General features: G+C 75.6%; 36 protein-coding genes (2 of these 36 cut by a window edge). 12 read left to right on the forward strand and 24 right to left on the reverse strand.

Annotated features, from left to right (window positions below; genetic code table 11):
- The 14 genes from ACFU9E_RS19430 to ACFU9E_RS19495 form a co-directional block, all read right to left on the reverse strand.
- Nucleotides 1–9,606: the 5' portion of an amino acid adenylation domain-containing protein gene (locus tag ACFU9E_RS19430; protein WP_380715195.1), read on the reverse strand. Its footprint begins 3,876 nt before the window's first position; the window shows 9,606 of its 13,482 coding nt (coding positions 1–9,606); its start codon is at nucleotides 9,604–9,606; its stop codon lies off the left edge, out of view.
- Nucleotides 9,607–9,648: 42 nt separating this feature from the next.
- A complete protein-coding gene (locus ACFU9E_RS19435) occupies nucleotides 9,649–10,647 on the reverse strand; it encodes a TauD/TfdA family dioxygenase (RefSeq protein WP_380681154.1) in 999 nt (332 codons plus the stop codon).
- 8 nt (nucleotides 10,648–10,655) lie between these two features.
- Nucleotides 10,656–10,868 (reverse strand): MbtH family protein, encoded by a 213-nt coding sequence (locus ACFU9E_RS19440; RefSeq protein ID WP_355371845.1) that lies wholly within the window; start codon nucleotides 10,866–10,868, stop codon nucleotides 10,656–10,658.
- Nucleotides 10,869–11,051: 183 nt separating this feature from the next.
- Entirely contained in the window at nucleotides 11,052–12,236 is a 1,185-nt protein-coding gene (locus tag ACFU9E_RS19445) for a cytochrome P450 (RefSeq protein ID WP_380681149.1), read from the reverse strand.
- 133 nt (nucleotides 12,237–12,369) lie between these two features.
- Complete coding sequence (locus ACFU9E_RS19450; RefSeq protein ID WP_380681146.1) at nucleotides 12,370–13,131, reverse strand: thioesterase II family protein; 762 nt, start codon at nucleotides 13,129–13,131, stop codon at nucleotides 12,370–12,372.
- Between the two features lie 428 nt (nucleotides 13,132–13,559).
- A complete protein-coding gene (locus ACFU9E_RS19455; protein WP_380681143.1) occupies nucleotides 13,560–15,362 on the reverse strand; it encodes a non-ribosomal peptide synthetase in 1,803 nt (600 codons plus the stop codon).
- 118 nt (nucleotides 15,363–15,480) lie between these two features.
- Nucleotides 15,481–19,962: an amino acid adenylation domain-containing protein gene (locus tag ACFU9E_RS19460; RefSeq protein ID WP_380681140.1), complete on the reverse strand. Its 4,482-nt coding sequence runs from the start codon at nucleotides 19,960–19,962 to the stop codon at nucleotides 15,481–15,483.
- Between the two features lie 80 nt (nucleotides 19,963–20,042).
- Entirely contained in the window at nucleotides 20,043–24,776 is a 4,734-nt protein-coding gene (locus ACFU9E_RS19465; RefSeq protein WP_380681137.1) for an amino acid adenylation domain-containing protein, read from the reverse strand.
- Between the two features lie 217 nt (nucleotides 24,777–24,993).
- Nucleotides 24,994–26,259, reverse strand: coding sequence for a glutamate synthase-related protein (locus tag ACFU9E_RS19470; RefSeq protein WP_380681134.1), 1,266 nt, complete (start codon nucleotides 26,257–26,259; stop codon nucleotides 24,994–24,996).
- Nucleotides 26,256–27,266, reverse strand: coding sequence for an asparagine synthetase A (locus tag ACFU9E_RS19475; RefSeq protein WP_380681131.1), 1,011 nt, complete (start codon nucleotides 27,264–27,266; stop codon nucleotides 26,256–26,258). Before ACFU9E_RS19475 ends, ACFU9E_RS19470 begins: the two co-directional genes overlap by 4 nt.
- Nucleotides 27,263–28,612 (reverse strand): methylaspartate mutase, encoded by a 1,350-nt coding sequence (locus tag ACFU9E_RS19480; RefSeq protein WP_380681128.1) that lies wholly within the window; start codon nucleotides 28,610–28,612, stop codon nucleotides 27,263–27,265. Before ACFU9E_RS19480 ends, ACFU9E_RS19475 begins: the two co-directional genes overlap by 4 nt.
- Nucleotides 28,609–29,136 (reverse strand): cobalamin B12-binding domain-containing protein, encoded by a 528-nt coding sequence (locus ACFU9E_RS19485; RefSeq protein WP_380681125.1) that lies wholly within the window; start codon nucleotides 29,134–29,136, stop codon nucleotides 28,609–28,611. Before ACFU9E_RS19485 ends, ACFU9E_RS19480 begins: the two co-directional genes overlap by 4 nt.
- Before the next feature lie 146 nt (nucleotides 29,137–29,282).
- Nucleotides 29,283–30,542 carry a helix-turn-helix domain-containing protein gene (locus ACFU9E_RS19490; RefSeq protein ID WP_380681122.1) on the reverse strand — a complete coding sequence of 420 codons (1,260 nt, stop codon included), beginning with the start codon at nucleotides 30,540–30,542 and terminating at the stop codon, nucleotides 29,283–29,285.
- A 325-nt stretch (nucleotides 30,543–30,867) separates the two neighbouring features.
- Nucleotides 30,868–32,511, reverse strand: coding sequence for an alkaline phosphatase D family protein (locus tag ACFU9E_RS19495; RefSeq protein ID WP_380681119.1), 1,644 nt, complete (start codon nucleotides 32,509–32,511; stop codon nucleotides 30,868–30,870).
- A gap of 928 nt (nucleotides 32,512–33,439) precedes the next feature.
- Between ACFU9E_RS19495 and ACFU9E_RS19500 the strand changes: the two genes are divergently transcribed.
- From ACFU9E_RS19500 to ACFU9E_RS19530, 7 genes are all read left to right on the forward strand, one after another.
- Nucleotides 33,440–34,303, forward strand: a complete 864-nt coding sequence (locus ACFU9E_RS19500; RefSeq protein WP_380681116.1) for an S-adenosyl-l-methionine hydroxide adenosyltransferase family protein — start codon at nucleotides 33,440–33,442, stop codon at nucleotides 34,301–34,303.
- A gap of 7 nt (nucleotides 34,304–34,310) precedes the next feature.
- Nucleotides 34,311–35,366 carry a DMT family transporter gene (locus ACFU9E_RS19505; RefSeq protein WP_380715197.1) on the forward strand — a complete coding sequence of 352 codons (1,056 nt, stop codon included), beginning with the start codon at nucleotides 34,311–34,313 and terminating at the stop codon, nucleotides 35,364–35,366.
- Entirely contained in the window at nucleotides 35,363–36,334 is a 972-nt protein-coding gene (locus ACFU9E_RS19510; RefSeq protein WP_380690404.1) for a quinone oxidoreductase family protein, read from the forward strand. Before ACFU9E_RS19505 ends, ACFU9E_RS19510 begins: the two co-directional genes overlap by 4 nt.
- Before the next feature lie 143 nt (nucleotides 36,335–36,477).
- Nucleotides 36,478–38,490: an FAD/NAD(P)-binding protein gene (locus tag ACFU9E_RS19515; RefSeq protein ID WP_380715199.1), complete on the forward strand. Its 2,013-nt coding sequence runs from the start codon at nucleotides 36,478–36,480 to the stop codon at nucleotides 38,488–38,490.
- Between the two features lie 274 nt (nucleotides 38,491–38,764).
- Complete coding sequence (locus tag ACFU9E_RS19520) at nucleotides 38,765–40,633, forward strand: amidohydrolase (protein WP_380687818.1); 1,869 nt, start codon at nucleotides 38,765–38,767, stop codon at nucleotides 40,631–40,633.
- 124 nt (nucleotides 40,634–40,757) lie between these two features.
- The gene (locus tag ACFU9E_RS19525; protein ID WP_380687816.1) at nucleotides 40,758–41,306 is read left to right on the forward strand and encodes a DoxX family protein; all 549 of its coding nucleotides are present in this window, start codon (nucleotides 40,758–40,760) and stop codon (nucleotides 41,304–41,306) included.
- Nucleotides 41,287–42,015 carry a YoaK family protein gene (locus ACFU9E_RS19530; protein ID WP_380687814.1) on the forward strand — a complete coding sequence of 243 codons (729 nt, stop codon included), beginning with the start codon at nucleotides 41,287–41,289 and terminating at the stop codon, nucleotides 42,013–42,015. Before ACFU9E_RS19525 ends, ACFU9E_RS19530 begins: the two co-directional genes overlap by 20 nt.
- A 52-nt stretch (nucleotides 42,016–42,067) precedes the next feature.
- On the opposite strand, the gene ACFU9E_RS19535 is transcribed toward ACFU9E_RS19530, so the two are convergent.
- The 3 genes from ACFU9E_RS19535 to ACFU9E_RS19545 form a co-directional block, all read right to left on the reverse strand.
- Entirely contained in the window at nucleotides 42,068–43,078 is a 1,011-nt protein-coding gene (locus ACFU9E_RS19535; RefSeq protein ID WP_380687812.1) for an alpha/beta hydrolase, read from the reverse strand.
- A gap of 85 nt (nucleotides 43,079–43,163) precedes the next feature.
- Nucleotides 43,164–44,132, reverse strand: coding sequence for a helix-turn-helix domain-containing protein (locus ACFU9E_RS19540; RefSeq protein WP_380687810.1), 969 nt, complete (start codon nucleotides 44,130–44,132; stop codon nucleotides 43,164–43,166).
- Nucleotides 44,133–44,265: 133 nt separating this feature from the next.
- Nucleotides 44,266–47,010 (reverse strand): ATP-binding protein, encoded by a 2,745-nt coding sequence (locus tag ACFU9E_RS19545; protein WP_380715201.1) that lies wholly within the window; start codon nucleotides 47,008–47,010, stop codon nucleotides 44,266–44,268.
- A 387-nt stretch (nucleotides 47,011–47,397) separates the two neighbouring features.
- Between ACFU9E_RS19545 and ACFU9E_RS19550 the strand changes: the two genes are divergently transcribed.
- From ACFU9E_RS19550 to ACFU9E_RS19560, 3 genes are all read left to right on the forward strand, one after another.
- Nucleotides 47,398–48,012, forward strand: coding sequence for a hypothetical protein (locus ACFU9E_RS19550; protein WP_380684267.1), 615 nt, complete (start codon nucleotides 47,398–47,400; stop codon nucleotides 48,010–48,012).
- Between the two features lie 93 nt (nucleotides 48,013–48,105).
- Complete coding sequence (locus ACFU9E_RS19555) at nucleotides 48,106–48,486, forward strand: hypothetical protein (RefSeq protein ID WP_380684268.1); 381 nt, start codon at nucleotides 48,106–48,108, stop codon at nucleotides 48,484–48,486.
- Between the two features lie 249 nt (nucleotides 48,487–48,735).
- Nucleotides 48,736–49,977: a hypothetical protein gene (locus ACFU9E_RS19560; RefSeq protein WP_380684269.1), complete on the forward strand. Its 1,242-nt coding sequence runs from the start codon at nucleotides 48,736–48,738 to the stop codon at nucleotides 49,975–49,977.
- Between the two features lie 16 nt (nucleotides 49,978–49,993).
- Here ACFU9E_RS19560 and ACFU9E_RS19565 read toward each other — a convergent pair whose 3' ends face one another.
- From ACFU9E_RS19565 to ACFU9E_RS19590, 6 genes are all read right to left on the reverse strand, one after another.
- The gene (locus ACFU9E_RS19565) at nucleotides 49,994–50,455 is read right to left on the reverse strand and encodes an SUKH-4 family immunity protein (RefSeq protein WP_380684270.1); all 462 of its coding nucleotides are present in this window, start codon (nucleotides 50,453–50,455) and stop codon (nucleotides 49,994–49,996) included.
- Nucleotides 50,456–50,464: 9 nt separating this feature from the next.
- On the reverse strand, nucleotides 50,465–50,791 hold the full coding sequence (locus tag ACFU9E_RS19570) for a cupin domain-containing protein (protein ID WP_380684271.1): 327 nt from the start codon (nucleotides 50,789–50,791) through the stop codon (nucleotides 50,465–50,467).
- Nucleotides 50,792–50,871: 80 nt separating this feature from the next.
- The gene (locus tag ACFU9E_RS19575; protein ID WP_380684272.1) at nucleotides 50,872–52,080 is read right to left on the reverse strand and encodes an MFS transporter; all 1,209 of its coding nucleotides are present in this window, start codon (nucleotides 52,078–52,080) and stop codon (nucleotides 50,872–50,874) included.
- 108 nt (nucleotides 52,081–52,188) lie between these two features.
- Nucleotides 52,189–52,500 carry a helix-turn-helix transcriptional regulator gene (locus ACFU9E_RS19580; RefSeq protein ID WP_355367812.1) on the reverse strand — a complete coding sequence of 104 codons (312 nt, stop codon included), beginning with the start codon at nucleotides 52,498–52,500 and terminating at the stop codon, nucleotides 52,189–52,191.
- Nucleotides 52,501–52,577: 77 nt separating this feature from the next.
- A complete protein-coding gene (locus ACFU9E_RS19585) occupies nucleotides 52,578–53,249 on the reverse strand; it encodes a response regulator (RefSeq protein WP_380684273.1) in 672 nt (223 codons plus the stop codon).
- On the reverse strand, nucleotides 53,246–54,529 hold the full coding sequence (locus ACFU9E_RS19590; RefSeq protein ID WP_380684274.1) for a sensor histidine kinase: 1,284 nt from the start codon (nucleotides 54,527–54,529) through the stop codon (nucleotides 53,246–53,248). The genes ACFU9E_RS19585 and ACFU9E_RS19590 overlap by 4 nt, the downstream gene beginning before the upstream one ends.
- 136 nt (nucleotides 54,530–54,665) lie before the next feature.
- On the opposite strand from ACFU9E_RS19590, the gene ACFU9E_RS19595 reads away from it, so the two are divergent.
- Nucleotides 54,666–55,901 (forward strand): alpha/beta hydrolase family protein, encoded by a 1,236-nt coding sequence (locus ACFU9E_RS19595; RefSeq protein ID WP_380684275.1) that lies wholly within the window; start codon nucleotides 54,666–54,668, stop codon nucleotides 55,899–55,901.
- A 21-nt stretch (nucleotides 55,902–55,922) separates the two neighbouring features.
- Here the strand turns inward: ACFU9E_RS19595 and ACFU9E_RS19600 are convergent, their stop codons facing one another.
- Complete coding sequence (locus tag ACFU9E_RS19600) at nucleotides 55,923–57,434, reverse strand: alpha/beta hydrolase (protein ID WP_380684276.1); 1,512 nt, start codon at nucleotides 57,432–57,434, stop codon at nucleotides 55,923–55,925.
- Nucleotides 57,435–57,556: 122 nt separating this feature from the next.
- On the opposite strand from ACFU9E_RS19600, the gene ACFU9E_RS19605 reads away from it, so the two are divergent.
- Nucleotides 57,557–57,671 carry the start of a response regulator transcription factor gene (locus ACFU9E_RS19605; RefSeq protein WP_380684277.1) on the forward strand. 1,004 nt of this gene lie beyond the right edge of the window, so 115 of the gene's 1,119 nt are visible here — the first part of the coding sequence; the start codon lies at nucleotides 57,557–57,559; the stop codon falls past the right edge of the window.

Consider the following 57,671-nt stretch of genomic DNA (forward strand, 5'->3'; position numbering starts at 1 on the left):
GGCGAGCGGCAGGTTGTAGAGGGCGCTGGGGCCCTCCATCCGGTCGATCAGCCAGAGCCGCCGCTGGGCGAAGGACAGCGGCAGCCGCTCGGGGCGCGGGCCGGCGGTGAGGGCGAGCCGGGCCTCGGCACCGCCGTCCAGCCGCTGGGCGAGGCCGGCGACGGTCGGCGCCTCGAAGACGTCCCGGATGCCGAGTTCGGTGCCCAGCACCGAGCGGACCCGGCCGGCCAGCTTCATGGCGAGCAGCGAGTGGCCGCCGAGGGCGAAGAAGTCGTCGTCGATGGAGACCCGGTCGAGGCCGAGGACTTCGCCGAGCAGTCCGCAGAGCAGTTCCTCGCGGGCCGTGCGGGGTGCCCGGCCACCGGCGAAGAGCGTGAAGTCGGGGGCGGGCAGGGCGCGCCGGTCGACCTTGCCGCTGCCGGTCAGCGGCAGCGCCGGGAGCGGGACGACGGCGGCCGGGAGCATGTAACCGGGCAGCGTCTCGGCGGCGAACCTGCGCAGTTCCAAGGCGAGTTCGGGGCTCGGTTCGACGGCGGTGGCGCAGTGGGCGACCAGTCGGCGGTCTCCGTCGGCGCTCTCGTGCAGGGTGACCACGGCCTGCCGGACGGCCTCGTGGCGGGCCAGTACCTGCTCGATCTCGCCGAGTTCGATCCGGAAGCCGCGGACCTTGACCTGGTGGTCGGTGCGGCCGAGGTAGTCGATGCCGCCGTCACGGGTGCGCCGGACCAGGTCGCCGGTGCGGTACATGCGCTCGCCGGGCGTGAAGGGGTCGGCGACGAAGCGCTCGGCGGTCAGCGCCGGGCGGCCGAGGTAGCCGCGGGCCAGGCTGTGGCCGGCGAGGTACAGCTCGCCGGGGACGCCGGCCGGGACCGGGGTCAGGTGCTCGTCGAGCACATAGGCGCGGGTGCCGAGCACGGTGTGGCCCATCGAGGGGCGCTCGGAGCCGGCGTACGACTGGAGCAGGGTGTCGACGGTGGCCTCGGTGGGGCCGTAGAGGTTGTGGCCGGTGGTGTGCGGGGCGGCCTCGCGCAGCCTGGTCCACAGCGCCCGGCCGATCGGCTCGCCGCCGAGCAGGACCACCCTGGGCGCCGTTCCCGCGCGGGATGCGTCGTCCAACAGGCCTTCGGCGATGAGCTGTTCGGCGTAGCTGGGGGTGAGGTTGAGGGCGTCGATGCCGGTGCCGCGCAGGTGCCGGACGAGGGCGGCCGGGTCGCGGCGCAACTCGTCGCCGATCAGGTGGAGTTCATGGCCGGCGACCATCCAGAGCAGACTGTTCCAGGAGGCGTCGAAGCAGAGCGAGGCGGTCAGCGCGGCGCGCAGCCGGCCGTGGACGCGCTCGGGCTCGCCGAAGGTCTCCGCCCGGTGGGCGGCCAGTAGGCCGGCGATCGAACCGTGGCTCACCAGCACGCCCTTGGGGCGGCCGGTGGAGCCGGAGGTGTAGATCACGTAGGCGGCGTGGGCCGGGTCGATCCGAACGGCCGGTGCCTCGGCGGGCAGCCCGGCCCAGGCGGCGGGCTCGGCGGGCAGCACGGTCAGGCCGTCCAGCACCTCGGGCAGCGGCCAGCCGGCGGTGCTGAGCACGGCGGCCGGTCGGGCGTCGGCCAGCATGTGGGCGGTGCGCTCCAGCGGGTACTCGGCGTCCAGCGGCAGGAAGGCGGCGCCGGCCTTGAGCACGGCGAGCTGGGAGACCACCGTCTCCACCGAGCGGGGCAGCGCGAGCGCGACCACCGACTCGGGGCCGATGCCGGCGGCCAGCAGGCCGTGGGCGAGCCGGTTGGCGCGGGCGTCCAGTTCGGCGTAGCTGAGCCGCAGCTCGCCGTGGACCAGGGCGGTGAGCTCCGGGCCGGCCGCGACCCGCTCGGCGAAAGCGGCCGGGACGAGCGGCAGGTTCTCGGGCAACGGGCGGTGGCCGCTCAGGAGTTGGTCGCGCTCGTGCCGGTCCAGCAGGTCCGCCCGGCCGATCGGCTCGTCCGGCCGCGCCACCACGGCGGCCAGCAGGCGGCCGAAGCGGACGGCGATCGCCTGCGCGGTCTCCCGGTCGAACAGGTCGGTGGCGTAGTCGAGCGCGCAGTCCATGCCGGCGGGCGCGCCGTCGGGGCCGAGGAACTCCTCCAGGGTGACGTTCAGGTCGAACTTGGCGACCCCGGTGTCCGAGGGCAGCGCCTCGACGCCCAGGCCGGGCAGCGTCAACTCGCCCTCGCCGTTGGACTGGAGGACCAGCGCGACCTGGAAGAGCGGGTGGCGGGCCAGTGAGCGGGCCGGGTTCAGCTCCTCGACCAGCCGCTCGAACGGCACGTCCTGGTGGGCGTAGGCGCCGAGGCCGGTCTCCCGCACCCGGCCCAGGAGTTCGGCGAAGGAGGGGTCGCCCGAGGTGTCGGTGCGCAGTACCAGGGTGTTGACGAAGAAGCCGACCAGGTCGTCCAGCGCCTCGTCCGAGCGGCCGGCGACCACCGAACCGATCGGCACGTCGGTACCGGCGCCGAGCCGGGTGAGCAGCGCGGCCAACGCGGCCTGGCAGGTCATGAAGAGGGTGACCCGGTGCTCGCGGGAGAGCGCGACCAGCGAGCGGTGCAGCTCGGCGTCGATCGGCAGGGCGACGCGCTCGCCACGGTGGCCCGCCCGGGCGCCGCGCGGGCGGTCGGCGGGCAGCGCGATCTCCTCCGGGAGGTCGGCCAGGGTGTCGCGCCAGTAGCCGAGTTGGCGGGAGAGCAGGCTCTGCGGGTCGGCCTCGTCGCCGAGCAGCTCGCGCTGCCAGAGCGCGTAATCGGCGTACTGGACGGCGAGCGGGGCGCGCACCGGCCGCTCGCCGCCGAGGCGCAGGGTGTAGGCCTCGGCGAGGTCGCGCAGCAGCGGGCCCATCGACCAGCCGTCGCCGGCGATGTGGTGCAGCGCGAGGACCAGGACGTGCTCGTGCTCGGCGACCCGGAGCAAGGTGGCCCGCACCGGCGGCTCGGCGGCCAGGTCGAACGGGCGGCGGGCCGCGCGGTCGACCTCGTCCTCGACGGACTCCGGCGCACAGTCGAGGAGTTCGACCGGGACGGCGGCCTCGGCGAGGATGTGCTGGTAGGGCTCGCCGTCGTGCTCGGCGATGACGGTGCGCAGGCTCTCGTGCCGGGCGGCGAGGTCGGCCAGCGCGGCGGCGAGCGCGGCCTGGTCGAGTTCACCGGTCAGGCGCAGCGCGAGCGGCATGTTGTAGAGGGCGCTGGGCCCCTCCATCCGGTCGATCAGCCAGAGCCGCCGCTGGGCGAAGGAGAGCGGCAGCCGCTCGGGGCGGCGGGCCGCGACGAGGGCGGGCCGGGCCGCGGCGCCGTCCAGGCGTTCGGCGAGGCCGGCGACGGTCGGCGCCTCGAAGACGTCCCGGATGCCGAGTTCGGCGCCGAGGGTGGCGCGGACCCGGCTGAGCAGCCTGGTGGCGAGCAGCGAGTGGCCGCCGAGGGCGAAGAAGTCGTCGTCGACGGTGACGGCGCCGGTCAGGCCGAGGACATCGGCGAACAGGCCGCAGAGGATCTCCTCGCGGGGTGAACGGGGGGCCCGGCCGCCGGTGCTCGCGGTGAAGTCGGGGGCGGGCAGGGCGGCCCGGTCGAGCTTGCCGTTGACGTTGAGCGGCAGCGCCTCCAGGGTCACGAAGGCGGCCGGGACCATGTAGTCGGGCAGCGCGGCGGCCGCGTGGGCGCGCAGCTCGGCCGGGTCGGCGTCGGGGTCGGTGGCCAGGTAGGCGACCAGCCGGGTGCCGGCCGTGTCGTCCCGGTGCGGCAGCACGGCGGCCTGCCGCACGGCGGGGTGGGCGGCCAGGACGGCCTCGATCTCGCCGGGTTCGATCCGGAAGCCGCGCACCTTGACCTGGTGGTCGGTGCGGCCGAGGAACTCCACCGAGCCGTCGGGGCGGCGGCGGGCGAGGTCGCCGGTGCGGTACATCCGGGCACCGTCCGCGGACGGGTCGGCGACGAAGCGCTCGGCGGTCAGCGCCGGGCGGCCGAGGTAGCCGCGGGCCAGGCCGGCGCCGCTCAGGTACAGCTCCCCGGGGACCCCGGCGGGCACCGGGCGCAGCCGCGCGTCCAGCAGGTGGGCGCGCAGGTTGGGCAGCGGGCGGCCGATCAGCGGGCGGGGCACGGTGCCGTCGAGGCGGTGGTACAGGGCGTCGACGGTGCACTCGGTGGGTCCGTACATGTTGAGCACGACGGTGCCGGGCGCGGCGTCCAGCGCGGTCCACAGCTGCTGGCCGAGGGCCTCGCCGCCGACCATCAGCAGGGCGGGCGGGCAGGTGTCGAGCAGGCCCTCCTCGATCAGCCGCTCGGCGTGGCCGGGGGTGACGTCGAGCACGTCGGCACCGGTGCGGGCGAGGTGGTGCACCAGCGCGGCGGTGTCGCGGCGCAGTTCGTCGCCGACGAGGTGGAGCTGATGGCCGGCGACCATCCAGAGGAGGGACTCCAGGGCCGTGTCGAACGACAGCGAGCCGGTCTGGGCGAAGGTGAACCGCCGGCCGGGGTGGGCCTGTTCGGCGGCGGCGACGGTGCCGGTGCGGTGGAAGGCGAGCAGGTTGGCGAGGCCGCCGTGGCGGACCACGACGCCCTTGGGGCGGCCGGTGGACCCGGAGGTGTAGATGACGTAGGCGGCGTTGTCGGGGCCGAGCCGGACGTCCGGCCGCTCGGCGGGCAGCTCGGCCCAGACCTCGGCGTCGGCGGGCAGCACGGTCAGGCCGGCCAGCACCTCGGGCAGCGGCCAGGCGTCCGTGCTGAGCACCGCGGCCGGGCGGGCGTCGGCGAGCATGTGGGCGAGCCGGTCCCGCGGGTACTCGGCGTCCAGCGGCAGGAACGCCGCTCCGGCCTTCAGCACGGCCAGCAGGGCGACGACCGACTCGGCCGAGCGGGGCAGCGCGAGCGCCACCAGCGATTCGGGGCCGACCCCGGCGCCGGCCAGTCCCCGCGCCAGGCGGTTGGCGCGGGCGTCCAGTTCGGCGTAGCTCAGCCGGACGTCGCCGCAGACCAGGGCGGTGGCCCCGGGGGTGGCGGCGGCCTGCGCGGCGAAGGCGGCCGGGACGAGCTCGTCGCCGCCGGGGCGGGCGGTGTCGTGCCAGCGGGCGAGCGCCGCGTGGCCCGCCGCGCCGAGCACGTCCAGCTCGGCGACCGGGCGGTGCGGCTGCTCGGCGGCCTGGCCGAGCAGGTGGACCAGGGCGGCGGCGAGCCGTTCGGCGGTGGCGCGGTCGAACAGGTCGACGGCGAACTCCAGGCCGCCGGAGAGCCCGGCCGGGCTGCCGTCCGGGTGGTGGCGCTCGGACAGGTTGAGGGTGAGGTCGAAGGCGGTGGTGGGCAGGCCGAGCGGCTCGTAGGCGGCGCGGGTGCCGGGGAAGGCGGGGCCGCCGCCGGCGGTGTTGTCGAAGGCGATCATCACCTGGAACAGCGGGTGGCGGGCCAGCGAGCGGGCCGGGTTCAGCTCCTCGACCAGCCGCTCGAACGGCACGTCCTGGTGGGCGTAGGCGGCCAGGTCGGCCTCCCGGACCCGGCCCAGCAGCTCGGCGAAGGTGGGCGCGCCGCTCAGGTCGGTGCGCAGCACCAGGGTGTTGGCGAAGAAGCCGACCAGCTCGTCCAGGGCGGTGTCCAGGCGGCCGGCCAGCGGGGTGCCGATCGGCAGGTCGTCGCCGGCGCCGAAGCGGTGCAGCAGGGCGGCGTAGGCGGCCTGGAGCACCATGAACAGGGTGGCGCCGTGCTCGGCGGCCAGGGCGGCGAGCCGGGCGTGCAGGGCGGCGTCGAGTTCCAGCTCGACGACGTCGCCGCGGTGGGTGGGCACCGGCGGGCGCGGGCGGTCCAGCGGCAGCGGCAGCTCGTCGGGCAGGCCGGCCAGGGCCTCGCGCCAGTGGGCGAGCTGGCCGGCGAGCAGCGAGTGCGGGTCGCCGTCCGCGCCGAGCAGCCGGTACTGCCAGAGGGTGTAGTCGGCGTACTGGACCGGCAGCGGCGGCCAGGACGGCGCGGTGCCGGTGAGCCGGGCGGTGTACGCCTCGGCGAGGTCGCGGAACAGCGGGCGCAGCGACCAGCCGTCGCTGGCGATGTGGTGCATCACCAGGGTGAGGACGTGCTCCCGCGGGCCCTCGGGGCGCAGGTAGGCGTGCAGCGGGACGTCCGTCGCCAGGTCGAAGGTGTGGTGGACGAGGTCCTGCGCGGGGCGGTCGGTGACGGTGAGCAGCGGCGCGGGCGGCGCGGCGAGCACCCGCTGGTGGGGCACGCCGTCGTGTTCGGTGAAGACGGTGCGCAGGGCTTCGTGGCGGGCGGCGACGTCGCCGAGGGCGTGCTCCAGGGCGGCGGTGTCCAGCGGGCCGGTCAACCGAAGCGCGAGGGTGACGTTGTAGGTGGCGCCGGGCCCCTCGGCCTTGCCGAGGAACCAGAGGCGGCGCTGGGCGAAGGAGAGCGGCAGGTGCTCGGGGCGCGGCTCGGGGCGCAGCGCGGGGCGGGCCGGGGCGCCGGCGATCCGGGCGGCGAGCGCGGCGACGGTCGGGGCCTGGAAGAGGTCGCCGATGGCGAGTTCCGCGCCCAGCTCGGCGCGCACCCGGCCGACCAGGCGGGTGGCGAGCAGGGAGTGGCCGCCGAGGGCGAAGAAGTCGTCGTCGATGGTGAGGCCGTCGAGGCCGAGGATCTCGCCGAACAGCGCGCACAGGGCCCGCTCGCGCTCGTCGCGCGGGGCGCGGCCGTCGGCGTCGGCGCCGAGGTCGGGGGCGGGCAGGGCGCGGCGGTCGACCTTGCCGTTGGCGTTCAGCGGCAGCGCGGGCAGCACCACGACGGCGGACGGCACCATGTAGCCGGGCAGCGTTTCGGCGGCGAACCGCTTGAGTTCGGCGGCGAGTTCGGGGCCGGCGGCGGGGTCGAGGACGGCGCAGTAGCCGACCAGCCGGGTGTCGCCGGGGCGGTCCTCGCGCGGGACGACGATGACCTGGCGAACGGCGGGGTGGCGGGAGAGCACGGCCTCGATCTCGCCGAGCTCGATCCGGAAGCCGCGCAGCTTGACCTGGCCGTCGATCCGGCCGAGGAACTCGATCGCGCCGTCGGCCCGGCGGCGCACCAGGTCGCCGGTGCGGTACATCCGGCCGCCCTTGTCGTACGGGTCGGCGACGAAGCGCTCGGCGGTCAGCGCGGCCCGGCGCCAGTAGCCGCGGGCCAGGCCCGCCCCGGCGATGTACAGCTCGCCGGGGACCCCGGGCGGCACCGGCTGGAGGCGGGCGTCCAGGACGTGGGCGCGCATGTTGTCCAGCGGCAGGCCGATCGGCGCCCGGGCGCCGTCCAGGTCGGCGGGCAGCAGGGGGTGGTGGGTGGCGAAGGTGGTGGCCTCGGTGGGCCCGTAGACGTGGGCGAGCAGCAGGTCGGGGCAGTGGTCCAGGACCCGGCGCATCAGGGTGCCGGACGCCGCCTCGCCGCCGGTGCAGACCGTGCGCAGGGCGCGGAAGGTCTCCGGGGCCTGCTCGGCGACCAGGTCGAACAGGGCCTTGGTGAGGAAGACCGCGCTGACGCCGTGCCGGACGGCGAGGGCGTGCAGGGCGTCGGCGTCCAGGCTGCCGGGCGGCGCGACGACGACCGTGCCGCCGTGCAGCAGCGGCGCCCACAGCTCGTAGGTGGCGGCGTCGAAGGCGTGCGGGGAGTGCAGCAGGATCCGCCCGTGCCGGCCGTCGCGCCAGCGGCGGTCGTCGGCGAGGTCGACGACGTCGCGGTGGCGCACCGCGACGCCCTTGGGGGTGCCGGTCGAGCCGGAGGTGAACATCACGTAGGCCAGCCGGTCCGGGTGGACGGGCGGCGCGGGGTCGTGGCCGGGCGCGTCGGCCTCGTCGCCGGGGCGCACGACGGTGGCGGTGTGCGCGAAGCCGGGCTCGGCACGGTCGGTGAGCAGGACGGGCGCGCCGGTGTCGGCGAGCAGCGCCGTCATCCGCTCGGGCGGCAGACTGGCGTGCATCGGCACGTAGCAGCCGCCGGCCTTGAGCACGGCGAGCGTGGCGACCACCAGGTCCACCGAGCGCTCCATCAGCAGGGCGACCGGGGACTCCGGGCCGACGCCCACGCCGATCAGGTGATGGGCGAGCCGGTTGGCGCGGGCGTCGAGCTCGGCGTAGGAGACCTCGCCGCCGTCGTGGGCGAGGGCGACCGCGTCCGGGGTGCGGGCCGCCTGGGCCGCGAACAGGGCGGGCAGCGAGCCGGTGCGGACGGGCGCGGCGGTGGCGTTCCACTCCTCGGCGAGGCGGGCGCGCTCCTCGGGGGCGAGGATGTCCAGGGTGCCGATCGGGGCCAGCGGGTCGGCGGCCGCGGCGGCGAGCAGCCGGCCGAAGCGCTCGAACAGGGCGACGACGGTGGCGCGGTCGTAGAGGTCGGCCGCGTACTCGACCGAGCCCTCCAGGCCGGCCGGGGCGCCGTCGGGGCCGCGGCGTTCGGTGACGCCGATGTTGAGGTCGAACTTGGCGACCCGCAGGCCGAGCGGCTCGGGCGCCGACTCGACACCGGGCAGGCCGAGTTCGCCCTCCTCGTGGTTCTGCAGCACCAGCAGGGTCTGGAACAGCGGGTGGCGGCCGAGCACCCGGGCCGGGTTGACCTCCTCGACCAGCCGCTCGAACGGCACGTCCTGGTGGGCGAAGGCGTCCAGCTGGGACTCCCGGACGCGGCCCAGGAGTTCGCTGAAGGACGGGTCGACGGGAGGGCCGTCCCCGGTGGAGCGAGGGGAAGTGTCGGTGCGCAGCACCAGGGTGTTGACGAAGAAGCCGACCAGGTCGCTCAGCGCCTCGTCCGAGCGGCCGGCCACACCGGTGCCGAGCGGGATGTCGGTACCGGCGCCGAGCCGGGTGAACAGCGCGGCCAGGCCGGCCTGGAGGACGGCGAACAGGGTGGCGCGGTGGCCGCGGGCCAGCTCGGCCAGCGCGGCGTGCAGCTCGGGCGCGAAGGTGAACGGGACGGCGTCCGCGGCGCCGGTCGGCACCGGCGGGCGGGGGCGGTCCGTCGGCAGCTCCAGCTCCTCCGGCAGGCCGGACAGCACTCCTCTCCAGTGGTCGAGCTGACGGCTCATCAGGCTGTAGGGGTCGGACTCGTCGCCGAGCAGCTCGCGCTGCCACAGCGCGTAGTCGGCGTACTGGACCGGCAGCGGCTCCCACAGCGGCTCGGTGGCCGCGAGCCGGGCGGTGTAGCCGGCGGCGAGGTCGCGCAGCAGCGGGCCGAGCGACCAGCCGTCGCCGGCGATGTGGTGCAGCACCACGAGCAGCACGTGCTCGGGGGCCGGACCGTCGGACGGGGTGAGCGAGAAGACCGTGACCCGGATGGGGAGTTCGGCGCCCAGGTCGAAGGTGTGGGCGGCTTCCGCGTCCCGCAGGGCCGGGTAGTCGGCCGGTGCGCACTCCACCGTCGCGAAGGCGATCTCCGCCTCCGCCGACGGCAGGATGTGCTGCACCGGCACGCCCTCCCCGTCCACCGGGAACACCGTGCGCAGGGCCTCGTGCCGGGCGACCACGTCCGCCGTCGCGGCGCGCAGCGCGGCGGTGTCGAGCGGGCCGCGCAGGCGGACCGCGAACGGCAGGTTGTAGAGCGCGGTCGGCCCTTCGATCTGGTCGATCAGCCACAGACGCTGTTGTGCGTACGAAACCGGGATCACGGTGCTTCCTCTGCTCACGTCACGGGCGGGTGGAGGGCGCCGTCACGCGGCGACGGCGGTGGTCGGCAGGACCGAGGGGCGGCAGTCGAGGACGTCGACCGGGCGGCCCATCGCGACGGCGATCTTCCGGTCGCCGCGGTACGGGTCGCGGCCGTGCGCGCAGAGCACGTTGTCGACCAGCATCACGTCGCCGACCTGCCAGGTCTCGCGCACGGTCGCGGCCTCGTAGGCGGCGTTCAGCGCGTCGACGTCCTCGCGGGTGAGCGGCTCGCCGTCCCCGAAACCGGTGTTGAACGGCAGGCCGTCCGGGCCGAACTCCTCGACCATGGCCTCCCGGATGTCCGGGTCCAGCGACCACTCGCTCCAGAAGGCCAGGTGGTTGAACCAGGCCTCCTCCCCGGTGTGCGGGTGGTGGATGGTGGCCGGGCGCAGCTGGCTGGTGCGCAGGTTGCCGTCGGCCGTCCACTCCCAGGAGATGCCGTTCTCCCGGCAGTAGCGCTCGACCTCGGCACGGTCCTCGGTGGCGAAGGCGGTCCGCCAGCCGAGCGAGACGTAGTCCGAGTAGCTGCGGTCCAGCGTCCAGCCGGAGGTCCGGCCGCGCTCGGCCAGGTGCGGCGGCAGGGCGGCGAGGACCTTGCGGACGTCCGCCGTCGGGGTGGCGCCGCCCGTCTCCGGGGCGATCAGGCAGGCGAACAGCAGCCGGCCGGGGAAGGTCAGCGTGTAGCTGTTCTCGTTGTGCATCCGGATCGGCAGCGCGGGCGGCAGGTCGGTGGACGAGAAGACGCCGTTGCCGAAGTCGCTGCGCGGGGTGGCCTTCTCGCGGTACGGGGTGGGCTCGGGGATCAGCACGTCGCGCACGGCGGCGACGTCCTCGGTGGCGGCGACCGGCAGGCCGCGCAGGAAGATCGTGCCGTGCTCGTGCAGCGCGGCGGTCAGCTCGGCCTCGTGCGCGCGCAGCCAGGCGGTGCCCTCGGCGAGGTCGGCGACGGCCGGCAGGTGGGCGAGGGCCGGACGGCCGGGGTTCAGCTCCCAGGTGACCATGGCGGCGCTCACCGGCCGTCGAGGCTTGCGACCAGCGAGGCCGGGCGGATGTCGGTCCAGTTGGCCTCGATCCAGTCCAGGCACTCCTGGCGGGGGGCCTCGCCGTGGACGGTGGTCCAGCCGGCCGGCACGTCGATCCAGACCGGCCAGAGCGAGTGCTGGTTCTCGTCGTTGACCAGGACGAGGTAGCCGGCGTTGTCGTCCTCGAACGGGTTGCTCACGGTGGTCTCCTCGGTGAGGTGTGGTGGTCGTGGTGCGGTGATTCGAAGGTAGGGGCGCGGCGGGCCCGGAAGCGGCACGAGGCCCGGCAGGAGAGCGGCAGTTACGGGACTGCCGTCCTCCTGCGCGGGCCTCGATGCAGGGGGTCGAACGTGGTGGTGTCTGCCGGGGCTGCGGCAGGGACCTCAGCGCGGGGTGAGCCGGACCGGGAAACGGTCCAGGCCGAAGTTGATGATCGAGCGGTTGTACTCCGCCGGACCGGCCGGCTCGATCGCCGACGCCTTCTCCAGCGCCGCCGTGAACAGCGCGCTCAACTCGGTCTTCGCCAGCGGCGCGCCGATGCAGTAGTGGGCGCCCAGGCCCAGCGCCAGGTGCTTGTTGGGCGAGCGGTCCAGCCGGATCTCCTCGGGCGCCTCGAAGGCCTCCGGGTCGCGGTTGGCCGACCACACCCAGACCGCGACCCGGTCGCCGCGGCGGATCTGCCGCCCGGCCAGCTCGATGTCCCGGGTGGCGGTGCGCAGCGTGTGCAGCCCGACCGAGGTCCAGCGCAGCAGCTCGTCGACGGCGGAGTCCATGGACACCTCGCCGCGCTGCAACCGCCGCCACAGATCGGGGCGGTTGACCAGGGTGTGCAGCCCCATCGCGGCGGTGTGGCGGACCGTCTGGACACCGCCGACCACGATGTTGTCCAGGTTGAGCACGACGTCCTCGACCGGCAGCAGCCGGCCCTTCACCTTGTAGGTGGCCATCATCGAGATGAGGTCGTCGCGCGGGTCGCTGCGGCGCAGCATCACCTGGTGCATCAGGTAGGGGATCAACTGCTGGTGCCCGGCCCGGCGTTCCTCCGGGGTGGCGCCGAGGAACGCCACGTCGCAGACCCGGACCATCATGTCGCGGTCCTTCTCGGGGACGTCCAGCAGGTCGCACATGACGGCCAGCGGCAGCGCGGAGACCACGTCGACGAGGTCCGCCTCGCCCTGCTCGACGGCCCGGTCGAAGAGCTCGGCGGCCCGGTCGGCGATCGAGCGGGAGGCGCCGCGCACCCCGCCCTTGGAGAAGAACGGGTTCGCGGGGGCCCGCAGTTCACGGTGCCGGGGCGGGTCGGTCAGGGCCATCATCCGGCCCGAGCCGACCGGGACGTTGCCGACGCCCGCGCCGAGCAGCGAGCCGGACTCCGAGCTGAACACGGCCGCGTTGCGCAGCACCTCGGCCGACTCCCGGTAGGTCATCACCGACCAGATCGGCCCGTCGTCGACGGTGTCGGTGCGGTGCACGGGCGCCGTGGCGCGCAGCTCGGCGACCAGCTCCGGGGTGTCGGGGCGGGCCCAGAGCGCGGGGTCGGTGAGGTCGACGGAAGTGGTGGTCACCATGACGGCTGCTCCTCGGTGGTGGTGGGGTCGGCCGGGCGGCGGCCGTTCGGGAGGGACGTGGGGCGGGAACTGGGGAGGGGGATCGGGCGGGAGATCGGGAGGGGGATCGGGAGGGGACCCGCGCAGGCGGCGGTCACCACAACGGCCTCGGCCCGGCGGCCAGGAGGGAGGCCAGGAGATCGACCGGGCCGGGGCGGTCGACGGTGGCGAGCAGGTGCCCGCCGGGCAGGACCCGGTGGCCGAAGGCGCCCCCGGTGTGGGCGGCCCAGCCGGTGAGGCCGGTGGTGGCGAGCATCGGATCGTCCGCGCCGGCCAGCGCGTACAGCGCGGAGCCGATCGGTGCGTGCGGCCGGTAGTGGTAGGTGGCGCTGACCGCGAGGTCGGTGCGGATGCCGCCGAGGGCGAGCTCGACCAGCTCCGGATCGGCCCGGACCAGCTCCTCCAGGCCGGTCAGGCGCAGGAGTTCGGCGGCGTCGAGGTCCTTGGACTCGCGTTCGGTCCACTCGGCCGGGCTGGGCGCCCCGGCCACCACCACCAGCTCGGGGCGGCGGTCGGCGGGCAGTGCCCGGGCCACCTCGTAGGCGAGCAGGGCGCCGAAGCTCTGCCCGTAGAAGGCCGTCCGGCGACCGGGCCCGAGGTGCGGGTCGAGGGCCCCGGCGACGGCCTCGACCAGGGCGGCGAAGTCGGCGGGCATCGGATCGCGGCTCCGGCCACCGCGCGCCGGCGGGCGCAGCGCCCAGACCTCGGCGGCGGGTGCGAGGGCCCGGGCCAGCGGGGTGAAGGCGGTGGCGTCCCCGCCGGCGTGCGGAAAGCAGAACAGCCTTACGGGGGTGGTGGGTTGGGGTGCGGGGAGGAGGAACCAGTCCCCCTCGGTACGGGGCCGCGTGGCGGGCACGGCCCGGCCACGTGCCGGGGCCGGCCGGTACGGTACGGCACCGGCGGCCGGCCGCGGCCGGGGCGTGATCGGCGGTCTGGCCGCGACGGGCGGATCCGGAACCCCGCCGCCCCCGGCCGGGACCGCGACGGAGGCGACCGGGGCCGGCGCCGCGGCCGGCACGGAGCCGACCGGGCCCCGCACCGAGGCCGCTGCCGTCAGCGGCCCACTGTCGGGCGGGCCCGGGTCCGCGCCGACGGCCGAGCGCGGCCTGGCGGTGATCGGTGGCCGTACCGCGGCGGAGGGACGCGCCGCCGGGGCGGCCGGAGTGGAGCCGGTACGGGCCGGCACCGGGGCGGCCCCCGCGAGCGGCCGGTGGTCGGGCGGGGCGACGGCCGGGCGGGGCGTCGTCGGGCGGGGCGTCGTCGGGCGGGAGGCCGGGCCGGTGCTCATCGGACGGCCGGGCGGCGGGCGGTGAGGGTGGGGCGGGCGGGGGCCGGCGCGGCGGTGGTGGCGTGCTGGACGGCGGCGGTGAAGGCGGCCAGGTCGGCGGCGTCCAGCAGGTGGCGCAGCTGGAGTTCGACGTTGAGCTTGCGGCGCAGCAGGTGGACGACGCGCAGCGCGGCGAGCGAGTGGCCGCCGAGGGTGAGGAAGTCGTCGGTCGGCAGCACCTCGGGGACGCCGAGCACCGTGCGCCACACCTCGGCGACCTGCTCCGCCACTCCCCCGCCGGTGCTCTCCACCACCGGCTCGGCGGCGGGCGCGGGCAGGGCGCGGTGGTCGACCTTGCCGTTCGGGGTGAGCGGCAGCGCGTCCAGCACGGTCAGGGTGCCCGGCACCAGGTGCGTCGGCAGGGTCGCGCGCAGGGCGGTGAGCAGGGCGGCGGGGTCGGCCGACGGGCCGGTGACGTAGGCGGCGAGGCGGGTGTCCCCGGGCGCGGGCTCGTGCACGGTGACGGCGGCGGCGGTGACGCCGTCCAGCGCCGCCACCGCGTGCTCGACCTCGCCGAGCTCGATCCGGAAGCCGCGCAGCTTGACCTGCCGGTCCACCCGGCCGACGTACTCCAGCAACCCCTCGGCGGAGCGGCGGGCCTGGTCGCCGGTGCGGTACATCCGGGCGCCCGCGCCGGACGGGTCCGCGACGAAGCGTCCGGCGGTCAGCCCCGGCCGCCCGGCGTAGCCGTGCGCCAGGCCGGGCCCGCCGAGGTACAGCTCACCGACCGCGCCGGGCTCGGTGACCGGCAGCAGCCGCTCGTCCAGCAGGTGCACCCGGACGCCGGGCAGCGGCTCGCCCAGGTGCGGGCCGGGGCCGGCGATCCGGGCGGCGATCGCGTCGACGGTGCACTCTGTGGGCCCGTACAGGTTGAACGCCTCGACGCCGCCGTCGGCCAGCTCGCGCCAGGTGCGCTCGGGGACGGGCTCGCCGCCCATGAACAGGCGCGGAACGGCCACGTCGCCGCCGAGCAGCGGCTCGCGCAGCAGCTGCCAGTGGGACGGGGTCAGATCGAGGTCGGTGACGGCGTGCTCGGCGAGCAGCGCGGCCAGCCGGGCCGGGTCGGCGCGCCGGGCGTCGTCGACGACGACCAGGGTGTCGCCCCGGCAGATCCGGATCCACTGCTGGACGGAGGCGTCGAAGGAGACGCTGGCGTTCCAGGCGACGACGGACGGCCCGGGCCGGTAGGCGCCGATCCCCTCCAGGCCGTCGGCGAGGTCGGCGACGGCGCCGTGCGGCACCTCGACGCCCTTGGGGCGGCCGGTGGAGCCGGAGGTGTAGATGACGTAGGCGGGGTCCAGCGGGTGCGGGGCGTCCAGCGCGACGGCGGGTGCCTCGGCGTCCGGGCGCAGCACCGCCACCCCGGCCGGGACCGGCGGCGCCGGGTCGGCGCTGACCACGGCGGTGAGCCGGGCGTCGGCGGCCATGAAGGCGATCCGCTCGGCCGGGTAGGCCGGGTCCAGCGGGACGTACGCGGCACCGGCCCGCCAGACGGCGAGCAGCGCGACCGGCAGGTCGAGGGTGCGGGCGAGGTGAACGCCGACCCGGTCGCCGCGCCGGACGCCGCCGGCGCGCAGGGCGGCGGCCAGGGCGGCGGTGCGGCGGTCCAGGCCGGCGAAGTCGAGGCTGCCGTCGGCGGCGTGCACGGCGGGGCGCCCGGGGTGGGCGGCGACGGCGGCGCGCAGCCGGCTCAGCAGGTCGGCGGGAGCGGTGGAGACGGTGGACGGGGCGACGGTGGCCGGCTCCGCGAACGTGGTCATGGCGGGGTACTCCTCGGTGAAGGACGGAACGAAGGGGAACGGCGGTGCTCGAAGTCGGGGGGTGGGAGGCGCGGCCGGGCCCGGAAGGCTGCCCGCGATCGGGCCCGGCGCCGCCCCGTCAGATCCCGGCGGCCAGGGCGGCCAGGGCCGCCGCGTAGGCGTCCATGAACTCCTCCGCCGTGGCGTCGTCGACCAGCGCCCGCTGGTGGTCCACGGCGAGCAGCACCCGTTGGGTGACCGGGTCCTGGATCAGCGAGGCGCCGAAGGTGAAGCTGTTGGGCTCGTGCCGGTAGGTCGGTTCGGTGCCGATCCGGCCGTCCTCGATCCGGGCCGAGCCGAGCCGGCCGAGGGCGTGGAAGCGCAGGTAGCCGAACTGGCTGTCGAGCGCGGTGTCGGCCATCATCCGGGCCAGCCGGGCGAACGGCACCCGGCGGTGCGGCATCATGTCCAGCTCTTCGCGGTGCACGTGGCGCACCAGCGCGGCCAGGTCCTCGCCCGGTTCGGCGACCAGCGGGACGGTGTTGAGGAAGAGCCCGTACACCTCGGTGCCGCCGAGCCGTTCGAGACGGCCGTTCATCGCCAGCCCGGTGGTGACCCGGCGCCGTCCGGTGATGTGGGCGAGGGCGTGCAGATGGGCGGCGAGCGCGACGGACTTGACCGGGACGGCCAGCGCGTCGGCGACGGCCCGCAGCTGCCCGGGCGCGTCCGGCAGCACCCGCTCGACGGTGCGCGGCAGCTCGTGCACGGCCTCGCTGCCCGGCCAGAGCTGGCCGGTGGCGCCGTCGAGCCGCTGGTGCCAGTAGGCGAGCGAGTCCCGGTCGACCGCCGCGGCCCGTTCGACGGCCACGAAGTCGCGGAAGGCGGTGCGCGGCGGCGGGGTGGGCGCGGAGACCGGGTCGGCGGCGAGCGCGGCGTGGCGTTCGAGGATCTCGGTGAGCAGGGAGGTGAAGCTCCAGCCGTCGAGGATCGCGTGGTGCTCGGAGACGGTGAGCTGGAAGGCGGCGGCGGCGAGGCGCTGCACGGTGATCCGGAACAGCGGGGGCGCGGTGAGGTCGAACGGCCGGTCGCGGTGGTGCGCGAAGACGGCCCGGATCTCGGCGTCCTGCTCCTGCCCGGTGCGCCCGCGCAGGTCGGCGAACTCCACCGGGGCGGGCAGGGTGCCGTGCACCAGCTGGAGCGGTTCGCCGTAGCCGGAGAGGTCGAGTCCGGTGCGCAGCACGGCGTGCCGGGCCATCGCCTCGTTGACGGAGCGGCGCAGCGCGGTCTCGTCGAGTGCGCCGGCGAAGCGGTAGGAGTTGACGTTGTGGTAGCTGTCGGTGCCGCCGGCGACCTCCATGTGGAAGACCATCGACAGCTGCATGGAGACCATCGGGTAGGCGTCGACGATGCCGGGCGGAAGCTCGGCGCGGTCGTCCTCGTCGATCAGGGCGAACGGCCGGTCGGCGTCGGGGTCGGCCTCGACGGGCCGGGCGAGCGGCAGCAGGGCGGCGACGGTCGGCGCATTGAAGACGTCGCGCAGCGAGAGCTGCCAGCCGCGGTCGTGCAGGGCGCCGGCCAGCTGGACGGCGCGGATGGAGTCGCCGCCGAGGTGGAAGAAGTCGTCGTGGACGCCGATCCCGGGCACCCCGAGCACCTCCGTCCAGACCGCGGCGAACAGCTCCTCCTCGGGGGTGCGCGGTTCGACGTGCCGGCCGGACCGCTCGGGCGCGGCGCGACCGGGGGCGGGCAGCGCGGCCCGGTCGACCTTGCCGTTGACGGTGAGCGGCAGCGCGTCCAGCACGGTGACGCTCGCCGGGACCATGTACTCGGGCAGCGAGCGGCCGAGGAAGCCGCGCAGGTCCTCGGGGGCGCGGCCGGTGACGTAGGCGGCGAGCCGGTCGTCGTGGACGGTCACCACGCAGGCGTCGACGTCGGGGTGGGCGGCGAGGGCGTTCTCGATCTCGCCGAGCTCGATCCGGAAGCCGCGCAGCTTGACCTGGAAGTCGGCGCGGCCGACGTACTCCAGGCCGCCGTCCGGCAGCCGCTTGGCGACGTCGCCGGTGCGGTAGAGGCGGGCGCCGGGCGGGCCGGTGGGATCGGCGACGAAACGGCCGGCGGTGAGGCCGGGGCGGCCCCAGTAGCCGTGCGCGAGGCTGCCGCCGCCGATGTACAGCTCGCCGGGGACGCCGGGCGGGCAGGGGCGCAGCCAGTCGTCCAGGACGGCGGCGGTGAGGTGTGGCATGGGCTCGCCGATGAGGCTGCGCTCGAAGCCCGCGCCGCCCTCGGCGACGTCGTGGATCGTGACGTGGACGGTGGTCTCGGTGATGCCGTAGAGGTTGCAGAGCCGGGCGGGCGGCAGCGGGTCGAGCTCGTGCCAGCGCTGGACGACGCCGGGGTCCAGGGCCTCGCCGCCGAGCATGATCCAGCGCAGTGCGGGCAGTTCGCGGGGGTGGCGGCGCAGGGCCGGTTCGAGCTGGCGCAGCGCGGACGGGGTGAGGCACAGGTGGGTGACCCGCCGCCGGTCGAGGAGCTCGGCGAACTCCTCGGGCGAGCGGCTGGTCAGGTAGGGCACGACGACCAGCCGGGCGCCGTGCAGCAGCGCGCCCCACAGTTCCCAGACGGTCCAGTCGAAGGCGTAGCTGTGGAAGAGCGTCCAGGTGGTGTCGGGGCCGAAGCCGAAGTGGTCGCGGCCGGAGTCGAGCAGCCGGCTGACGTGCTCGTGGGCGACGCCGACGCCCTTGGGGCGGCCGGTGGAGCCGGAGGTGAAGATCAGGTAGGCGAGGTCGCCGGGTCGGCCGGCGGCGGGCGGACGGGTGTCGGGGTGGGCGGCGATCTCGGCGGCCCGCGCGGTGAGGTCGAGGGTCTGCCAGGGGCCGTCGGGGGCGCGGTCGGGGCGGTCGGTGAGGACGGCGGTGACGGCGGTGTCGCCGAAGACCAGGGCGGCCCGGTCAGCGGGGGCGGCGAGGTCGACCGGCACGTAGGCGGCGCCGGTCTTGAGCACGGCGAGGATCGCCACGGGGACGGCGACGGTGCGTTCCAGCAGCAGGCCGACCCGGTCGCCGGGGCGTACCCCGCGGGCGCGCAGGGCGTGGGCCAACCGGTTGGCGCGGCGGTCGAGTTCGGCGTAGTCCAGGCTCTCGGTGCCGTCGTCGACGGCCGGCCGCGCGCCGTGCTCGTCGACGGCCCGCTCGAAGAGGTGGTGCAGGCAGTGGCCGGGCTCCGGCCGGGCGGGGCGGGGCCGCTGCCCGGCCGCGGGGGCGGCGGTGAGCCGCAGCACGGTGGCGTCGGGGTCGGCGAGGGCGGCGTCCAGCAGGGCCGCGTAGTCGGCGGCGAGGCGGCGGACGGTGGCCGCGTCGAAGAGGTCGGTGCTGTACTCGGCCTCGCCGCGCAGCTCGCCGCCGCCCTCCTCGGTGGGTTCGAAGACGGACCAGGTGAGGTCGAACTTGCTGGTGCCGTTGGAGCGGACGGTGCGCCGGGCGGTGGCGGCGCCGAGGGCGAGCGGGGCGTCGTCCGCGCCGTGGGCGCCGAACACCACCTGGACCAGCGGCGGGTGCTGCGGGGCGCGGGCGATGCCGAGGTGGTCGACCAGCTGGTCGAACGGCACGTCGAGGTAGCCGAAGGCGTCGAACGCGCCGTCCTGGAGGTCGGCGACCAGCGTACGGAAGGTCGCGCCCGGCGCAAGCCGGATGCGCAGTGGCAGCAGGTTGACGAAGTAGCCGAGCAGGTCGGCGAGTTCGGGGCGGTTGCGGGTGGTGACCGGGGTGCCGACGAGCAGGTCGTCGGCACCGGTCCAGCGGTTCAGCAGCAGCGCGAAGGCGGCGAGCTGGACGGTGAACGGGGTGGCGCCCTCCTGTTCGGCCAGCGCCCGGACGCGGGCGGCGGTGCCGGGGGCGAGGCCGAAGTGCTCGGTGGCGCCGCGCTCGCCGCGCTGGGCGGGCCGGGGGCGGTCACCGGGCAGGTCGAGCAGGGCGGGGGCGCCGTCGAGGCGGTCCTTCCAGTAGGCGAGGTGCTCCTCGTAGGAGGTGTGCCGCTCCTCCTCGGCCCAGTCGGCGTACCGGGTGGTGAGGGCCGGCAGCTCCGGGGTCCGCTGCTCGGCCAAGGCCCGGTAGGACTCGGCGAGTTCGCGCTCGAAGAGCTCGGCGGACCAGCCGTCCCAGATGATGTGGTGGACGACGAACAGCAGGGTGGTGCGCTCGTCGGCCAGCCGGACCGCCTCGGCGCGCAGCAGCGGGCCGGTCGCGAGGTCGAACGGCTCGGCGGCCCGTTCGGCGATCAACCGCTCGGCACGGGCGGCCCGTTCGGCCTCCGGGAGGGAACGCAGATCGGAGACGGCGAGCGGCACGGCGAGGGTGTCGTGGACGGTCTGGCGCGGCCCGTCGGGGTGCAGGGCGAAGGTGGTGCGCAGCACCTCCTGGCGGGCGGTGACGGCGTCCAGGGCCCGGGCGAGCAGGGCGAGGTCGAGCGGGCCGGTGACGTCGTACGTCCAGGGGGTGGTGTAGGTGACGGCCCGCGGGTTCAGGCGGTCGAGGAACCAGAGGCCGCGCTGGAGGCCCGAGACGGGCGCGCTGCGGGCCGGTTCGGTGCGGGCCGGCGCGGCCCCTGGGGCGGTGGGCGGGTTCATGGCCTCGCTCCTTCCGGGCGGACGGGTGTCGGGGCGGATGTCGGGGACGGTCAGGGCGCGGGTGTCGGGGCGGGCCGTCATCACGAGGCCAGCCGTTCGGCGATGGCGCCCACGGTGCGGCCGCGGAACACCACCTGCGGAGGCACCCGGGTCCCGGTCTGCTGCGAGAGCTTCATCGCGACCCGCACCGCCGCCAGCGAATTGCCGCCGATGCGGAAGAAGTTGGCGTCCGGCCCGAGGTCCTCCGGCAGGTCCAGGACGGCCCGGACGGCGTCGGCGACCAGCCGTTGGCGCGGGGTGAGCGGGTCGGCCGGAGCGGCGGCCCGGCGCTCGGCGGGGGCCGGCAGGGCCCTGCGGTCGACCTTGCCGTTGGGGTTGAGCGGAAGTGCGTCCAGCACGTCGAGGGTGGCGGGCACCATGTGCTCGGGCAGCAGCCCGGCCAGGTGGTCCAGCAGCGCCTCCGGGCCGGCCCCGCCGGCACCCGGGTCGAGCGTGACGTAGGCGGCGAGCCGGTGGTCGCCGGGGGCGGGCTCGTACACGGTGACGGCGGCCTCCCGGACGGCGGGGTGGCGGGTCAGCGCGTCCTCGATCTCGCCGGGCTCGACCCGGAAGCCGCGGACCTTGACCTGGTCGTCGATCCGGCCGGTGATCTCCAGCAGCCCGTCCGGGCGCCGGTGGCCGAGGTCGCCGGTGCGGTAGAGCCGCTCGCCGGGGACGCCGAACGGGGAGGCGACGAAGCGCTGGGCGGTCAGCCCGGGCCGGCCGACGTAGCCGTGGGCGAGGCCGCCGCCGGCCGCGTAGAGCTCGCCGGTGGTGCCGTCGGGGACGGGCTCCAGCCGCTCGTCCAGGACGTGCACGGCCTTGCCGTGCAGCGGGCGGCCGATCGGGATGGCGGCGCCGGCGGCGTCCTCCGGGGTGGCCCGGTGGCAGGTGGTGAGGCCCAGGCTCTCCACCGGGCCGTAGCCGTTGGCGACCACCAGGTCCGGGTACTGGCCGAGCGCCTTGCCGACGTGGGTGACGGAGGCCCGCTCGCCGGCCGTGAAGGCCACCTTGAGGTCGTCGTAGGTCTCCGGGAACTCCTCCAGCAGGAAGTTGAACAGGCTGGCGGAGAGCTGGAGCTGGGTGACGCCGTGGCGCCGGGTCAGCTCGGCGATGGCCTGCGGGTCGGGCCGCTGGCCGGGCTGCAGCACGCAGACGCCGCCGAAGGCGAGCGCGCCGTACAGCTCCAGGGCGAAGGCGTCCCAGGAGACCGGGGAGCACTGCAGCCAGACCTCCTCGGGGCCGAAGCGGGCGTAGTCCTGGCCGAGGTAGGTGGTGGTGAGCGCGCGGTGCGGCACGGCGGCGCCCTTGGGGCGGCCGGTGGAGCCGGAGGTGAACATCACGCAGGCGAGGTCGTCGCCGGTGACGGAGACGCCCGGGTTGTGGCCGGGACGGGCCGCGACGGCGGCGGCCTCGGCGTCCAGGTCGAGGTGGTGGGCGATGGGGAACGGCGGGCTCGCGTGGCGGTGGGTGACCAGCAGCGAGGCCCCGCAGTCGGCGACCGCGCCGGCCAGCCGCTCGGCCGGGAAGTCCGGGTCGAGCAGGGTGTAGGCGGCGCCGGTCTTGAGCGCGGCGAGCAGCGCGACCACCAGGTCCGGTCCGCGCTCGACCAGCACGGCGACGGTGTCGCCGCGGCCGGTCCCGGACTCGGCCAGGTGGTGGGCGAGCCGGTTGGCCCGGGTGTTCAGCTCGCCGTAGCCGAGCCGCTGTTCGCCGGAGACGAGGGCGAGCGCGTCCGGGGCGGCGGCGGCCCGGGCCTCGAACAGGGCGTGCACGGGCGCCTCGACGGCGGTGGCCAGGGTGCCCAGCCAGGCCTCGCACAGCTCGGCCATGGTGGCGGGATCGAACAGGTCGGAGTCGTACTCGAAGCGGCCGGTGAAGTCGGTGCCCCGGTCGTCGACGGAGATCGACAGGTCGAAGCGGGAGACCGGGTTGGAGTACAGCTCGCGGGTCACCTCGAAGCCGCCGACGGTCAGTGGGCGGGTGTCCAGCGGGTGCAGCTCCAGCAGCACCTGGCAGAGCGGGTTGCGGTTCTCGGCGCGGTCGTCCTCGCGGCCTTCCAGGACGCTCGCCGCGATGTCGTCGAACGGAGCCTCCTGGTGGCGGTAGCCGCCGATCGCCACCTCGCGGACGTGCCGGACCAGCTCCCGGAAGTCCATGGACTCGTCGATCCGCACCCGCAGCGGCAGCAGGTTGACGAAGTAGCCGACCAGGGCGTCGAGTTCGGCCCGGCCGCGGACGCTCACCGGGGAGCCGAGCACCAGGTCGCGCTGCCCGGTGCGCCGGTGCAGGGTGAGCGCGAGGCCGGCCAGCAGCACCATGAACGGGGTGGCGTCCTCGCTGCGGGCCAGCGCCCGGACGGCCTCGGCGACCGGGCGCGGCATCGAGAAGCGGTGGAAGTCGCCGCGGAATCCCTGCACTTCGGGCCGGGGGTGGTCGGTGGGCAGCGCGGGCTCGGTCGGGGCGTCGGCCAGCTGCTCGCGCCAGTGGGCGAGTTGGCGTTCGGCGTGCTCCGGGTCCCGGTAGAGCCAGGCGCTGTAGTCGGCGTACTGGACGGCGGGCTCGGGCAGCTCGGCCGGGCGGCCCGCGGCCAGTTCCTGGTACAGGGCGGCGAGTTCGCCCTCCAGGACGGGCAGCGAGCCCTCGTCCCAGACGATGTGGTGGCAGAGCAGCAGCAGGGTGGCGGTGGCGCCGGTGCGGTAGAGGTGGGCGCGCAGCAGCGGTCCGTGCTCCAGGTCGAAGGGGACCAGGGCGGCCTCGGCGACCAGGGCGTCGAGGCGCCCGGCCTCCGTGTCGGTCACCGTGAACGGCACCTCCACCGCGGGGTGGACCAGCTGGCGCGGGCCGTCGTCGGCCAGTTCGAAGGTGGTGCGCAGCGCCTCGTGCCGCGCCACCACGCCTTCCAGCGCCCGCCGCAGCAGCTCCGGGTCGACCGGGCCGGCGAAGCGGAACACCCAGGGCACGATGTAGGTCGGCGCCTGCGGGTTCCACTGGTCGAGGAACCAGAGGCCGCGCTGGTACGGGGACAGCGGCGCCGAGACGGCCCCGGCCCGGGTCAGCGGCGGGCGCTCGCCACCGGCGGAGGCGGTGACGGCGGCGGCGAACTCGGCCAGCGTCGGGGCGTCGAAGATGGTGTACGGGGAGATCATGCCGAAGACGTCGAAGACCCGGCCGACCACACGCACGGCGGTGAGCGAATCACCGCCCAGGTGGAAGAAGTTGTCGTCGGCGCCGACCTCGGGCACGCCCAGCACGTCCGCCCAGACGGCGGCGATCAGCTGCTCGGCGGGGGTGCGCAGCGGGCGGCCAGCCGGGGCGGCGGCGGCCGTGGAGCGCGGTTCGGGCAGGGCGGCGCGGTCGATCTTGCCCCCGGCGGTCAGCGGGAAGGCGTCCAGCACCGTGACGGTGGCGGGGACCATGTGCTCGGGCAGCCGCTCGGCCAGGTGGGCGCGGAGCGCGGCGGGGTCGGGGGCGTCGCCGGTGACGTAGCCGGCGAGCCGGCCCTCGTGGGCGACGACCACGGCGGCGGCGACGCCGGAGTGGGCGGCGAGCAGCTGCTCGATCTCGCCGGGCTCGACCCGGAAGCCGCGGATCTTCAGCTGGTGGTCGGCGCGGCCGACGAACTCCAGCGGGGCGTCCGGGCCCTCACGGCGCACGACGTCGCCGGTGCGGTACATCCGGGCGCCCGGCTCGGGCGCGAACGGGTCGGCGACGAACCGGCCCGCCGTCAGGCCCGGGCGGCCGTGGTAGCCGGAGGCGAGCAGCGGCCCGCCGAGGTACAGCTCGCCGGCCTCGCCGGGGGCGGTGACCGGGCGGAGCCGGTCGTCCAGCACGTAGGCGCGGCGCTCGCCGAGCGGGGTGCCGATCGGGACGACGTCCGACGCCCCCTCCGCGTCCGACGCCCCCTCCACGGGTCCCGCCAGGCGGTGGGTGGTGGCGGTGATCACGGTCTCGGTGGGCCCGTAGGCGTTGAGCAGCGGCACGCCGGTGGCGGCCCACCAGCCGGCGGCGGTGTCCGGGTACAGCCGGTCGCTGCCGGAGATCATCAGGCGCAGGGTCCGCGGGGCGCGGCCCCGGGCGCGCAGCGCCGTCACCAGCTCCTGGAAGTAGCCGGCGGCGAGGTTGGCCACGGTGACGCGCTCGGCGTCCAGCAGGTCCAGCAGGGCGTCCGGGCCGAGCAGCTGCTGCTCGGGCACGAGCAGGCAGGCGCCGGCGGACAGGGCGGTGAGCGTCTGTTCCACGGCGACGTCGACGGTGGGGCGGGCGAGGTGCAGCACGGTGTCGTCGGCGGTGAGGCCGAAGCGGTCGACGGCCGCCGCCAGGTGCCCGGTCAGCGCGGCGAGCGGCACGTGCACGCCCTTGGGGCGGCCGGTGGTGCCGGAGGTGTAGATGAGGTAGCCGGGGGCGGGCACGGCCGCGGCCTCGCCGGAGGGTGCGTCGCCGGAGGGTGCGAACTCGGTGAGTTCGCCGTCGACGAGGGCGAGGGTGGCGCCGGCGTCCTCGCGGATCCAGCGGTTGCGCTCCTCCGGGGCCTCCCGGTCCAGCGGCAGGCAGGTGGCCCCGGCGCGCAGGGCGGCGAGCAGGCCGACCAGGTGGTCCAGCCGGTCGCGGCCGGTGACGGCCACCGTCCGCCCCGGGGCGATCCGGGCGGCGAGGGCGCCGCTCAGTGCGTCCAGCTCGCGGTAGCGGACGGTCCGATCGCCGAGCCGTACGGCCGGCCGGTCCGGGAACCGGCGCGCGACGGATATGAAGGGGAAACCGCTAGATTCCATCATCCAACCCCGATGAATTGACGACGCTGCGGGCAGTGATCTCGACGATAGGGCGGCTTTCCGGCGCCGATCGGCAGAATTTCCGGAAGACCATCGGCAGTTTCAACTGCCGCTTGCTGCACAGGAGTTGGGGAAAAGCGCGCGGCCCGCCGGGGCGCACGGGGGCGCCTCGGCGGGCTCTGCGGGAATGCGCTCTCTTCGATTGTCGGGCGGCCCGGAACTACCCGGGGAATTCCGCGGACCACACGTCGGCGCGGTCCACCGCGGCCGGCGAGTACTTCCCGAGCGCGCTGATCAGCAGCCGCAGTTCGAGCGCCAGGCAGTCGGTGAAGCGGATCAGCCCCGCCTGCGGATCCTCGGCGGCGGCCAGCAGGGCCGCCCGGCCCAGGCCCACCGCCCGGGCGCCCAGCGCCAGGCTCTTGACCGCCCGGCCGCCCTCCCACATCCGCCCCGAGACCAGCAGACAGGGCGGCGGCCCGGCGAGCGCCAGCCGGCGCAGGCACTCCGCCAGCGGCAGCCCGACCTGCGCCGGGAAGGCACCCGGCGCCCAGCCGGTACCGCCCTCCGCGCCGTCCACGGTGACGGCGTCCGCACCCGCCTCGGCGGCCACCCGGGCGGCCTCGGCGACGTCCCGGCCGGGGTGCAGCTTCACCCAGACCCGGGCCCGGGGGAAGTTGTTGCGCATCAGCCGCACCTGCTGGCGCAGGATCTCGGCGGTGAAGGTGCCCGGCGTACTGGCCCGCAGCACCCGGCCGTCCTCGCCGAAGACCGGGTCCAGGCCGTAGCGGTCGCCGAGCCGGGCGGCGGCCTCGGCGTCCAGCACGGTCATCCCGCCGAGTCCCGGCTTGGCGCCCTGCCCGACCTTCAACTCGAAGGCGAGGCGGCCCGATTCGAGCAGCGGCAGGGCCGCCGGGTCGCTGTAGAGGAGGTTCCACACCTCGGCGTCGGCGTCCTCGGTGGACTGCTGGACGGCCACCCCGCCCAGGCCGTCGGGGAGTTGCTCCGCGTAGGCGCGCAGTCGGCCGAGCAGCGCCCGGTCGGCGTCCTCGCCGAGCCGGCCGTAGCCGTTCACCGGGACGACGTTCTCGCCGATCACCATCGGCAGGCCGAGCGCGCCCGCCTGCCGGCTGAGCGCCAGACCGAGGTCCCCTCCGGCCGCCCGGGTGGAACCGGTCGCGGACACGTAGACCGGCAGGGCTGAGGTGAACCCGCCGATGGCAGTGGTGAGTTCGACGTCCCGGTAGTCGGGTTCGCGGCCCAGGTCGATCAGCTTGGCCAGCCGCTGCGGCACGAACACCGGCGGCACGATCCGCAGCGCGTCGAGGGCGTCCGACGCGTCCGCCGACCCGGCGCCGCCGGCCGGGCGCTCGGCGCCGAACAGCACCTGCCCGTAGCTGCCGGGCGGCGGGAAGGCCGCCGCCGTCCCGGCCCGGGCCCGCTGCCGGACCTCCTCCTCGGGGAAGCCGGGTGCGCTCAGGTCGCTCACGGCGACACCACCCCGGCCACCTTGGGGAAGGCGCTGGCCTGCCAGACCGCGTCCAGCCCGGCGACGTAGCGGGTCAGCCGCTCGACGCCGATGCCGAAGCCGGCGCTGCCGGGCACGCCCTCGCGGACCAGGTCCAGGTACCAGCGGTACTTCTGCGGGTTCTCCCCCGTCTCGCGCATCCGGGTGACGATCTCGGCGTAGTCGTTGGTGCGCTGGCTGCCGCTGCACAGCTCGCCGTAGCCCTCGGCCGCGATGAGGTCGAAGTTCCGCAGCAGGCCCGGGTCCTCGGGGTTCTCTCGGTCGTAGAAGCCGCGCGAGCCCTTGGGGTAGTCGGTGACGAAGAACGGCCGGTCGCGCTGCGCCGAGAGCAGCGCCTCGCCGGCCCAGTCGAGTTCGGCGTCCGGGCTCTGTGGGTGGCCCAGGCCCCGCAGCTCGGTGACCGCTTCGGCGTGCCGCATCCGGCCGAAGGAGCCCTTCAGCAGATCGGCGAACGCGTCGGTGTCGCGGCCGAGTTCGGCGAACTCCTTGGGCAGCTCGCGCACCGCGCTGCCGACCATGTGCACCACCAGCTCCTCCACCAGCCGGACGGCGTCGTCCCGGCTCGCCCCGGCCATCTCGACGTCCAGCTGGTGGAACTCGGCCAGGTGGCGGCTGGTCCCGGCGGTCTCCAGCGGCTCCAGCCGGACGTTCGGCGCGATGCAGAAGATCTTGTCGAAGGCCAGCAGCGAGGCCTGCTTGTAGAGGATCGCGCTGGTCATCAGCTTGTAGCGGTGGCCGTAGAAGTCGATGTCGACCTGCTTGGAGCCGCGCGAACCGGGGTCGGTGACCGGGCCGATGATCGGCGGGAGCAGTTCGGTGAAGCCCCGGCCGCGCAGGTACTCGCGGGCGGCCGAGAGCAGGTGGTGCTGGAGCCGGAGCGCGGCGCGGGTGGTCGGAGAGGTCAGGTGGCGGCCGGGGTCCGGGAGCGTCGCGGCGGCGGTCGCGGGGGTGGGCCCGTCGGTGGTCATGGCGTGATGAGTCCCAACTCTCGTGGTGCGGCGGGTGTTCGGGCGGGTTCCGGGGCTTCGGTGGCGCGGCTGTCGTAGCGCCACTGGACGTGGGAGAGCGCGCCGAGCAGGTCGGAGGAGCCGAGGATCGGCGGACGCGGGCCGCCGGAGAGGCCGGCGATCGGCATCGCGCCGACGTCCGACCAGTGCAGCCGCCCGTCCGGGCCGAGCGAGCTGCGGGCCCGGCCGGCGTTGTCGGGGTGCAGGCAGTAGGGCACGTCCAGGTAGCCGGCCGCGAAGGCGCGGACCAGGGCCCGGCCGATGTCGGCGTCCAGCTCCAGCACGGCGCCGATCAGCGCCCGCGCCTCCGCCTCGATGCCGGTGTCGGGCACGGCGAGCGGCGGGCGCGACGGCTCGGCGTTGGCGGCCACGGCGGCCGTCTCCAGCGCCCGGACGTTCTCGGCGACGGTCGGGATCCGGTGCGCCTCGGCGGTCGTCTTCACGATCAGCCGGGCCGCCCCGGTGCGCACCGCCAGCCGGGCGGCGTCCTCCAGCAGCAGCCGGGCTCCGCCGGGCGTGCGCGGGAAGACGCCCATGTAGGCGTAGAGCACGAGGTGGTGGTCGACGTCGGGCAGCAGCTCGTCGGCGAGGCGGCCGAGCACGGTGAGCGCCTCCTCGTCCTGGCGCGGGTCGGGCTGCTGGGCGTAGCTGAGCGAGACGCTGCGCAGCCCGTGCTGCCGGAAGAACAGCGCCTCCAGCAGGCTCGTCGCGATCAGCAGGCTCGGCGGGCAGAGCTGGCCCATCAGGCAGCCGCCGAACGTCTCAAGGTGCGGTTCGGCGCCGAACTCGCGGATCGAGGCGAGCAGTTCGCAGCTGCGCCGCCAGCTCTCCACCGCCTCGCGCAGCGGGGTGCGGCTGTAGGGCAGGCAGTAGGAGACCGGGCCGCCCTCGGTGGCGTCCAGGCCGACCGCGAGCAGCGCGCGGACGATGTGCTCGGGCAGCGCCGAGCCGTGCCGGACCTGCACCGGGAAGCCCTCGCCGGCGACCCCGCGCAGCACCGCCCGGGTGACGTCCACCGGGTGGCCGGCGATCGGGTAGCCGTTCAGCCCGACCCCGTCGGCCAGCGCGCGGCGGGCGGCGGCGAGGTCGCCGGTGCGGGTGTAGCTGTCCAGGGTGATGGTGCCGACGGTGACGGCGTCCGCGCCCCGGGTGGCGAGCAGGCCGTCGCGCATCCGCAGCGGGTCGGCCATGCCCATCCGGGGCTGGACCACCAGGGCGCCGGCGGCCCTGGCCCGGGCGACGAAGGCGCCGAAGCCGGCTCTGACGGGGCGGGAGCCGCCGGGCGCGGCGGGGGCGAGGGCGCTCACCGCGGCACCCCGGAGACGCTCGCCACGGGCAGGGACAGCGACAGTGCGGGGACGGGCAACGCGGCGGTGGGCTGGGCGGCGGCGGGCAGCGAGCCCACGAAGGCGCGGAAGTCGGCGACCGACCGGCCCTCCTCGAAGACCCCGTCGAACCCGGCGGCGAGCAGCGACCGCTGCCGCTCCGGGTCACCGGGGCCGGCGATGGACAGCTTTCCGCCGATCACCGTGGGCGTGCGGCCCAGTTCGGGACAGGCCCGCAGCGCGCGGATCACCCGCAGGCCGTCGTGGTGGCCGTGCCCGTTGACGCTGCTGAGCACGATGAGGTCCGGCGCGACCCGGCGGCACTCGGCGACCAGCAGTTCGTCCGGTACGCACGCCCCCAGGTTGGTGACCCGGTGGCCGAGCTCCTCCAGCAGCAGTTGCAGGAAGACCAGGTTCCAGGTGTGCGAGTCCGAGGCCATGGTCGACACGACGACCTCCAGCCCGGCCGGTTCGGCCGCTGCGCGCTGCTGCTCCAACTGGTCCACGGCGCAAACCCTCTGTGTCGGTGAGTGATGGACAGAACGCTAGGGAGGATCCGGCCGGCGGACCGGCAGCTCACCCGGCAGGAAGCGGGCAGTATCGGCGGCACCCCGGCGCCGCGCGGAAGGACGGGTGCGCCGGACGACGGGTGTCAGCTCGCCGTCGCGAGCACCGGGTACGCCCCGGCGGCGCCGAACAGGCGGCGGCACAGGTTCAGCACGGTGAACCGCACGCCGTCGCGGGCGGGGACGCTGCGGATGAGCCCACTCGCCAGCAGCTCGTGCACGGCGGCCAGCGACTCCTGCGGAGGCCGCCCGCTCAGCTCGACGGCGTCCTCCCCGGACCAGTCCCCCGGTTCGGCGGCCAGCCGCGCCAGCAGGTCGCGCTGGCCCATCGTCAGCCGGTCGAGCGCCGCGTCCAGGGCCTCGCCGACCCCGCCGCGCCCGCCGAACCCGGCCGGGGGAGGCGCCAGCTGGAACGGCCCCTCGGCCAGCCTGGCCACCAGCTGGCGCGGGGAGAGCACCGTCGACCAGCCGGCGGCCAGCTCCAGCGCGCCCGGCAGGCCGTCGAGCTGGCGGCAGAGCGCGGCCACCGCCGGTGCCTCCTCGGGCTCCAGCCGGTAGCCGGGGCGCAGCCGGCGCAGGTGGGACAGCAGCAGCCGGACGGCGCCCACCTCGGCGAGCGCCAGCGGATCGTGGTCGAGTTCCGGCGCCGGGGTGGGCAGCGGGGCGAGCGGGATCACCTGGCCGCCGGGCAGCGGCTGCGCGACCCGGGCGGTGATCAGCACCCGCAGGCCGGGGCAGCGCTGGAACAGCTCGTCCAGCAGCGCGGGCTCCACGCCGGTGTCGGCGCCGTCCAGGACCAGCAGGGTGGGGCGGGTGCCGATCGCCCGGGCCAGCTCGGCGCGCCGTTCGGGGCCCATGCCGGGCCGGCTGGCCCAGTCCGTCCAGCGCACCGACCAGCGTGCCGTGCGGTGCAGCCGGCAGGCCGCCTCCAGCACCAGTCTGGTCTTGCCGACCCCGCCGAGGCCGGTCACCGTGACCAGCCGGTCGCCGTGCACGGCGAGGGCGTCGGTCAGCGCGTCGACCTCCGGCTCCCGGCCGACGATCGCGGCACGGGCCACCGGCGGGGCGGCCGGTTCGTCGCGCGGGTCCTCGGCGAGCGTCTGGCGGCGCGCGGCCGCCTCGAACACCGTGCGGCTGCGGCCCTCCAGCCGCAGCGCGTCGGCCAGCAGCCGGACCGTCTCCTGCCGGGGGCGCTGCACCCGTCCGCTCTCCATGTCGCGGATCGCCCGGACGCTCAGGGTCGCGTGATCGGCGAGCACCTGCTGGGTCAGGCCGATGCGCTCGCGCCGGATCCTGAGCAGCTCTCCGAAGCCCGCCGTCGAGTGCAGGGTGTGAACGCCGTCCATGCTCCGTCCGCCTTCCGTGGGTTGGCCAACTACCGGGGACCAGGGGCTCGGTCCGCCGTGCGGCGTACCGAGGGCGGCGCCGAACGGTGGTGACCGTCGACCCGGGGTTCCCCTGCCGCAGATGGTCCACGGCCCTGCTCTACGGCCGATCAACGGCCGATCACCGCGGGTTCACGACACCTCCGCATCGTCCACGAACCCTCCCGACGAGGGGCGCGACGCATCCGGGGCCGGCACGGGGCTGGGCATGGGGCGGGCATGGAGCCGGCCCGGGCGTACCGCATCGGGGAACGGTACGACCGGGCCGGTGATCGGGGGCGGAGCGTCAGACGCGCTGCATGCCCGGGTTGTAGGCCTCGGTGACGAAGGAGGCGGCGGTGCTGACGGTGCCGCCCGGGCGGGTGATGTGCGAGATCACCCGGTAGTCGGCCCGCGCGTGCTCCTCGTCGAGCGTGATCGTGGTGTAGCCGCGCCGCCCGTCGTAGAACTTCATGTGCGGGTTGGCCGCCGTCAGGGTGCCCCAGTTGCCCGGGTGCTCCTCGCCGTCGCCGTCGCTGGCGATCGAGGTGCCGACGATCTCGACGCCGACGGTCCGCGAGTTCGGGTCGTCGAAGTTGCGCTTGACGTCCATCGCGTAGGCGACGTGCACGTCACCGGTGAGGATGACGAGGTTCTCGACGCCGATGTCCTCGACGCCGGCCAGCAGCCGCTCACGGGCGGCCGGGTAGCCGTCCCAGGCGTCCATGGACAGCTTGGAGGTCGCCGCGGTGGTGTTCTTCCGGCGGGAGAAGACCACCTGCTGCGGGACGACGTTCCACACCGCCTTGGACTTGCGGAAGCCGTCCAGCAGCCAGCGCTCCTGGGTGGCGCCCATCAGGGTGCGGGTCGGGTCCTCCGACTCCGGGGTGGGGAACTGCCAGCCGTCGCCGTTGGCCTGGTCGGAGCGGTACTGGCGGGTGTCGAGGATGTCGAACTGCGCCAGCTTGCCGTAGTGGTGGCGGCGGTACAGCTTGAGGTCGGTGGCGTCGGGCTTGGGCATGCGCAGCGGCATGTTCTCCCAGTACGCGCGGGTGGCGGCGGCGCGGCGGGCGACGAAGGCCTCCACCGACTGGTTCTTCTCGGGGATGCCCGCGGCGTAGTTGTTCTCGACCTCGTGGTCGTCCCAGGTGACGTACCAGGCGTGCGCGGCGTGCGCGGCCTGCAGGTCGGGGTCGAGCTTGTAGAGGGCGTACCGCAGGCGGTAGTCCTCCAGGTTGGTGGTCTCGTGGTTGAACAGCGCCGGCAGGGTGCGGTCGGTGTACTTGCGGTCGCCGCCGACGGCGTCGATGCCGTACTCGTAGATGTAGTCGCCGACGTGGAAGACGGCGTCCAGGTCCTCGTTCGCCAGGTGCTTGTAGGCGGTGAAGTAGCCGTCCTCGTAGGCCTGGCAGGAGACCAGGCCGAAGCGGACCTCGTCGATCTTCCGGCCGCGCGCCGGTGAGGTGCGGGTGCGGCCGACCGGGCTGACCCAGCTGCCGACCTTGAAGCGGTACCAGTGGACGCGGTCCGCGTCGAGGCCGTCGACGTCGACGTGCACGGCGTAGTTGAACTCGGCGTAGGCCTTGGCGGTGCCGCGCCGGGCGACCTTGCGGAAGGCCTCGTCGCGGGCGATCTCCCAGTCGACCTTGACCACACCGGTGGGCGGCAGGCCGTTGCCGGGCTCCAGCGGGCGGGGGGCCAGACGGGTCCAGAGCACGACGGCGTCGCTGAGCGGGTCACCGGAGGCGACGCCGAGGGTGAACGGGTTCTCGGTCAGCGCGCGGGGCGCGATCTCGGCGTCGGCGGCGTGGGCACTCGGCAGGTTGGTGGTGAACGCCAGCGCGGCGGCGGCCGAGGTGACGGTCAGGAAGCGGCGGCGGCCGATCCCCAGCCGGGTCGCGGCCTCCCGGAACTGCTGGTCGTGCGAGGCCTGGTCGTCTGTGCGAGCCATGGGTCTGGACTGCCTTCCGTACGCTGGGCATGACCGGCGGGTGACACCGGCTGTGTACGGAGGGTATTGGAGTGGACCCCGCGGTACGGCGAGCGTCGCGGCCCCTGCGCAGAAGTGATCATCAGGTGATGACAGCAGCCGAATCGGGCAATCGGACGATAATGCCCCCTCACCACCGACGGGCCGTCGGACCGTGGGCGCCGCCGCACCGACGGGCCGGCACGGCGCCCGTAACCGAATGGGGCGGCCGGCGCGGACCCGCCCGCCCCACTCGGCCTGCCGGCCCCGCCCGCTCGCGGATGGGCGGGCGCCGCCCGTCCCTCCACCGCGAGCGGGTGGCCGTCCGCGAACACGGCCTCCCGGCCTGTGCGGACGCCGACCAGCAGGTCTTCGATCGGGCTCCGGTGACCAGCGCTCGAAAGCGCCCCGGAACACCGCGAGCACGCCCGCCCACCGTAGCGCTCCCCGACCGGCGTGTCAGGGCAACCACCTTGAGCGGAAGGCGAGTTCGGCGGGAACCCCGAACGTGATCACGACCGCGAACGAGCCGCAGCCAATCACGCCGCGGCACCCGGCCGCAAATCGGGCACCACGGGCCGACGGACCGTCATGGACCTGACTCACCAACGGGGTTCGGCGGTTCCGCCGACGCGGCCCCGACCGCTCCGGCACGCTTCCGCCCGGTGAAATCCCCGGGCGGACACATTTCCGGGCCACCGATATTCCGGCAAACGGCCGGTATCGTTCCGTTTCTTCAGAACGACTTCATACAGCCGAAACAGCCCACGCTTTCTTCGCCGCCGACCGGGTGCTAGCCTCGCTTCAATCTCGCGCCGCTTGAACCGCCCTTTACCCGGGTGATTCACCGTCGGAAATCCTGGACAGCCATGCAAGCCACCCCGTTTCGGTAATCCTGAAAGGGTTCAGCATGTCCGCTTCCGCCAGCTCCCCCGCCACCCCCGTCGGCCCCGGCCTGCTCACGCCGCGGCCGATCGTCGGGCTGCTCACCGACTTCGGGCTCGTCGACGACGCCGTCGGCATCTGCAAGGGCATGGTGCTCAGCATCGCCCCGCACGCCAACATCGTCGACGTCACGCACGACGTCACGCCGTTCGACATCTACGAGGCCGGCCTGTACATCCGCGACTCGTTCCGCTACTTCCCGCCCGAGGCGGTCTTCGCCTGCGTCACCTTCCCGCACACCGGCGTCCAGGACAACGCGATCGGGGTGCGCACGCCCCAGGGGCACACCTACTTCGCCCCCGACAACGGACTGCTCACCCGGATCGTCAAGGAGGCGGGCGTCGCCGAGGTCCGCCGGATCACCGCCGAGAAGGTTCGCCGACCCGTCATCGACCCGACGTTCTACGGGCGCGACATCGTCATTTCGGCCGCCGCGCACATCGCCAACGGAGTGCCGTTCAGCGAGATCGGCGAGGAAATCGACGCCGCCGGGATCACCCTTCTGGAGATCGCCGAACCGGTCGTCGAGGGCGACTGGATAATCGGCGAGGTGGCGATTCTCGACAAGAACTACGGGAACGTCTGGACGAGCATCACCCGGGAATTCCTGGACACCCGCGGCATCGACTTCGACACCGAGCTGGAGATCGAGATCGGCGGCACCCGGCTCACCACCCCGCTGCGCCGCACCTTCGGCGAGACCGGCGAGGGCGAGCCGCTCGCCTACATCGCCAGCCGCGACCAGCTCGGACTCGCCCTCAACCAGGGCGACTTCGCCGCCCGGTACGGGGTGGAGCGCGGGCACGCGGTCCGCGTGAAGGTGCGCTGATCCCACCGTGCGCGCGCAGGGGTACGCATTCGCGCTGCTGACCGCCGCCTTCTTCGGCGCCGGCGCCGTGCTGGCCAACCGGGTCACCCGCGAGATCGACCCGCTGCTCACCACCGGGCTCAACCTGTCGATCGGCGCCGTGCTGCTGGCCACCCAGCTGGCGGTACGGCGCCGACCGCTGGTCCCGCGCGGCCTGACCGGGCGGGACTGGATCCGGCTGGGCTTCGTCTCGGTGGTCGGCACCGGCCTCTCGCTGGCCCTGGTGATCAGCGGACTGAGCCGGACCAGCCCGGTCAACGGCGGATTCCTCATCCAGCTCCAGGGCCCGACGGCCGTCCTGGCCTCCGTGCTGCTGCTCGGCGACCGGCTGCGCGGGTGGCAGTCGGCCGGGCTCGCGGTCACCCTGGCCGGCGGGGTGCTGGTGGTGCTGCGCGACCCCGGCGCGGGCTTCACCTCCGTCGGCACCGGCGACCTGCTGGTGCTGGCGGGCGCGGTGCTGGCCGGTCTCGCCTTCCTGCCCGCCAAGACGCTGATGGCCAAGGTGCCGGCGCTGCAACTGGCCCTGTGGCGGCTGGTCCCGGCGGCGGTGGTGCTGCTGCCGGTCCTGCTGCTCACCCCCGGACCGCTGCGCTGGCACCCGACGGCGGGCACGCTCGGGCTCCAGCTCCTGCTCGCCGTCACCAACTTCTGCCTCGCCTACGTCACCCTGCACCTGGCGCTGGAGCGGCTGCGCCCTTGGGAGACGGCGAGCGTGCTGCAACTGGAGCCGGCGTTCACGGTGCTCGTCGCCCTGCTGGCGCTCGGGCTCGCGCCGACGCCGCTGCAGCTGGTGGGCGGGGTGCTGATGATCGGCGGCGGACTGCTCGCCAACCGGCCCGCACCGACCCGCGCCCCCGCACCGGCGACCACGCCCGCGACCGCCTCCGGACCGGCGACCACGCCCGCACCGGCCGCCACCCCCGCACCGGCGTCCCGGCCGGCCCACGACCCGGGCGACGGCGACCCGCCGTCGCCCGTTCCCACCCGACCCGCCTACCAGAACAGCCGAGGTACCACCCCATGAAGGCGATCCGCGTCCACGCCCCCGGCGGCCCCGAGCAGCTCCGGGTCGACGACGTCCCGGTGACCGAGCCCGCCGCCGGTGAGATCCGCATCCGCACCGAGGTCATCGGCGTCAACTACGTCGACGTCTACCACCGCCAGGGCGTCTTCCCCGTCGCCCTGCCGTTCGTCCCGGGCATGGACGCCGTCGGCACGGTCGACGCCGTCGGCCCCGGCGTCACCGAGCTGTCCGTCGGCGACCGCGTCGCCTACGGCGAACTCCCCGGCGCCTACGCCGAGTTCGTCACCGTCCCGGTGCGGCTGGCAACCACCGTGCCGGACGGCCTCGACTCCGGGACGGCCGCCGCCGCGATGCTCCAGGGGCTCACCGCGCACTACCTCGCGCACGACTCGCACCCGATCGCCAAGGGCCAGGTGGTCGTGGTGCACGCCGCCGCCGGCGGGGTCGGGCAGTTCCTGGTCCAGTTCGCCAAGCGCGCCGGGGCGCACGTCATCGGCACCGTCTCCACCGACGAGAAGGCCGCGCTGGTCACCGAGCTCGGCGCCGACCACGTCGTGCGCTACGACCGGGAGAACTTCCGCGAGGCCGTCCACCGGATCACCGACGGCGCGGGCGCCGACGCGGTCTACGACTCGGTCGGCAAGGACACCTTCCTCGACGGCCTCGACTCGCTGCGCCCGCGCGGCACCCTCGTCGTCTACGGCCGGGCCAGCGGCACGCCCGACCCGATCGACCCGTTCACGCTGGTGCAGAAGGGCTCGCTGAAGCTCACCTGGCCCAGCCTCACCCACCACGTGCTCACCCGCGAGGACTTCACCGCCCGCACCGGCGACCTCTTCGCCGGACTCCTCGACGGCACCCTGCGGGCCCGGATCGACCGCACCTTCGACTTCGCCGACGCCCCCGCCGCGCACGCCCGGCTGGAGCGCCGGGAGAGCCTCGGCAAGATCCTGCTGCGCCACCCGTAGGCACCCGCAGGCACCCGCAGGCACCCGTAAGCACCAGCAGACACCGAGACCGACGCCCCGCCGGACGCCGCCCGCGTCCGGCGGGGCGTCACCTGCCCCGACAACCAGTCCGAACGGCCCCAAGCACGGGAGGACACTCACCCATGGCTCCCCACTCCCCCGGCCCGACCGCCGCCCGCCACCGCCGGATCGCCGTGGTCGGCGCCGGCCCGCGCGGCCTGTCCGTCCTCGAACGCCTGCTGGCCAACGAGCGCTCCCGCCCGTCGGCCGCCGCCCTCACCGTCCACCTCGTCGACCCCTACCCGCCCGGCGCCGGCCGGGTCTGGCGCACCAACCAGTCCCGGCTGCTGCTGATGAACACCGTGGCCTCGCAGGTCACCGCCTACACCGACCCGAGCGTCGCGATCGACGGCCCGGTCGAGGAGGGCCCCAGCCTCTATGCCTGGGCCAAGTCCGCCGTCCCGCAGGGCGCTCCGGGCGAGTACGACGAGCAGGTGCGGGCCGAGGCCCGCGCGCTCACCCCCGACGCCTACCCGACCCGCGCCTTCTACGGCCGCTACCTGCGCGACGTCCACCGCCGCATACGCGCCGGCGCCCCGGCGCACTGCCGGATCGTCGAGCACCGCACCCGCGCCGTCCGGCTGACCGACGCCGACCCGGTGCCCGGCGCCGCCCAGGTGCTGAGCCTCGCCAACGGCCGCCGGATCGCCGACCTGGACGCGGTGGTGCTGGCCCTCGGCCACCTGGCGACCGGCCCCACCGGCGCGGAACGCGCCCTGACCCGGGCCGCCGCCGCCCACGGCCTCGTCCACCTGCCGCCGGCCAACCCGGCCGACCTCGACCTCGCCGCCCTGGTGCCCGGCCGCCCGGTCCTGTTCCGCGGCCTGGGCCTCAACTTCTTCGACCACCTCGCCCTGCTCACCCGCGGCCGCGGCGGCCGGTTCGCCGAGCGCGACGGCCGGCTCGTCTACCACCCCTCCGGGCAGGAACCGCTGATCCTGGCCGGCTCGCGGCGCGGCGTCCCGTACCACGCGCGCGGCGAGAACGAGAAGGGCCCGCACGGCCGCCACCACCCCCGGCTGCTCACCGAGGCCCACGCCGCCCGGCTGCGCGAACGCGCCGCCGCCGGCAAGCCGGTGCGCTTCGCCCGCGACCTGTGGCCGCTGGTCGCCCGCGAGGTCGAGGCCGTCTACTACGCCACCCTGCTCGCCGCCGCCGGCCGCCCGGAGGACGGCGAACGGCTCGCCGAGGAGTACCTGGCCGCCGCCGGACCCGCCCGCACCGCCGCGCTGCTCGACCGCCACGGGATCCCCACCGCGCAGCGCTGGGACTGGCACACGCTCGCCCACCCGTACGCGGGCCTGCGCTTCGCCTCCCGCGCCGAGCACCGCGCCTGGATCGTCGAGCGCCTGGAGCGCGACGTGCGCGAGGCCCGGGCCGGCAACCTCAGCGGCCCGCTCAAGGCCGCCCTGGACGTGCTGCGCGACCTGCGCAACGAGATCCGGCTGGCCGTCGACCACGGTGGCATCGAGGGCTCCTCCTACCGCGACGACCTGGAGTCCTGGTACACCCCGCTGAACGCCTTCCTCTCGATCGGCCCGCCGGCCTCCCGGATCGACGAGCTGCGCGCCCTGATCGAGGCCGGGGTGGTCGACCTGCTCGGCCCAAACGTCCGGATCGCCCTCGACCCGCGCGGCACCCCGCCCGCCTTCACCGCCCACTCGCCCGCGATCGACGCACCACCGCTGCGCGCCGCCGTCCTCGTCGAGGCCCGGCTGCCCGAACCCGACCTGCGGCGCACCGGCGACCGCCTGCTGCGCGGCCTGCTGGACGACGGCCAGGCCGGCGTCTACCGGATCCCCGACGCGGCCGGACCCGGGTACGAGACGGGCGGGCTGGCGGTCAGCGAGCGGCCGTACCACCTGCTCGACGCGAAGGGGCGGGCGCACCCGCGCCGCTTCGCCTACGGTGTCCCCACCGAGGCGGTGCACTGGGTCACCGCGGCCGGCATCCGGCCCGGCGTCAACTCGGTGACGCTGGGCGACTCCGACGCCATCGCGCGCGCCGTCCTCGCGCTGCGCCCGCTGCGCCCGGCCGTCGCCGTGGTCCCCGCCCCGCGCCGCCCCGCCCCGCGCACGCCCGTGCACCCCGGCTGACGCCGGCCATCGTCGCCCCGGCCCCTCCGTCCCGCCGGACGGAGGGGCCGGGGCTTCTCCCGTGCCCACCGGACACCGGGAACGGGGGGTGCGCTGGCGGGACGGCGGCCGTGCGCTGTGGGCCAATTCGGCACCGGGCCACCGAACTAACGTCTCAGCGTCGGTGGGAGGAACGGGCCCGGCCCCCGGGCCCGTTCGGCCGCCGCACCCCTCTCCGCCGCCCGCGCCGGGCGGCGGTCGTTCCCCAGCACAGGAGGCTTTCAAGGTGTCTGTCATGCCGGTCGGCGGGATCGTCCCCCGCTCGGAGGAGGACGTCGCCGGGAACGCCGCCGACGTCGTCGTCCGCAACGCCAGGATCCACACCGGGGACGCCCGCCGCCCGCAGGCCGGCGCCCTCGCCATCCGGAACGGTGTGATCACCGCAGTCGGGGACGACGCCGACGTCGCCCCGTTCGTCGGACCGTCCACCACCGTGGTGGACGCGCTCGGCCGGCGCGTCGTGCCCGGCCTCAACGACGCGCACCTGCACGTCATCCGGGGCGGCCTCAGCTACGTGCTGGAGCTGCGCTGGGACGGCGTGCGCTCGCTGCGCCAGGCGCTGGCGATGCTGCGCGAGCAGGCCGCCCGCACGCCCGAGGGCCAGTGGGTGCGCGTGGTCGGCGGCTGGTCGGCCGAGCAGTTCGCCGAGCGCCGGCTGCCGACCCCCGCCGAGCTGAACGAGGCCGCGCCGGACACCCCGGTGTTCGTGCTGCACCTCTACCAGTCGGCGATCCTCAACCGCGCCGCGCTGAAGGCCGTCGGCTACGACGCGACCACCCCCGACCCCAAGGGCGGCCAGATCGTCCGGGGCCGCAACGGCGAGCCCAACGGCATGCTGCTGGCCGCCCCCAGCGCCCTCGTCCTCTACTCCACCCTGGCCAAGGCCCCCGCCCTGCCGCCGGAGGACCGCAAGGCCTCCACCCGGCACTTCCTGCGCGAGCTGAACCGCTTCGGCCTGACCTCCGCGATCGACGCCGCCGGCGGCTTCCAGAACTTCCCGGAGAACTACGCGACGGTGACCGAGCTCGCCCGGGAGGGCCTGCTCTCGCTGCGCATCGCCTACCACCTGTTCCCGCAGACCGGCGGGCAGGAGCTGGACGACCTCAAGCGCTGGATCGACACGGTCCGCCCGGAGGACGGCGACGAGTGGCTGCGCCTCAACGGCGCCGGCGAGAACCTCACCTGGGCCGCTGCCGACTTCGAGAACTTCGCCGAGCCCCGCCCCGAACTCGGCTCCTACGAGGCCGAGTTCGAGAAGGCCGTCCGGCTGCTCATGGAGAACGGCTGGGGCTTCCGGCTGCACGCCACCTACGACGAGACCATCCGGCGCGACCTCGCCGTCTTCGAGAAGCTCGCCGCCGAGGGCCTCTTCCCGCAGGGCAACCGCTGGCTGTTCGACCACGCGGAGACCGTGTCCCGGGAGAGCCTGGACCGGATCGCCCGGCTCGGCGGCGCGCTCTCCGTGCAGAACCGCCTCTCCTTCCAGGGCGAGACGTTCACCCGCCGCTACGGCGCCGGCGCCGCCGCCGAGGCCCCGCCGATCCGCGCGATGCTGGACCGCGGCCTGAACGTCGCCGCCGGCACCGACGCCACCCGGGTCTCCTCCTACAACCCGTGGGTCGCCCTGCACTGGCTGGTCTCCGGCCGCACGGTCGGCGGCCTGGCGATGCGCCCGGCGCAGAACCGGGTGGACCGGGCGACGGCGCTCGCGATGTACACCACCGCGGGCGCGGCCCTCACCGGCGAGCAGGACGTCAAGGGCGTGCTGCGGCCCGGCTGCTACGGCGACCTCGCGGTGCTGTCCGAGGACTTCTTCACCGTGCCCGAGCACGAGATCCCGGACATCGAGTCCCTGCTGACCGTGGTCGGCGGCCGGATCGTGCACGCCGCAGCCGAGTACGAGGGCCTCGACGAGGAACTCCCGCCGATCAGCCCCGGGTGGAGCCCGGTCGCCCGCTTCGGCGGCTACCAGTCCACCGGCGCCCGTCAGGCGGAGCTGCTCGGCGAGGTCGTCGCCGAGTCCGAGCTGCAGCGCACCTGGCGCGTCGCCCGCGGCCACACCGTCGAGCGGGAGCTGCCGTTCGACCCGTGCTTCGTGCTCTGAGCCCTCGGCGGGCGAACACGGTCGGCCGGGACGACCGGGACGACCGGGACGACCGGGACAGCCGGGAGAACCGGGACAACGGGGCCGGGAACAGAAACAGGACCAGGGACAGGAACGGGACACGATGGATACCGGACTACTCATCATCCGGGTGGTGGTGGGCCTGCTCATCGCCGGACACGGCGTGCAGAAGGTGAGCCACCACCTCGGCGGCAACGGCCTCTCCGGCGGGACCGCGGAGTTCGAGCACGACGGCTTCCGGGGCGGGACGCTCACCGCGCTCGCCGCCGGGGCCGGGCAGATCGGCTCGGGCCTGTTCCTGGCCCTGGGCGCGCTCACCCCGCTGGCGGCCATGGTCGCCATGGGCGTGATGACGGTGGCGATCACCGTCAAGGTGCCGCACGGGCTCTGGGTGCAGAACGACGGCTACGAGTACCCGCTGGTGCTGGTGGCGGTCACCGGCTCGCTGGCGCTCACCGGCGCCGGGCGCCTCTCGGTCGACCACGCCGTCGGCCTGACCTCCTGGCCGCTCTGGCTGGTGATCCCCGCCGCCGTGTTCGGCCCGGTCAGCGGCCTGCTCACGCGGGCCGTCCTGCACCGCGCGGACCCGTCGGCGGACCCGTCGGCGGGAGCGGCGGCGGGAGCGGCGGCCGGTGCGCGCGCTGCTGACTGACGCCCTGCGGACGCTCGCCCCGCCGCGTTCCGACCGGCACGGGCCGCTGCCGCCGCTGATGCTGCTGCTGACGGTCGCCACCGGCGTGGTCGACGCGGTGAGCTACCTCGCCCTGGGACACGTGTTCGTGGCGAACATGACCGGCAACGTGGTCTTCCTGGGGTTCGCCCTCGCGGGCGCCCCGGGCCTGTCCGCCACCGCCTCGCTCGTCTCGCTGGCGGCCTTCCTGGCGGGTGCGCTCGCCGGCGGGCGGCTGGCCGGACGGTCGGCGGCCCACCGCGGCCGGCTACTGGCCCTGGCCGGCGGCGTCCAGACCGTCCTCATGGCCGCGGCGGCCGTCACCGCCGCGGTCGTCGGCGGCGGCGACGCCCAGTACCCGCTGATCGTGCTGCTGGGCCTGGCCATGGGTCTGCAGAACGCGGCGGCCCGCCGGCTCGGTGTGCCCGACCTCACCACCACCGTGCTCACCCTCACCCTGACCGGCCTGGCCGCCGACTCCCCGGCGGCCGGCGGTGCCGGGCCCCGCCCGGGCCGCCGGATCCTGTCGGCGCTGGCGATGCTGGTCGGCGGCCTGGTGGGCGCGGTGCTGGTCCTGCACGGGCGGCTGACCGTCGCGCTGGCCCTGGCCGCCCTGCTGGTGCTGGCCACCGCCGTCGTCGCCCGCCGGCTCTCGGCCGCGGACACCCACTGGGCCCCGCCGATCTCCTGAGCGGCGCGCCCGATGAGGCCCTCTCCAGGGCCCGGCCCCGCACCGCCGCTCCTCACCAGGGGCGGCGGTGCAGGGCTACGTGCACGGTGTCGACGATCTGGATCATCGCGGCCCGCGCGGTGCCGGTCGGGCAGCTCCCGGCCAGCAGCAGGAAGCCGTGCACCGTCCCCTGGTAGCGGGTCGCCACCACCGGGACGCCGGCCGCCCGGAGCCGGGCCGCGTAGGCCTCGCCCTCGTCGCGCAGGACGTCGGCCTCGGCGGTGACCACCAGGGCCGGGGGCAGCCCGGCGAGCTGCTCCAGGGTGGCGCGCAGCGGCGCGGCGGTCGCCTCCCGGCGCCGCCGCTCGTCGGGCAGGTAGGCGTCCCAGTAGCGGCGCATGTGGTCGCGGTGCAGGAAGTAGCCCTCGGCGAAGCGGTGGTAGGACGGGGTGTCGAAGTCGGCGTCGGTGACCGGGCAGACCAGTACCTGCTGGACCAGCCGGACGTCCCCGCGCTCGCCGGCCAGCAGGGTCAGGGCGGCCACCAGGTTGGCGCCCGCCGAGTCGCCGACGGCCGCGACCCGCTCCCCCGCCAGCCCGATCTCGTGGCCGTGCTCCCGGATCCACCGCAGGACGCCGTAGCACTGCTCGATCGCCACCGGGTAGCGCGCGCCGGGCGCCCGCGCGTAGTCGACGTAGACCACGGCGGCGTCGGTGCCCAGGGCGAGCTCCCGGACCAGTCGGCGGTGGCCGGTGGCGTCGCCGGGCGACCAGCCGAGGCCGGGCAGGAACAGGACCACGGGGCACGGCTCGGTGGCGCCGGCCGGCCTGGCCACCTGGACGGACACCCGCCCGGTGGGACCGCAGGGCAGCGCGAGCCACTCCGTGGTGGTGGCGCCCGGGTCGTCCGGATCCTCCGGATCGGTCCCGTCGGCGGGACCCGCCGCGGGCGCGTCGGCGGGCGGCGGCGTGAAGAGGTCCGGCGGTTCCGCCGCGGGCCGGTCGGCCGCCCGGGCGGCCAGGAACTCCTGGAGCGCCCGGTCGAGCACCGGTCCGTGGTCGGGGAAGGGGATGGGGTCGGGCAACTCTTCGCTCCTGGCTTTCGGTCGGTCGTGCGGCTGCGGGGCCGCGGTCCGGTGGGCGCGCCGGCCCGTCGGCCGGGCGGGTCCGTCAACCGGACAGGTCCGCTTCCGCCCCGCGCCCACCGCGCCAGTCCCGCGGCGGCACCCCGTAGGCGGCGCGGAAGGCCCGGCTGAAGTGCGCCGGATTGACGAACCCCCAGCGCTGGGCGACCGCCGAGACCGTCGGCGCGGTGCGGCCGCGCCGGGCCAGCTCGCGGGCGCACTCCTCCAGGCGGCGCTGCTGGACGAGCTTGCCCACCGTCACCCCTTCGCCCTCGAACAGCCGGTGCAGGTAGCGGACGGAGATGTGGTGCGCCTGGGCGATCGGCTCGGGCCCGAGCTCGGGGTCGCCCAGGTGCCGGTCGATGTACCGGCGCACCCGGCGGACCAGCTGCGCGTTGGGGGTGTCCTGCCCGTCCGCCGCCCGGCTCAGGGTGAGCTGGGCGACCAGCGCGCTCAGCAGGTCGGCGAGGCTGCCGGCCAGCCGGTCGCCGACCGGCGCGGGGTAGCAGTGCGCGGAGGCGGCCAGGCCGTCCAGGAACGGCAGCAGCACCGGTCCGCACCCGTCCGCCGGGCCGACGGCCGTCGCCGACGCCCGCCGCAGGTCCTGCTCCGGCACGCCCAGCAACCGGCGCGGCAGGTGGAACAGGTGGGTGCGGAAGCGCTCCGGGTAGTCGAAGGCGTACGGGCGGGCCGTGTCGTACAGCACGAGCCCGCCGGCCGCCACCTCGGCCCGGCGGCCGTCCTGCACCAGCACGGCCCGGCCGGAGACCTGCACGCCGACGCCGACCTGCGGTTCGCTGCGCGGCGCCCGGGCGATCAGGGCCGCCGTGCGGGAGAAGCGGGCGGCGTCCGCCTCCAGGGTGGAGACCCGCACGTGGCCGAGCCGGTGCGAGACCAGCAGCCCGTCGAACGGCCGCCCGGTGAGCGGGCGCAGTTCGAGCGGTACCAGGGTCCGCGACAGGGCCCCGCCCAGGTACGCCGCCTTCTCGCCGTCCGGGACCGAGGTGGTCGTCACCCGCACGCCCATCTGATCGCCTTCCGTCGGAATCCCTGCACGATCAGCCTGACCGGAAGGGCAGGCGACGCGTTAGGTCATCTGACTGTCGTCCTGAAGACGGGACGGGCAGGTGGGACGGACGGCGGTCGGGTCAGCGGGCGGCCGGGTGGCCGAGGGCGTGGGCGAGCGCGGCGCGGGAGGTGATCCCGAGCTTGGGGAAGATCTTGTAGAGGTGCGCCGCGACCGTGCGCGGCGACAGCCGCAGCCGCTGGCCGATCTCCTTGTTGGTCAGGCCGGTCGCGGCCAGCCGGGCGATCCGCAGCTCCTGGCCGGTCAGCAGAGACGGCACCGACGGGGCCTCGGACGGTCCGCGCTGCGGCGGGACCAGCGCGTCGCCCGCCGCCCGCAGCTCCTCCTCGCACTGCGCCGCCCAGGGCGCGGCCTCCAGCCGGCGGAACACGTGGTGGGCCGTGCGCAGCACCTCCCGCGCCCCCGGCCGGTGGCGGCGGCGCAGCCAGGAGCCGTGGGCGAGCCGCAGCCGGGCGAGGTCGAAGGCCCACCGCTCGGCGCCCGGCACCTCGTAGGCGGCGCGGTAGGCGTCGTCGGCGTCCTCGTCCTCGGCGGCCACCGCGGTGGCGGCCGCGACCAGGAAGGCGTGCCGGCCGGAGATCTCCGCGGAGCGGGCCCGCCGGACGGCCGCGAGGTGGGCGAGCGCCTCCTCGCGCCGGCCGGCGTGCACGGCGGCGGCCACCAGGTCGAACACCAGCGCGTGGTGCCGGGGCGGGGAGCCCGCCGGCCGCCCCGGCGGGAGGAGCGCGCAGAAGTGCCCGTACGCCTCCTCGTGGCGCTGGTGGGCGAGCGCGGCCAGCCCGCGCAGATGGGTCAGGCGGTCGAGCACGAAGCGCATCCGGGCCCGGACGGCGGTCGGCCGCACGGCCCGCTCGACGGCGTCCAGCCCGGCCTCGTCGCCGCGCCCGGCCAGGAAGGCGGCGTGGTACTGGCGGAACAGCAGGGCGTTGGTGCGGTAGCCGAGTTCCTCGGCGATCTCCGCCTCGCGCAGGCAGTCGTCGGCCCGGTCCCAGTCGCCGAGCAGGAAGTCCTGGTGGCTCTTGGCCTTCGCCACCGAGCCCTGGCCGGCGTAGCCGTGCAGCCGGGTGAAGCGCTGCCACAGGTCGACCTCGGGGCAGTCGAGGGCCGAGGTGGTCCAGAGCAGCAGCCAGGCGGCGCCGGCCTCCTGCTCCGCGGTGAGGTCGCCGGCCACCGCCAGCAGGGCGTCGGCGACGCCCGGGCCCGGTTCCGTCCAGGCGCGCAGGCAGAGCCGGCCCACTTCGGAGACGGCGTCCCGGTGACGCTGCAGCGCCTGCCAGGCCCAGGGGTCGTCGGTGTAGCTGGCGGCCAGCAGCAGTTTGAAGAAGGCCTGCTCGACCAGCCCGCCGAAGGTGTCGGCGCCCGGCGCCGTCATGGTGTCGAGGGCGGCCGGCAGCAGGGCGGCCGAGGACGCGAAGTCGACGTGGTGGCTCTGGTCGGCGTAGACCACCGCGTAGGCGAACACCGGCGCGATGTCCGGCGGGACGGCGCCGGCCTTCAGCTCCTCCACCAGCGCGGCGGTGTGCCGCAGCTGCCCGCCGCGGGCGGCCATCACGGCGGCCCAGCTGAGCCGGCGGACGCGGTCGCCGGAGCCGGGGCTGAGCACGGCGGCGCGTTCGAGCAGCAGCGCGCCCTCGGCGTCGCCGCCGCGCCGGGCGAGGTCGCGGCCGGCCTCGGCCAGGCGGCCCGCGAGGTCCTCGTCCGGCAGCACCGCGGCGGCGGCCTCGTGCACCAGCCGCCCGGGGGCGTCCGGCGCGAGGGTGGCGGCCAGCGTCCGGTGGGCCTCGCGGCGCGCGGCGTCGGAGGCCGCCGAGACCACGGCGGTGCGGGCCAGCGGATGGCGGAACACCAGCTGCCCGGCGGCGTCGAGCCGGGCCAGGCCGTCCGCCTCGATCCGCTCCAGGATGTGCCGCACCTCGCCGTCCGGGACGGCGCGCAACCACACGCCGCTGCTGAGGTCCGGGCCGGTGGCCAGGGCGGCGAGCAGCAGCAGGCGGCCGACCTCCGGGGTCATCGCGTCCAGCCGTTCGGCGAACAGCCGCTCCAGCCGGCGCCCGAGCGGCAGCCGCTCGGGCAGCGGGGCGACCCCGCGCTGCTGGGCGGCGGCCAGCTGGCGGGGCAGCTCGACCAGGGCCAGCGGATTGCCGGCCGCCTCGGCGAGCACCCGGTCGCGGGTGCCGCCGGCCAGCTCCGGGAAGCAGGTGCCGAGCAGCGCGGCGGCGTCCGCCCGGGGCAGCGCCCGGACCTCGACGGGCTCGGCCGACCAGGTCCGGGTGGCCGCCCCGTCCGGGCGGGTGGCGCCGGCGATCACCAGCGGCAGCTCGGCACAGCGCCGGTGCAGGAAGCCGAGGACGGTGGCGCTGGAGGAGTCGATCCAGTGCAGGTCGTCCAGGAGCAGCAGGACCGGGGCGGTGCGCACGGCCTCGTCGAGCAGGGTGAGGGCGGCGGCGCTGACGGCGAACCCGCTCGGGGCGCCGGAGCGGGCGCCGAACGCGCTCTCCAGGGCGTCCCGCTGGTGGGCGGAGAGCGCGTCGGAGCGCTGGAGCAGCGACCAGAGGGCCTGGTGCAGCGCGCCGAACGCGAGGTCGGTCTCGGCCTCGGCGCCGACGGCGCGCAGCACGGTGAAGCCGCGGTCGCGCGCGGCGCGCTCGGTCCAGGCCAGCAGGGTGCTCTTGCCGACACCCGCGTCGCCGCGCAGCAGCACGGTGGCGCCGCCCGTGCCGGCCCCGGCCCGGTCCAGGGCGGCGGTGAGCAGCCCGGTCTCCCGCTGCCGCCCGACCAGGGCCGGATCCTGCCTGTCGTGCGCCACGCGTCTTTCCTCTGAGGTCGGTCGGCCCCCTCGCGGGGCACTCCAGGCTATCGCCTGTCCGGGTCCCTCCGGCCCGCCGTGGGCGCGGGGGCGTCCTCGCTGCCGGCCACGGTCTGCACCCGGTCGGTGAAGCCGGCCATGAACTCGCGGTAACGGGACCGACGCATCGGGACCGTCGTTCCCCCCGATCGGGACCAACGGCCCGCAGACCCGCCGCCGCCGGACCGGCAGGCTGTATCCCAGAAGGACAGCACGGCACCGAGGAAGACCCCAACACCGAACCGAAGCACCGCAGTTGAACCGATCCACTGCACCGCCGCACGGTCCGGTCCGACATCCGTCGGTCCGTCCAGGTCCCGCCCGGGACCCCCCACCGAGGAGCCCGCCATGGCCGTTCAGCACCTCTCCGCCGCCCGCACCTCCGGCAACCCCTTCCGTCGCGCCGCCGCCCACCGCACCGCCTCCGCCACCGCCTCGGCCCCGCTCACCGCGGGCGGCGCCGCCCTGGCCACCGCCCGGATCGCCCTCGGCGCGGTGTTCCTCTGGGCCTTCGCCGACAAGACCTTCGGACTCGGCTACTCCACCGCCGACGGCCGCGCCTGGATCGACGGCACCTCGCCCACCAAGGGCTTCCTGAGCCACGTCTCCGCCGGCCCGTTCCGGGAGACCTTCCACTCCATGGCGGGCCAGCCCTGGGCGGACTGGATGTTCATGCTCGGCCTGCTCGGCATCGGGCTCGCCCTGGTCGGCGGTGTCGCCCTGCGGATCACCGCCGTCGGCGGAACCGCGCTGCTCGCCCTGATGTGGGCCGCCGAGTGGCCGCCCGCCCGCCACCTCGCCGACGGCAGCGCCAGCGGTTCGACCAACCCACTGCTCGACGACCACGTGCTCTACGCCGTGCTGCTCTTCGCCCTCGCCGCCACCGGCGCCGGCCGCACCTGGGGCCTCGCCCGCCGCTGGGCCGCCCTCCCGATCGTCCGCGACCACGCCTGGCTCCGCTGACCCACCACCCCCGACAGCCGGGACCGGTCGCGATCTCCCCCGCGACCGGCCCCGGCTCGTTCCGCTTCTCGGGCCTCCTGAGAAGCTGGCGCCATGCCCAAGAAGCGCCCACGCGCCGCCACCATGGCCGAGCTGACGGCCGACCTGCCGCCGGTCCAGTACTCCTACGGCGCGGGCGTACCGTCACCCGGCGGCCGGGCGGAGTTCGTCGACGACCTCGGGCAGCGCTGGCGCAAGGTCCGCGGGCCGCTCGACCCCCGGCTGGTGAAGCGCCTGCTCACCACGGCCGACGCGGTGATCACCGGCCACGGTGCGGGTTCCTCGTTCCAGCACATCGCCGCAGCCGACCGCGCCGACACCTGGCAGGCCGTCAAGAACCGGCTGTCCGATACCGGCGAGTCCCCGACCTATCGCCCCTTCGAGTTCGTCTCGGCCGACGGCCGGACCCTCCTCTACCTGGAGGAGTGGTGCTGAGGCGCTCCCCCGTCGCCCTCACCTTGCACGGTGGCACTTGCCGGGCACCTGCGGAACGTATCCGGAGTGGTCAATTCACCTGCGAAGGTGCGGTAGTGGCGCTAGAGTCGCGCCCGTAACGACCGCCGCCCCGACCGCCGGCGGATGCACACGGAGCACCCCGTACCACCGCACGCACCAGCGGCCCGTCCGCCGCGACCGGCGCCGGACCGGGCCGACATGCCGCCGAGCAGACAGGGACCCCGTGCCATGACCGTCCGACCCGGCCGACGGACGGCGACCGCCGTCGCCGCCGCCGCCCTGAGCACCGGAGCACTGCTGGGAGCCGCACCCGCCGCGCCCGCCGCCCCGGCCACCTCCACCACCACCCCCGCCATGACCGTGCTGCCGACCGGCGTGCCCGGAAAGTCCTACAGCGATCCCACCGGGGTCAACGGCTCCGGCATCGTCGTCGGCTACGCCTACGCCTCCGGGCAGGGCGTCGAGGCCAGCGCCGTCCGCTGGGCCGCCGACGGCACGCCCGCCACCCTCCCGCCGCTGCCCGGCGAGAACTTCGCGCAGGCCCTCGGGGTGAACGACGCGAACCTCGCCATCGGCATCTCCTGGCCCACCGGCCGCACGTCCTGGCAGTCGACCGCCGTCCGCTGGGCCGCCGACGGCACGCCCACCGCCCTGCCTCCGCTGCCCGGCGACCTGTACAGCAGGGCGGCGGCGATCAGCGGCAGCGGCATCGTGGTCGGGACGTCCTACACCAGCTCCGCCGGCACCCACGCGGTGGCCTGGCGCCCGGACGGCACCACCGTCACCCTCGCCCCGCTGCCCGGCGACACCGCCAGCGAGGTCACCGGCGTCAACGCCGCCGGCCTCGCCATCGGCCGCTCCTACACCACCGTCGGCTCGTTCCACGGCATCGTGTGGAGCCCGGACGGCACCCCGGTCCGGTTCCAGACCGGCCCGACCTCCGGCAGCGGCGACTGGCCGGTGGGGATCAACGACGCCGGCACGGTGGTCGGCGTCGCCGACCGGCCGCAGGGGATCGGCACCAGCCGCCACGGCCTGGTCCGCGCGCCCGGCGGAGCCCTGCGCGACCTGGGCCCGTACACCTCTCCGACCGCGATCAACGCCTCCGGCACCGTCGTCGGCCAGTACCAGCCGGACCTGGGCCAGCTCAACACGCACGCCGCCCGCTGGAGCCCGGACGGCACCCTCACCCCGCTGCCCCGGGAGCCCCTGACCGGCGGCAACTCGGCCGCCGTCGGGATCAACGGCTCCGGCACCGCGATCGGCTACGCCTGGGACGGCATCCCGGCCCGCCAGTACCAGTCGGGCCGGATCTGGGCAGCCGACGGCACCCTCACCAACCTCGCCCCCAACAGCTCCGACAACACCACCCTGTTCGTCAACGACGCCGGTCTGGTCGTCGGCCTCTTCCTGCTCCGCTCCCCGGGCAGCCTCTACCCGTCCCACCTGACGGTGGTCTGGCGCCCCTGACACCCCGCCGGCCGGCTCACACGCTCATGCCGTAGCCGATCTCCTCCGCGGCCACGCACCAGAACGAGTTCTCGTCGGCGACGGCCGCGGCGTCGCGCTCACCGAACCCCTCCAGCAGCCGTTCGGTGAGCGCCTCGGCCGCCTCCTCCGCCGCCTCCCAGGCGGCATCGTCGTCCAGGCCGTCACCCGGGCCGTCGTACGCGGCGGCCTCGGTGGCGGCCGCGTCGTAGGCACGGGTGAACGCGACGAAGGCCGCGACACCGCTGTTCACCAGATCGCGCCCGCCGCCCTCCGGCAGGCACCAGAGCGAACCGTCGTCACGCCGGACCGCGAGCGCGCTCAGCCCCGGGTCGACCGCGACCAGGGCGTAGCGGACGCCGTCGACCACGCGTTCCGCGAACGGGGCGTCCTGCCAGGCGCCGGGGTACGGGCAGCCGGCGCGGCCGGCCAGCAGGGAGGCGAGTTCGGCGTCGTCCATGCGGGCAAGCTACCCCGCGCCACCGACATCGCCCGCCCCGGCCGCCTCCACCAGCACCAGCGTCCCCGTGCTGCCCGCCCGGACGGCGTGCCGGGCGCCCGCCGGCACCCGGTACAGCTCGCCCGGGCCCACCGTCACCTCGGACCCGTCCACCAGCAGTTCGAGCCGGCCGTCGAGCACCAGCAGCAGCTCGGCGTCCTCGTGCGCCTCGACGGGCAGCGGCCGCCCGTCCATCCGCAGCACCTTCACCGCGGCCGTCCCCACCCGCCCGAGCACGGTGGAGTCCCACGGTGTCGGCAGCGCGGACGCCGTCGCGTACAGGTCGAGCGGGCTCATGGCGGCCTCCTCGGCGGCCCCGCCCGCCGGGGGTGGCGGACGGGGCTCGCGGTGGTGTTCGGAAGGGACGGCTCCGGACGCTACCCGACCAGTGGCTCCGGTTGGTCGACCGTTTGGCAAAGCCTCTCCGCCGCCGCTCCGGGCTCCGCTCCGAGCCGGCGCCTCAGCAGCACGGCGGCCAGCGCCGCCAGCGCGAATCCCGCCCCAACCCACGGCAGTTGGCGCACTCCCACCCCGGCGACGACGAGTCCGCCGACCGCCGTGCCGAGGGTGATGCCCAGGTTCGAGAAGGAGATGAACAGGCTGTTGCCGAACTCCGGCGCGTCCTTCGCGTCCCGGGCCAGCCAGGTCTGGCTCACCACCAGCCCGCCCGAGTGCACCGCACCCCAGAGCAGCACCGCGAGCACCATCGCCGCGGGCCACGGGCCGACCGCCCGGACCACCGCGTAGACGAGCACGTACAGGACGGGGAAGGCGGTCACCGTCCGGACCGGGTGGCGTTCCAGCAGCCGCCCGAAGACGAGGTTGCCGAGCACCATCACGATCCCGAAGGCCATCAGCAGGGCGCCGACCGTGGACCCGCCGAAGTGCGTGACGCGCTCCAGGTACTCGGCGAAGTAGCCGTAGACGGAGAACATCGCGGCGAACACGGACACCACGGCCGCCAGCGCGAGCCAGAGCCGGGGGCGGCGCAGGATCCCCAGCTGGGTGCCGTAGGAGAGCCGCCGCTCGGCGGGCATCGCCGGGAAGAGCGCCAGGATCCCGAGCAGGGCGAGCAGGTTGGCGCCCGCGCCGAACCAGAAGGCCGCCGCGAGGGAGACGTGCTCGGCGAGCGCGGAGGTGACCGGCACGCCGAAGGCGAAGCCGAGCGTCACTCCGGCGAAGACCGTGGTGGCGGCCCGGGTCGCCTTCTCCGGGGGCACCAGCCGGGCGGCGGCGGTGAGCGCCACCGCGAAGAACACCGGGTGGAAGACCGCCGGCACGATCCGGAAGACCAGCATCACCGCGAACCGGTCGGTGAGCGCGTAGACGGCATTGGACAGGGCGAACACCGCAAGGGCGACCGCCAGGACGGTCTTGCGCCGCACCCCGGAGGCCAGCAGCGTCGCGAACGGGCCGGCGACGGCCACCACCAGCGCGAACACGCCGACCAGCCACCCGGCGGTGGAGGGCGGCACGGCGAGTTCCTCGGAGACCCGGGGCAGGACGCCGACGACGCCCATCTCCGTGGTGATGATCCCGAACACCCCCAGCGAGAGGGTCAGCACGACCGGACCGGTCTTTCCCATGGCAGACCAACCTACAAATCTAGATAGTTGGATGAATTTGGGCGCAGAAAGGCCCGTGGAAGGGCCGCGCACGGGCGCAGCAGGGCACGGCGCGGCCTTCTCCGGGCGTCAGAGCTCGTCGCGGACGTACGCCGCGAAGGCGGCGATCGTCTCCTCGTCGCGGCGGTAGAAGGTCCACTTGCCGATCCGCTCCGAGACCAGCAGTCCGGCGTCCCGCAGGATCTGCAGGTAGCCGGAGACCACCGACTGGGCCAGCCCCGAGCGTTCGCGGATGTCCGTCACACAGACACCGATGTGGAAACCGACGCCGCGCTCGCGGTAGTACGCCTCGTCGAAGTAGCGCTCGGGCGTCTTCAGCCAGTGCAGGAACTCCGCCCGCGCGGGGTTCGCGAGCGCCTTGTGAACGGCCAGCGGATCCACCGCGCACTCCTTTCGCGAGCCCCTCAAGACGCATCCAATATTCTCGATACGAAGAAACCTGTCAACCCGGCCGGCGGTCAGCGGGAGAGGCCCGCGTGGTGGGCGAGGATGGCGAGGCGGACGCGGTCGCGGGCGGCGAGCTTGTGCAGCAGGCGGCCGATGTGGGTCTTGGTGGTGCCCTCGGTGATGTGCAGCCGGGCGGCGATCTCGGGATTGGTGAGGCCGTCGCCGACCAGGGCGAGGACTTCGCGCTCGCGGGCCGTGAGGGCGGCGACGGCCTGGCGGGCCCGGGTCCGCGCCGGGTCCTCGGGAACGTCGGCCGGGCCGTCGGCGAGCAGTCCGGCGATCAGCCGGCGGGTGACCCGGGGCGCGAGCGCGGCCTCACCGGCGGCCACCGCCCGGGTGGCGGCGAGCAGTTCGGCCGGCTCGGCGTCCTTGAGCAGGAAGCCGCCGGCGCCGGCGCGCAGCGCATCGCGCACGTACTCGTCCAGTTCGAAGGTGGTGAGGATCAGCACCCGGCTGCCGGACGGCCCGGCGACGATCCGGCGGGTGGCCTCGATGCCGTCCAGGCCGGGCATCCGGATGTCCATCAGGACGACGTCCGGCCGTTCGCGGTGGGCGAGTTCGACGGCCTGCGCGCCGTCGGCCGCCTCGCCGGCCACCGTGAAGCCGGGGGCGAGGCGCAGGATTCCGGCGAACCCGGCCCGCACCAGGGCCTGGTCGTCGGCGACCACGACGCGGATCGTCACGGGCGGCCCCCCGTCGCGGCGGCGAGCGGCTGTCCCGCGTCCAGCGGCAGGCCCGCCGTGACGCGGAACCCGCCGGACGGCGTCGGCCCGGCGAGGCACCAACCGCCGTACGGGGCCACCCGTTCGCGCATCCCGGCCAGGCCGCTGCCGCCGGACGGCGCGGCGGCGCGGGCGCGGCCCTCCGCTCGACCCTCGGCGGGACCGTCGTCGGTGACCTCCAGCCACAGCTCGCCGTCCCGGTACTCCACCTCCACCCGGGCCGCCGCCGCACCGGAGTGGCGGACCACGTTGGCGAGCGCCTCCTGCACGATCCGGTAGCCGGACAGGCCGACGCCGGGCGGCAGTTCACGCTCCCGGCCGCGGATCCGCACCCGCACCGCGACGCCCGCCGCACCGGTCCGCTCCGCCAGCCGCTCCAGGTCCGCCGCCGCCAGACCGGGCGCGGGGGCGGACGGCGGCTCGCCCAGCTCGGCGTCCTCGCGCAGCACGGCCAGCAGCGCCCGGGTCTCGCGGAGCGCCTCCGCGCTCACCGTCCGGATCGCCGCGAGCGCCGCCCCGGCCGGCCCGTCCTGCTGCCCGGCCCGCTCCAGCGCGTACCGGCCGTAGCCCGCCTGGACGCTCACCACACCCAGGCTGTGCGCCACCACATCGTGCAACTCCCGTGCCAGCCGCAGCCGTTCCTCCGAGGCGGCGGCGCGCTCCAGGGCCACCGCCCGGGCGGCCAGCGCGGCGGTGTGCGCGCGGTGGCGGCGCACCGCGTCCCCCACCGCCCAGCCGGCCGACTGCCCGATCACCGCGAGCAGCACATTGCCGCCCACCTCGGCGGGCGCGGCCAGGGTGACCGCCCAGCCGGCGACCGCCGTGCCGAGCACCACCCGCGCGGCCCGCCGCTCCCGGGCCGCCGCCGTGTACACCGCCAGCGTCCCGACCAGCACCGCCCAGAACCCGACGACCAGCGCGATCGCGGGCTGCCGGCAGGCCACCACCGTCCCCGCCCAGGCGAACAGGGCGAGCCCGCAGGCCCCGACCGGGTCCCGCCGCCGGGCGGCCAGCGCCATGCCGAGCACCACGGTGGCGAGCAGGGCGACGGCCACGGTGGCCGGGCCGTCCGGCGGCGGGTTGCCGCGCCCGTGCGGGTCGAAGTGCCGGGCGGCTTCGAGCACCCGGGCGGCGGTCACGGCCGTGCCGACCAGCGCGGCCAGCGGGTCGGTCCACACCCGGTGCGCGGGCGTCAGCCGCTTGGTCCACGGGACGGGCGCGACCCGCTCGTCGTTCTCCACCCGGCCAGGCTAGCCACGGGCGGGCGGGCCGACATCCGACCACGGTCGTATGCCCACGGCCGGACGCGCCGGACGATCCCGGGACGCCACCGTGGGGGCCGCAGAGACCAGCCCGCCCCTTCGGAGGAACAGCCCTATGCCGCACCACCGTTCACGCCCGGCCGTCGCCGTGCTCACCGTCCTGCTGGCCACCGGCGCACTCGCCACCACCGCCGCACCCGCCGCCCAGGCCACCGGGGTCGCCGCGCGCACGGGTACGACCAGTACCGCCCCGATCCCGATCACCCTGCCCGCGCCCACCGGCCCGCTGCCCGTCGGCACCACCACGCTCCACCTCGTCGACCCCCGGCGCCCCGACCGCTGGGCCCCCACCCCGCGTCCGCGCGAGCTGATGGCGCAGCTCTGGTACCCGGCCGCCGCCTGCGGAGCACCCGCGCACCGGCTCGCGCCGTGGACCGGCCCGGCCGAGCAGGCCCACCTGGAGTCCGACTACCTCGGCGCCGCCCCCGGCCGGCTCACCTGGCCGGTCACCCACTCCCGCGAGGACGCGCCCGCCGACCGCACCACCCGCCACCCCGTGGTCCTCTACTCCCCCGGCTCGCGCTCCGACCGTTCCTTCGGCACCCTCGCCGCCGAGGACCTCGCCTCCCGCGGCTATGTGGTGGTCTCCCTCGACCACACCTTCGACGCCGGTGAAGTCGTCTTCCCGGACGGCCGGCTGGAGGTCCGCAACAAGCCGGCCGTGTTCGCCATGACCGACGAGGAGATCGTCGCCTACCGCACCGCCGACACCCGCTTCGTCCTCGACCGCCTCACCGACCTCGCCGCCGGCACCAACCCGGACGCCGAGCGGCGCCCCCTCCCGCCGGGCCTCGGCGCGGCCCTGGACCTGGGCGCCGTCGGCGTGGCCGGGCACTCGATGGGCGGCGCCACCGCCGTCCAGACCCTGCACGACGACCCGCGCGTGCTCGCCGGGGTCTCCCTGGACGGACCGGTCTTCGGCACCGTCGCCACCGACGGCCTGGACCGCCCGCTGCTCCTGTTCGGCGCCGCGGACGACCGGCCGACCCGCGACGCCATGTGGGACTCACTCTGGCCGCGCCTCACCTCCTGGCGCCGCCAGCTCCTGATGGACGGCTCCGGGCACGGCAGCTTCGCCGATCTGGAGGTGCTGTTCTCCGCCGCCCGTTCCGCGATGTCCTGGACCGACGAGGAGGTCGACCACCTCATCGGAACGGTCCCGCCGCTGCGCGCCGTCGCGGCCCAACGCGCCTATCTGGCGGCCTTCTTCGACCTCCACCTCCGCCACCGGCCGACGCCGCTGTTCACCGTCCCGTCCCCCGCGAACCCGGAGGTCCACCTGGTCCGCTGACGGCGGCGGCCGGAGCGGATTCTAGGTGGCCGGGGCGGGGTCCGGGCGGCAGGACAGGTCCCGCTCCGGCAGGACGCCGGTGGCGAGGAACCGGTCGGCGGCGGTGACCGCGCAGGACGGCGTCCACCGGTCGTAGGCACCGTGGTTGCCGCCGTCCACCGTGACCATCCGGGCCCGCCTGCCGAGCGCCGCCCGCATGCCCAGCGCGCCGACCAGCGGCGTCGCCGGGTCCCGCTCGGTCTGGAGCAGCAGGATGTTCGCGGGCCCCCGGTCGGTGATCCGGACCGCGGGTTCCACGGGCGCGGGCCAGAACGCGCAGGGCCAGACGTTGGCGCCCATGCCGCCGACGATCGGGTGGCGCCGACGGCTCTCGGTGACGTCCCGCTGGTACCGGCCGAGGTCGCGCGACGCCGGGGTGTCGCCGCACATCACCGCCGTCAGCGCGACCACGTCGTTGTCGTCCGGGATGCCCGGCGTGCCCTTGGCGAGCCACCAGTACGGGACCGGGCCGGCGCCGTCGGAGGCGAGGAAGCGCCACCAGTCGGCGATCTCCGGGAACAGCGCGGTGTGGTAGGAGTCCAGGCGGTACAGCGTCCGCCACAGGTTGCCGTTGACCGGCCCGGCCACCGGGTGGGTGACCGGCGTCCGGTCCAGTCTGGCGGCCAGCGCCAAGTAGTTGGCGCGGACGGCGGCCGGGGTCGCGCCGAGTCCGAGGGCGGCGTCCTGCCCGGCCGCCCAGGCGGCGAAGTCCTCGAAGCGCAGTTCGGCGGCGTGGTCCCAGGTGGCGAGCCGGTCCTGCCAGGTGGCGGCGGGGTCGACGCTGCTGTCCAGGACGAAGCGGTCGGTCCGCCCCGGGAACAGCTCGGCGTAGACGGCGCCCAGGTAGGTGCCGTACGAGGCCGCGCGGTAGGAGATCCTCGGCTCGCCGAGGGCGGCGCGGATCCGGTCCAGGTCGCGCGCGGTGTTGGCGGTGGTCAGGTGGCGGATCGATTCGCCGTTGCGGGCCATGCAGTCGCGCGCCAGGTCCCGGGCGAAGCGCACGTTCGGGGCGATCGAGCCGTCGGGGGACGGGAACGGGAAGACCAGCTCGTAGGGCACCTCGGCGGCCGTCCGCCCGCAGGTCAGCGGCGCGCTGCGGCCGACCCCGCGCGGGTCGAAGCTCACCAGGTCGTACCGGTCCAGCACCTCGCGCGGGTAGCCGGCCTCCTGGGAGCTGGGCAGGTGCAGGCTGGCGACGCCCGGGCCGCCGCCGTTGTGCACCAGGATGCCGCGCCGCAGCCCCGGCTCGGCGGTCGCCAGCTTCGACACCGCGATCTCGATGCTCCGCCCGCGCGGGGCCCGGTAGTCCAGCGGCACGCGCACGGTGGTGCAGCGCAGCCGCGGGTCCACCGGCGCGCCCGACGGGTCTGCGGGGCAGTCCGTCCACACCAGTGGCCGGGCACGTTCCGCCGGCTCGGCTTCCGCCACTGCGGCACCCGCGAGCACCAGGGCGAGTGCGGCGACGGCGGTTCTCAGGGGTCCTCGTAATCTCATAGGTCTGGACCATAGGGGCGGGTGCGGCGCGCTGTCCTCCCCCTGCGGGGGTAGCGGCCGCGCCCTCCCGCCGGCCGGCGCCCTGCTGCGCTCCCCGCCGGGGCTTCCGTAGGATCTCGTCCGTGGCCAATCGACGTGAAATCGAGCGCGAAGTCCTGGGGGCCATCGCGGAGTTGTCGGCCTGCCGACTGTCGACGGGCGAGCTGTTCCGCGCCCTCCACGCCCTGCTGGCGGGCC

The sequence above is a fragment of the Kitasatospora sp. NPDC057595 genome (genome assembly GCF_042800875.1).
In the GTDB taxonomy this organism is placed as follows: Bacteria; Actinomycetota; Actinomycetes; order Streptomycetales; family Streptomycetaceae; genus Kitasatospora.

Coding starts and splice junctions, on each gene's coding strand:
- ACFU9E_RS19435 (WP_380681154.1), bottom strand. CDS start 10,647: ATGGTCACCTGGGAGCTGAACCCCGGCCGTCCGGCCCTCGCCCACCTG.
- ACFU9E_RS19445 (WP_380681149.1), bottom strand. CDS start 12,236: ATGGTGACCACCACTTCCGTCGACCTCACCGACCCCGCGCTCTGGGCC.
- ACFU9E_RS19455 (WP_380681143.1), bottom strand. CDS start 15,362: ATGACCACGTTCGCGGAGCCGGCCACCGTCGCCCCGTCCACCGTCTCC.
- ACFU9E_RS19460 (WP_380681140.1), bottom strand. CDS start 19,962: ATGAACCCGCCCACCGCCCCAGGGGCCGCGCCGGCCCGCACCGAACCG.
- ACFU9E_RS19465 (WP_380681137.1), bottom strand. CDS start 24,776: ATGATGGAATCTAGCGGTTTCCCCTTCATATCCGTCGCGCGCCGGTTC.
- ACFU9E_RS19475 (WP_380681131.1), bottom strand. CDS start 27,266: ATGACCACCGACGGGCCCACCCCCGCGACCGCCGCCGCGACGCTCCCG.
- ACFU9E_RS19490 (WP_380681122.1), bottom strand. CDS start 30,542: ATGGACGGCGTTCACACCCTGCACTCGACGGCGGGCTTCGGAGAGCTG.
- ACFU9E_RS19495 (WP_380681119.1), bottom strand. CDS start 32,511: ATGGCTCGCACAGACGACCAGGCCTCGCACGACCAGCAGTTCCGGGAG.
- ACFU9E_RS19500 (WP_380681116.1), top strand. CDS start 33,440: ATGTCCGCTTCCGCCAGCTCCCCCGCCACCCCCGTCGGCCCCGGCCTG.
- ACFU9E_RS19510 (WP_380690404.1), top strand. CDS start 35,363: ATGAAGGCGATCCGCGTCCACGCCCCCGGCGGCCCCGAGCAGCTCCGG.
- ACFU9E_RS19515 (WP_380715199.1), top strand. CDS start 36,478: ATGGCTCCCCACTCCCCCGGCCCGACCGCCGCCCGCCACCGCCGGATC.
- ACFU9E_RS19520 (WP_380687818.1), top strand. CDS start 38,765: ATGCCGGTCGGCGGGATCGTCCCCCGCTCGGAGGAGGACGTCGCCGGG.
- ACFU9E_RS19525 (WP_380687816.1), top strand. CDS start 40,758: ATGGATACCGGACTACTCATCATCCGGGTGGTGGTGGGCCTGCTCATC.
- ACFU9E_RS19550 (WP_380684267.1), top strand. CDS start 47,398: ATGGCCGTTCAGCACCTCTCCGCCGCCCGCACCTCCGGCAACCCCTTC.
- ACFU9E_RS19555 (WP_380684268.1), top strand. CDS start 48,106: ATGCCCAAGAAGCGCCCACGCGCCGCCACCATGGCCGAGCTGACGGCC.
- ACFU9E_RS19560 (WP_380684269.1), top strand. CDS start 48,736: ATGACCGTCCGACCCGGCCGACGGACGGCGACCGCCGTCGCCGCCGCC.
- ACFU9E_RS19565 (WP_380684270.1), bottom strand. CDS start 50,455: ATGGACGACGCCGAACTCGCCTCCCTGCTGGCCGGCCGCGCCGGCTGC.
- ACFU9E_RS19570 (WP_380684271.1), bottom strand. CDS start 50,791: ATGAGCCCGCTCGACCTGTACGCGACGGCGTCCGCGCTGCCGACACCG.
- ACFU9E_RS19575 (WP_380684272.1), bottom strand. CDS start 52,080: ATGGGAAAGACCGGTCCGGTCGTGCTGACCCTCTCGCTGGGGGTGTTC.
- ACFU9E_RS19595 (WP_380684275.1), top strand. CDS start 54,666: ATGCCGCACCACCGTTCACGCCCGGCCGTCGCCGTGCTCACCGTCCTG.
- ACFU9E_RS19600 (WP_380684276.1), bottom strand. CDS start 57,434: ATGAGATTACGAGGACCCCTGAGAACCGCCGTCGCCGCACTCGCCCTG.